Source organism: Maritimibacter sp. UBA3975 (assembly GCF_002384975.1).
Lineage (GTDB): Bacteria > Pseudomonadota > Alphaproteobacteria > Rhodobacterales > Rhodobacteraceae > Maritimibacter.
This window is the reverse complement of sequence record NZ_DGCP01000017.1, coordinates 84,537-138,981: the sequence shown is the minus strand read 5'-3', so window position 1 is coordinate 138,981 and position 54,445 is coordinate 84,537. Positions and strand designations below refer to the sequence as shown.

Genomic DNA, 54,445 nt, shown 5'->3' with positions numbered 1-54,445 from the left:
GGATGGGGCGACGGCGTTTCGCGGCGGGCGGGCGATGCTGACGCTCGGGTTCGAGCGGCTGGGGCAGGGGCTTGAGGGTGTGGACCGCGAGTATCCTTACCTGCTGGAGTGGTACGGTGAGAATATCGACACCCACACGGTCATGTATCCCGGCGCGGTCGCGGCGGTGGAACGGCTGCGGGACGCGGGCTATGCGGTCGGGGTCTGCACCAACAAGCCCGAGGGGCTGGCCGAGACCCTGCTTGGTCGGCTGGGGGTGCGTGGCCTCTTCGCGTCGCTCATCGGCGCGGACACCCTGCCGGTGCGCAAGCCGGACCCGGCACCCTTTGTCGCGGCGGTGGAGCGGGCCGGGGGCGATCTCGCGCGGTCGCTGCTGGTGGGCGATACCGTGACGGACCGCGAAACCGCGCGGGCGGCGGGGGTGCCCTCGCTCCTCATCACCTTCGGGCCTGAGGGCACCGGTGTCGCCGCGCTGGAGCCCGAGGGGCTTTTGAACAGCTACGACGACCTGGACGCCGAGGTGGCCCGGCTCATCGGTTGACGGGGTCGGGCGCCCGGCGCAATGTCGCGCCATGAGCGAGACCTTCAAGGGCAACTTCACCCAGCAGGAACCGATCCCCGAGACGGCGATCGAGGCCGCCGTGGCGGTCATGCGTTCGGGCCGCCTGCACCGCTACAACACCGCGCCGGGGGAGGAGAGCGAGGTCGCGCTTCTGGAGCGCGAATTCGCGGACTGGTGCGGGGCGAAATACTGCCTCGCCGTCGCGTCGGGCGGCTACGCTTTGGCCACTGCGCTGCGGGCGGTCGGAGTGAAGCCCGGCGACCGGGTGCTGACCAATGCCTTCACGCTGGCCCCGGTGCCCGGTGCCATCGCGTCGGTCGGGGCCGTGCCGGTGTTCGTGGGCGTGACAGAAGGGCTTGTGATCGACCTCGACGACCTCGCCGCCAAGGCGGAGGGATCGGATGTGCTGATGCTCAGCCACATGCGCGGGCACCTGGCGGACATGGACGCTCTCATGGCACTGGCTGGGGAAAAGGGTCTGACGGTGATCGAGGATTGCGCGCACACGATGGGGGCGCGCTGGAACGGCGTGCTCTCCGGCCGCTCGGGCCATGTCGGCTGCTACTCGACCCAGACCTACAAGCACATGAACTCGGGCGAGGGCGGGCTGCTCGTCACCGACGACGACGAGATCATGGCGCGCGCCGTCATGCTGTCGGGGAGCTACATGCTCTACGGCCGCCACCTCGCCGCACCGGGACCGGAGGTGTTCGAGCGGGTGAAATACGACACGCCGAACGTGTCGGGCCGGATGGACAACCTGCGCGCGGCGATCCTGCGCCCGCAACTGGCCGATCTCGACGCGCAATGCGCACGTTGGAACGAGCGCTACCGCGTGGTGGAAGACGGGCTTCGTAACACGCCCGGCCTGACGATCGTGGACCGGCCCGAGGCCGAGGACTACGTCATGTCGTCCTTCCAGTTTCTGCTGCTCGACTGGTCCGGTGCGGCGGTGACCGAGGTGGTCACGCGGTGCGCGGACAAGGGCGTGGAACTCAAATGGTTCGGTGCGGCAGAGCCCGTGGGCTTCACCTCGCGCTATGACAGTTGGCACTATGCCCCGTCCGAGCCGATGCCGGCATCCGACCGGGTGCTGCGCGGTATCCTCGACCTGCGCCTGCCGCTCACATTCTCGCTCGAGGACTGCGCCCAGATCGCGCGGATCATCCGGGCCGAGGTGTCTCCGGTCCATCAAGCCGGCTGACGCCGGCTCTGGAGGGCCAGCCCTCCAGACCTCCCGGGATATTTCGGACCGGAAAGAGGGGCGGGTCCACCCCCGGGTCGCCCCGGGGGCTTTCCGGTCACGGCCATCGGCTTCCCAGCCTGTACCGTGCGCCAACCATGGCGCATTGACCTTAACATTTCCTTTCCGGTCCAAAATATCCCGGGAGAGCGCGAGAGGGCAGCGCCCTCTCGCATGGGTCGGCGCCCGGCGCAGCCGGGCGGCGAAACATCAAAAGCGCGACCGCTTGACCCGACTCGGCTCTCGTGTCTAGAAATGAACAAGCGTTCAATAAATGGGAGGTCAGCCATGTTCATGGCGTCGATGAACTTCGATCTGGGCGAGGATATCGCGCAGCTTCGCGACATGGTGCACCGGTTCGCGCAGGAGCGGATCAAGCCGCTGGCGGCCGAAATCGACAAGACCAACGACTTCCCCTCGCATCTTTGGAAAGAGATGGGCGAGCTTGGCCTGCTTGGTATCACGGTGTCCGAGGAATATGGCGGGTCCGGCATGGGCTATCTTGCTCATACCGTCGCGGTAGAGGAGGTCGCGCGGGCGTCGGCCAGTGTCTCGCTGTCCTACGGCGCGCATTCCAACCTTTGTGTAAACCAGATCAAGCTCAACGGCACCGAGACGCAGAAGCAGCAGTACCTGCCGGGGCTTATCTCGGGCGCGCATGTGGGGGCCCTGGCCATGTCGGAGCCCGGTGCCGGGTCCGACGTCGTCTCGATGCAACTGCGCGCCGAGAAGAAGAACGGGTATTTCACGCTCAACGGCTCCAAGTTCTGGATCACCAACGGGCCGGAGGCCGACACGCTGGTCGTTTATGCCAAGACCGACGCGGAGGCAGGGTCCAAGGGGATCACCGCCTTCATCGTCGAGAAGGACATGAAGGGGTTCTCCACTTCCCCGCATTTCGACAAGCTCGGGATGCGCGGGTCAAACACGGCGCAGCTTTTCTTCGAGGATGTCGAGGTGCCGTTCGAGAATATCCTCGGCGAAGAGGGCAAGGGGGCCAGGGTGCTCATGTCCGGGCTGGATTACGAGCGCGTGGTGCTTTCGGGCATCGGCACCGGCATCATGGCGGCCTGTCTGGACGAGGTGATGCCCTACATGGTCGAACGAAAGCAGTTCGGCCAGGCGATCGGGGATTTCCAGCTTATGCAGGGGAAGATCGCCGATATGTACACCAAGATGAACTCGGCGCGCGCCTATGTCTACGAGGTCGCGAAGGCCTGTGACCGGGGCGAGGTCACGCGGCAGGATGCGGCGGCTTGCGTGCTCTATGCCTCGGAAGAGGCGATGACGGTGGCCCATCAGGCGGTGCAGGCGATGGGCGGCATGGGGTTCATGAACGAAACACCGGTGAGCCGGATTTTCCGCGACGCCAAGCTGATGGAGATCGGGGCGGGCACATCCGAGATCCGGCGGATGCTCGTTGGGCGCGAACTGATGTCGAAGATGCGCTAGGCTGGGTGCGACTCTGGGAGGAGATGCCATGACCTTGAGCGACGAACAGGACGCGATCGGCGCGAACAGCCCGCATGATTATTCAGGGTTGCGGGCGCTTTTCGTGAACACCTCATTGAAGCGGCAGGCAACGGACAGCCATACGCAGAAGCTTCTGAACGTCTCGGCGCTGATGATGGAGAAGCAGGGCGTCACGGTGGACCACCTTCACCTGCTCGACCATGACGTGCCGCCGGGTGTTTACCCGGACATGCGCGATCATGGCTGGGAGCGGGACGACTGGCCTGCGATCTGGGAGCGGGTGCAGGCCGCGCAGATCCTCGTCATCGGCACGCCGCTCTGGCTGGGCGAGGAAAGCTCGGTCTGCCGGGTGCTGATCGAGCGGCTCTATGCCATGTCGGGCGAACTGAACGACAAGGGGCAGTCGGTCTATTACGGCAAGGTCGGCGGCTGCGTCATCACCGGCAACGAGGACGGGATCAAGCACACGGCCATGACGCTGGGCTTCGCGCTCAATCATCTGGGCTACACGATCCCGCCGCAGGCCGATTGTGGCTGGATCGGCGAGGCGGGGCCGGGGCCGTCCTACGGCGACGACGTGGACGGCGCGCCTGCCGGGTATGACAACGATTTCACCCGGCGCAACACCACGATCATGACTTGGAACCTGATGCACATGGCCGATCTGCTGCACCGGGCCGGCGGTCTGCCGAACCACGGCAATGACCGCAGCGCGTGGTCCGCCGGGTGCCGCTTCGATTACGAAAACCCGGACTACCGAGCCTGAGGACCGCCCCATGAGACGTTGGATCATCGCCGCTGCCCTGCTGATCGCGAGCCCTGCCGCCGCGCAGGATCTTATCTACGACTTCGCCCATTCGCGCGATTGCGTGGCGGCGACCGACGACTGGTATGAAAAGGTCCAGTGCATCGGCACCGCTGCCAACCGCTGTATGGAGGACACGCCCGGGGGCTATTCCACGGTCGGGCAGGGGGCCTGCGTCTGGGCGGAATACGAGGATTGGGATGCGGAGCTGAACGCGCTTTACGGTCCGTTGCGGGCGCGGCTGGCAAATGACGACGAGGTCAACGAGATGCCGGTCAGCACCGCCGACGCTCTGCGCGACGCGCAGCGGGCGTGGATTCCTTGGCGTGACGCCAACTGCGCCTTCGAGCGATCGAAATGGGGCGGCGGCGCCGGGGGCGGCCCGGCTTCGGCCGCCTGTCTGATGCAGATGACCGGCGAGCGCGCGCTGTCGCTCCGGGTCGAGATGGAGTTCCATTGATCCGCAAGGGCCATATCGCGACCGTGCTCGTCTTGTGCGGGCTGTCGGCCATGCTGGGCTACCGCGTGGCCCGGATGGGGCCGCCGGACCCGTCGGGCATCGTCGCGCACTGGGCGGCTGTGTATGCCGAGGAGACCGGGCGCGCGGACCTTCATTGCGCGGGGCGACCGCAAGGGGACGGGTACGTCATCACATGCGGCACGGGCGCGGCGCGGGTTGATTATGTGACCGACGCCTATGGTGGCCTCGTCGCCCGCCGGGACGGGGGACGGGACGGATGATCCGCGCGGCCGTAACCCTCGCCCTGATCCTGCCGTTCGCGCCCGCGCGGGCGCAGGAGGCCATACCGACGTTCCAGACCTGCATGGACATCCTGATCGACCGCTACGAGCAGAGCCTGATTGTGAACGGGCACCTGCCCATCGACGACGTGGTGGGCGGGCTGTGGTCCTCGGGCGACGTCTATACCTGCGGGGGCGGCGGGATCGTGCTGTGCGACCGGAGCGGCGACACGATCCCGTGTCAGAAAGACCTCGCCGCCGAGCAGGACGCGATGACCGCGCGGATCCTCGGCGACCTGCCCGATCCCGGCACGCTCGACGAGGGCGGCGAAGACTGGCCGCGTGCGCTCTATGCGCAGACCCGCGCATTGGCGGAGGGCACGTCCGCCGGCCCGGATTGCGCGGGAACGACCGAGCTCATGGGCGCGTGGTGCGGCGCGAACGAGGCCAACGCCCGGCTGCGCATCGCCGTGCTGGCCTGGCAGATCGCCCGCTACCTTGGAGCCGCGCCTTCGGGTGTGGAGTCGGGCTGGGTCGACCGGCCCCCGCCCGTACGGCCCCGGTCGCGCCCGAAGGGGCCGTGATGCGCAGGCCGTCGAGCGAGCAACAGTTTATCAGAACACGCGGCGGATGCGCCGCACCGGAGGACACTACATGAAGCTGCAATCGCAGGCGATGACCGGGTCGGAGAGCTTTCAGGCCAACCGGTCCGCGCATCTTGAAATGCTGGGAACAGTGGCCGAGGCCGCCGGGCAGGCGGCGGCAGGGGGCGGCGCGAAGGCGCGTGAACGGCACCTGTCACGGGGCAAGATGCTCCCGCGTGAACGGGTGGCGAACCTCCTGGACGCCGGGTCGCCCTTCCTCGAAGTCGGCGCGACGGCGGCGCATGGGCTCTACGATGGCGCCGCGCCGGCGGCTGGCGTGATCGCGGGGGTCGGTCGCGTGCACGGGCAGGAGGTCATGGTCATCGCCAACGACGCCACCGTGAAAGGCGGCACCTATTACCCGATGACGGTCAAGAAGCACCTGCGCGCGCAGGAGATCGCGCAGGAATGCAACCTGCCGTGCCTCTACCTTGTCGACAGCGGGGGCGCGAACCTGCCCAACCAGGACGAGGTGTTCCCGGACCGCGACCATTTCGGGCGCATCTTCTACAACCAGGCACAGATGTCGGCCCGGGGCATCCCGCAGATCGCGGTGGTCATGGGCTCCTGCACGGCGGGCGGGGCCTATGTTCCGGCGATGAGCGACGTGACGATCATCGTGAAGGATCAGGGCACCATATTCCTTGCCGGTCCACCTTTGGTTAAGGCCGCGACCGGTGAGGTGGTGACAGCCGAGGATCTGGGCGGCGGCGACGTGCACACGCGCCTGTCCGGGGTGGCCGATTACCTTGCCGAGGACGACGCCCATGCGCTTGCGCTCGCCCGGCGGGCGGTGGAGAGCCTGAACCGGACCAAGCCCGCGACAGTCCAGTGGCAGTCGGTCGAAGACCCGGCCTATGACCCCGAGGAAATCCTCGGCGTCGTGCCCGGCGACCTGCGCACGCCCTATGACATCCGCGAGGTGATCGCGCGGGTGGTGGACGGGTCGCGATTTGACGAGTTCAAGCCGCGCTTTGGCGAGACGCTGGTCACGGGGTTCGCGCATCTCATGGGCTGCCCGGTCGGGATCATCGCCAACAACGGTGTCCTGTTTTCCGAGGCCGCGCAGAAGGGCGCGCATTTCGTCGAGCTGTGCTCGCAGCGCCGTATCCCGCTGATTTTCCTGCAAAACATCACCGGCTTCATGGTGGGCCGGAAGTATGAGAACGAGGGCATCGCGCGTCACGGGGCCAAGATGGTCACGGCGGTGGCGACCACGTCGGTCCCCAAGGTGACGATGCTCGTGGGCGGTTCCTTCGGCGCGGGCAACTACGGCATGGCGGGCCGTGCCTATCAGCCGCGCTTCCTGTGGTCCTGGCCCAACAGCCGGATTTCCGTCATGGGCGGCGAGCAGGCCGCGGGCGTGCTGGCGACGGTCAAACGCGACGCGCTGGAGCGCGCGGGCGAAAGCTGGTCGGACGAGGACGAGGCGGAATTCAAGCGCCCCACGATCGAGATGTTCGAGCGTCAGAGCCACCCGCTTTACGCCTCCGCCCGGCTCTGGGACGACGGCATCGTGGACCCGCGCAAGACCCGGCAGGTGCTCTACCTGTCGCTTCTCGCCGCCCTGAACGCCCCGATCGAAGAGACGCGCTTCGGCGTGTTCCGGATGTGAGGAGGCCCGAAATGGACCATGCACCGCGCGTACACATCATGTGCACACACTGTGCATACGATTGTCATACGATCCGGGGCCGCGCATGAGTGTCGAGGTCATCACCGCCGACATCACCACGCTCGACGTGGACGCCATCGTGAACGCCGCGAACGAGTCGCTTCTGGGTGGCGGCGGCGTGGACGGGGCCATTCATCGGGCCGCGGGTCCGGGGCTTTTGGAGGAGTGCCGGGCGATCGGCGGTTGCCCGACGGGCGAGGCGCGGATCACCGTGGGGTATGACCTGCCCGCGCGCCATGTCATCCACACGGTCGGGCCGGTCTGGCACGGCGGGGATCGGGGGGAGCCGGACTTGCTCGCCGCCTGTTATCGCGAGAGCCTGCGGCTGGCGCGTGAGGCAGGGTGTGAGAGCATCGCGTTCCCCGCCATTTCCACGGGCGTCTACGGCTACCCTGCCGATCAAGCCGCGACCATTGCCGTGCGGGAGGTCAGCGTGTGGGAGGCCCCGCCCGCACAGATCACCCTGTGCTGCTTTTCCGAGAACAGCGCCGAAACCCATCGGCGCGCAATGGAGACCCTGACATGACTGCATGGGACGACGACACCGCGCAAAGATACGCGGACAAATACGGCGGCGACGCGAGTATCTTCGAGGTTCTGAACGCGGCCGGCATCGCGGACGGGGCCGACGTGATCGACCTGGGCTGCGGGAACGGTTCGGCTCTGGCCGCGCTTGCCGACCGGGCCGGGCGGCTGGCGGGCGTCGACCCCACGCCGCGCATGGTCGAGATCGCGCGCGAGCGGTGCCCCGGCGCGGACTTGCGCGTGGCGCCCGGCGAGGCGACCGGGTTCGGGGATGGCGATTTCGACGTGGTGATGATGATCAACGTGATCCACCATCTCGACGACATATCCGCCGGGCTGGCCGAGGCGAACCGGCTTCTGCGTCCCGGCGGTCTGATCGTGATCGGGGGCGAGGTGTTCTCGACATCCATGGTGCCGGAGGGGCAGGACTACGCGGGCGCGTTGGAGGCCGCCGGGTTCGGCGCGGTCGAGCGGCGCGATCTGAGCGGGGCGTTCATCACGACCGCTCGCAAGGAGGGCTGATGTTCCACAAGATCCTGATTGCCAATCGCGGCGAAATCGCCTGTCGCGTGATCGACACCTGCCGCAAGCTGGGTGTCGCGACGGTGGCGGTGTTTTCCGATGCCGACCGCACCGCGCGCCATGTCGAGATGGCCGACGAGGCCGTGCATATCGGCGGGCCGCAACCGGCGGAAAGCTATCTGCGCGGGGACGCGATCATCGCGGCGGCGCAGGCCACCGGCGCGCAGGCGATCCATCCCGGATACGGCTTTCTCTCCGAGAACCCGGAGTTCGTGGAGGCGGTCGAGGCTGCCGGGCTGACCTTCATCGGCCCGTCCGCAAAAGCGATCCGGGCGATGGGGCTGAAGGACGCCGCGAAGAAGCTCATGGACGAGGCGGGCGTGCCGGTCGTGCCCGGTTACCACGGGGCCGAGCAGGGCGACGACCTGCTCGCGGAAGAGGCCGGCAAGATCGGCTATCCAGTCATCATCAAGGCGGTTGCGGGGGGCGGCGGCAAGGGGATGCGGCTGGTCGAGCGGGCGGGCGACTTCTCCGATGCGCTCGCCTCGGCGCGGTCGGAAGCCAAAACAGCCTTCGGCAACCCCGATGTGCTGGTCGAGAAATTCGTGACCGCGCCGCGCCATATCGAAGTGCAGGTCTTCGGCGACGGGCGCGAGGCGGTGCATCTGTATGAGCGCGACTGCTCGCTCCAGCGCCGCCACCAGAAGGTGATCGAGGAAGCGCCCGCGCCGGGGATGACCGAAGAGATGCGCGCCGCGATGGGCGAGGCCTCCGTGCGCGCCGCCGAGGCCATCGGATATGCGGGGGCCGGGACGGTGGAGTTCATCGTGGACGGCTCCGACGGGCTGCGCCCCGACGGGTTCTGGTTCATGGAGATGAACACGCGGTTGCAGGTCGAGCATCCGGTGACCGAGGAAGTCACGGGCATCGACCTTGTCGAATGGCAGCTTCGCGTGGCGGCGGGGGAGCCTTTGCCGCTGTCGCAGACCGAAATCCCGCTACGGGGTCATGCGTTCGAGGCGCGGCTTTATGCCGAGGACGTGCCGGCGGGGTTCCTGCCGGCCACCGGGCGGCTCGCGCATCTGGCTTTCGCGCCGGAGTGCCGGGCCGAGACCGGGGTGCGCACGGGGGACGAGATCAGCCCCTTCTACGATCCGATGATTGCCAAGCTCGTCACCCACGGGGCCACCCGCGAGATCGCGCTGGGCAAGATGCGTCGGGCGCTGGCGGGCACGCAGGTGGCCGGGACCGTGACGAACCTCGGGTTCCTGTCGGCGCTGTGTGCCCATGAGGGGTTCGCGGCCGGGGAGGTCGATACCGGGCTGATCGAGCGCGACCTGTCGGCCCTGACCCAGGACGACGGGCCTGCGCCCGCCGACGTGGCGCTCGCCGCACTGGCCGGGGCGGGGCTGCTGGACGCGCCCGAGACGGTGACGGGGTTCGCGCTCTGGTCGCCGTTGCGCCGCACGATCCTGCTCGAACGGGCGGGCGAGGTGCTGTCGCCGGTGATCGAGATGGCGGGGCCGGAGGCGGCCCGCATCACGGTCGGCGACGTGGTGGTCGAGGCACGACGCCGCCCGGAAGGCTGGCGGCTCGACGGGGTGCGCGCGCCGGAAGTGGCGATCACCGGCGACCTTGTCACCGTGTTCACGGGCGCCGGGCACGGCTTCCGCGTGCCCGATCCTCTGGCGATCCTGTCGGCGGACGGGCAGGGGGGCGACGTGGTCGAGGCGCCGATGCCGGGGCTTGTGAAGGCGGTCTTTGTCGCCCCCGGCGACACGGTTGCAGCGGGCGACAGGATGGCCATCATGGAGGCGATGAAAATGGAACACACCCTGACGGCCCCGCGTGACGGTGTGGTGGCCGAAGTGTTCGCCGCCGAAGGCGCGCAGGTGGAGGCGCATGCCGCGCTGATCGCGCTCACCCCCGAAGAAGGCGAGGACGCATGATCCGCCTGCACGCCGTTCCCGGCAGCCGGTCGTTCCGGGTTCACTGGCTTCTGGCCGAAATGGGGCTGGAGCCGGAGATCGAGAATTACCGCATCGGCGACGGCAGCCTCGGGACCGAGGCGTTTCGCGACGTGAATCCGGCAGGGCGGGTCCCGGCGCTGGAAATCGACGGGATGACGTTGATCGAAAGCGGGGCCATCATCGAATACCTGTGCGAGACGCGGCCGGAACATGGGCTGGGGCGGCTGCCGGGAGATGCGGAGCGTCCCGAGTTCCTCGTCTGGCTGCATTATGCCGAGACGGTCGCGACGCTGATCCAGAACCTCAACCTGCAACAGGTGTTCCTGCCTGATCCCGCGATGCGCTCGCCCACCGTGATCGGGATGGAGACGCGGCGGCTGGCCACGGTGCTCAAACCGCTGGAGAAGCGCGTGTCTGGGCAGGACTACCTGCTCGCCTCGGGGTTTTCCGCCGTGGACATCATGTTCGGGTTCGGGGTCGATGCGGCGTTCCACTACGTTCATGGCGCGAAATTCCCGGCGCTGGGCGCGTATCATGCCCGGCTGGCCGCGCGCCCGGCTTACCAGACGGCGCTGGCGGTGCAGGGGCCGGACACGATCTATGGTCAGCCGTTCTACGAGGTGCCCGATGGATAGTGTCGAGATCGTCGAGATGGGCCCGCGCGACGGGCTTCAGAACGAGGCGCGGCAGATCCCGACGGCCGAGAAGATCGCGCTGGTGGATGCGCTGTCGGGGGCCGGATTCAGCCGGATCGAGGTCGCGAGTTTCGTCAGCCCGAAATGGGTGCCGCAGATGGCCGACAGCGGCGAGGTTCTGGCCGGTATCCGCCGGGCGGAGGGCGTGTCCTACATGGCCCTGACGCCGAATCTCAAGGGGTTCGAGAGGGCGATGGAGGCGGGCGCGGACGAGGTGGCGATTTTCGGAAGCGCAAGCGAGGGGTTCAGCCAGGCCAACATTAATTGTTCGATTGCGGAAAGCCTTGAGCGGTTCTTGCCGATCGTTGAGGCTGCGATGGTTCGAAAAGTGAAAGTCCGGGGATATGTCTCCTGCGTGACCGATTGCCCCTATGACGGGCCGACCCCACCTCAGAAGGTGGCGCAGGTGGCGCAGGAGTTGATGGCGATGGGCTGCTACGAAGTGAGCCTGGGCGATACCATCGGCAAGGGCACGCCCGAGACCGTGCGCGACATGCTTCTGGCCGTGCTGGAACGGGTGCCGGCGGAACGGATCGCGGGGCATTTCCACGACACCGAGGGCCGGGCGCTCGAGAATATCGAGATGTCGCTGGAGCTTGGCGTACGGGTGTTCGATGCCGCGGTGGGCGGTCTGGGCGGCTGTCCCTATGCGCCGGGGGCCAAGGGCAACGTGGCGACCGAGGCGGTTCATGCCCGGCTCGTGGCACTGGGGCTGGCCACCGGGCTGGACGGCGCGGTGCTCGACCGGGCCGCAGAGATGGCGCGGGGGATGCGCGGGTGAGCGTGGCAAAGCTTGGAAAGGCGGGACGATGACCTTCGAGACGATTTCCATTGCGACCGACGCAAGGGGCGTGGCGGTTCTGACGCTCGACCGGGCGGACAAGCACAATGCGCTGTCGGCCACGATGATCCGCGAGTTGACCGAGTCGGCCCAAGCGCTCGGCGCGGACGAGGCCGTGCGCGTCGTCGTGCTCACCGGGGCGGGCAAAAGCTTTTGCGCCGGGGGCGATCTCGGCTGGATGCAGGACCAGATGGCCGCCGACCCGGAGACCCGGTTCGTGGAGGCGCGCAAGCTCGCCCTGATGCTCCGGGCGCTGAACGAGATGCCCAAGCCGCTGATCGGGCGGGTTCAGGGGCAGGCGTTCGGTGGCGGGATCGGGATGTGCAGCGTCTGTGACGTGGCCATTGCCGTAGACCATGCCAAGTTCGGGCTGACCGAGACCCGGCTGGGCCTGATCCCCGCCACCATCGGCCCCTATGTCCTCGCCCGGATCGGCGAGGCGATGGCACGACGCATATTCATGAATGCCCGTATCTTCGGCGCGGCGGAAGCGCAGCGGCTGGGGATCGTGGCCCATGCGGTGCCTGAAGGGGCACTGGACGCCGCGGTGGAGGAAGAGGTCGCGCCCTATCTCAACTGCGCGCCGGGTGCGGTGGCGCAGGCCAAGGCGCTGGCGCGCCGGCTTGGCCAGCCGATCACCGACGCGATCATCGACGACACGATCCGCGCCCTTGTCGACTGCTGGGAAGGCGACGAGGCGCAGGAGGGGATCGGGGCGTTTTTCGACAAACGCAAGGCGCGGTGGATGCCGACATGAGCCTGATCGTCATCGCCGCCATCGTCTATGGCGTCCTCGCTTTGGTGAGCGCGCTGGTTCAATTCGCGCTCGCCCTTGGTGCCCCGCTTGGTCATCTCACGCTCGGAGGGCGGTTCGAGGGGCGCCTGCCCGTGGGGGCGCGGGTCGCCACGGTGGTGCAGGGCGGGCTGCTCGTCCTCATGGCGCGGGTGGTGGCCGGGGCGTCGGGCCTGCTGGCGCCGGTCTTTCCGGTCTGGGCGATCTGGGGCGTGGTCGCCATCACGGGGCTTTCCACTCTTCTCAACAATATCACGCCCTCGCGGTCGGAGCGCCTTCTCTGGGGGCCGGTCACGGTGGTCATGTTCCTTTGTGCGATCTACGTCGCCGTCTCTGCCTGAGTCGGCGCAGACGGCCCGTCCACGCCACGCGTCGTTCAAACTTGATTGATGGCTGCGGCTTTCGTGCAGTGCAGAAAACCGGCCAAACCCCTGTGAACATTAGTATACAATGACCTCACGCCGCGCTGCAGAAGCGCCTGCACGGCCTTGTTCAAAATGCCCAAAACGCCGGGCCCCTTGGTTGACCCTTCGGGGCGTTGGGAGTAGACCCCCGAAGGAGCCAAACTGTCGCGGGCACGCGCCCGACAAAGGAGCTAACGTGGAAGACCTCCTCCGAGAATACCTCCCCATCGTCATTTTCCTCGCCGTCGCCGTCGGGCTTGGCCTCGCGTTCCTGATCGCGGCCGCCGTCCTTGCCGTGCGCAATCCCGACCCTGAAAAAGTGTCGGCCTACGAGTGCGGGTTCAACGCCTTCGATGACGCCCGGATGAAGTTCGACGTGCGGTTCTACCTCGTCTCGATCCTGTTCATCATTTTCGATCTCGAGATCGCCTTCCTGTTCCCCTGGGCCGTGGCCTTCAAGGATGTCGGGATGGTCGGATTCTGGTCGATGATGGTGTTCCTCGGCGTGCTGACCATCGGCTTTGCTTACGAATGGAAGAAGGGAGCCCTCGAATGGGAGTGATGACCGGCACCAACACCGCGGATTTCGACCGCGAGGTGGCCACCCGTGACCTCAACAACGAGCTTGCGGACAAGGGCTTTCTGCTGACCACCACCGACGACATCATCAACTGGGCGCGCACCGGGTCGCTGCACTGGATGACCTTCGGTCTTGCCTGCTGCGCGGTCGAGATGATGCAGTCGTCCATGCCGCGCTACGACCTCGAGCGCTACGGGGTCGCCCCGCGCGCCAGCCCGCGCCAGTCGGACCTGATGATCGTGGCGGGCACGCTGACCAACAAGATGGCCCCCGCGCTGCGCAAGGTCTATGACCAGATGCCCGAGCCGCGGTATGTCATCTCGATGGGCTCCTGCGCCAATGGCGGCGGCTACTATCACTATTCCTATTCGGTGGTGCGTGGCTGCGACCGTGTCGTGCCCGTGGACGTCTATGTGCCCGGCTGCCCGCCGTCGGCCGAGGCGCTGGTTTACGGCATCCTCCAGCTTCAGCGCAAAATCCGCCGCACCGGCACGATCGTGAGGTAACGGGTATGAGTGACGAGACCCTCAATGAACTCGGCGCGCTGATCGAGGCCAAGCAGGTCGATGTGGTGACGTCGTGGGAGGTCGCCTTCGGCGAGCTCACCGTCCATGTCCGCGCCGAGGGGCTTCCCGGCTTCGTGGAGTTCCTCAAGACCGACCGGGGCTGCCGGTTCACGACGCTGGTGGACATCACCGCCGTGGACTACCCCGAGCGCGAGGCGCGGTTCGACGTCGTCTATCACTTCCTGTCGATGTACCAGAACCACCGCATCCGGGTGAAAACCGTCGTGGACGAGGGCGAGATGCTGCCTTCCATCGTGACGGTCTATCCGGCCTCCAACTGGTTCGAGCGCGAGATCTTCGACATGTTCGGGATCATCTTCAAGGGCCACCCGGACCTGCGGCGTCTGCTCACCGACTACGGCTTTCGCGGCCATCCGCTGCGCAAGGATTTCCCGACGACGGGCTATACCGAGGTGCGCTACGACGAGGTCGAGAAGCGCGTGGTCTATGAGCCCGTCTCGCTGGTTCAGGAATACCGCCAGTTCGACTTCATGTCGCCGTGGGAAGGGGCCGAGTATCTGCTGCCGGGCGATGAGAAGGCGGACGAGGCGAAGGGCTGACACCGGATGGATCAGGTCGTGACACAACAGGTGGATCTGCGTGACGAGGGCTCCCTCGTCGCGTGGCCGTCCAGTGTCGAGCGTGTCGTGATCTGTATCGGGGCGGCCAAGTCCGCGACGTCGTTCCCGTCCGCACAGTTTGCAAAGGACGCCCGCTTTGGCGACCGCGTTCCGGATGCGTGGCGGGCATGAGTGCGCAGACCCTCATATACTGCGTGGGTGCGGCCAAGGCCGGGACCAGTTGGCTGTTCGATTACCTTTACAGCCACCACCAGACCTATTTTCCGACGGTCAAGGAACTCAACTACTGGAACGCCGTCGCGATGGGCGCGGGGCAGTTCTACCGGGGCGAGCTCGAACGGCGGAAGGGCGAGATCGCGGCGCGCCATGCGGTGACGAAGGACGATGATATCCACGCCTATCAGCTTCAGAGCATGGCGGATATCGAGGAATGGCTGGTCACTTTCGACGGCAAGACACGCGACGACAAGGCTTACCTCGGCTTCATCGGGGCCGGGCTGGAGGATGCCAGGTTGGTGGGGGATTTCTCGCCCGCCTATGCGCTTCTGGGGCCCGAGTGGTTTGCCGAGATGGCGAAAGCCCATGAGAACGTGAAGTTCCTCTATCTCCTGCGCGAGCCGGTGGACCGGCTCTGGTCGCATTTCCGCATGAACGCGGGCGGGGACGAGGCGGCGGCGACCGGGATGGTCGACGGATACCTCGCGGGCGGCGAGACGACCGTGGCGCGGCGCTCCAACTACCGGCGCACGGTCAAGCGCCTGTTGCAGGCGGTGCCGGAAGACCGGATTCACGTCGAGCTTTACGAACGGCTCTTTACGCAGGACGCGCTTGAAAAGATGTGCGATTTCCTCGGGATCGACGCGATCCCGGCCGATTTCGGCAAGCGGGTGCATGGCTCACCCAAGGCGGGGCTCGACCCCGAGCGGCGCGCGCGGCTTCAGGCCGCGCTGAAACCGCAATACAACTTCATCGAACAGTTCATGGGCACAGTGCCCGTGGAGTGGCAGGAAAGAATGGTGGCGGCATGATGGACGGCTCCAAGGGATTTCAGGACGCCGAGACCGGCGAACAGCAGATCCGCAACTTCAACATCAACTTCGGGCCCCAGCACCCGGCGGCGCACGGCGTGCTGCGTCTGGTTCTGGAACTCGACGGCGAGATCGTGGAACGCTGCGACCCGCATATCGGGCTGCTTCACCGCGGCACCGAGAAGCTGATGGAAAGCCGGACCTACCTGCAGAACCTGCCGTATTTCGACCGGCTCGACTATGTCGGCACGATGAACCAGGAACACGCCTGGTGCCTCGTGATCGAGAAGCTTTGCAAGGTCGAAGTGCCGCGCCGGGCGCAGCTGATCCGGGTGCTTTACTCCGAGATCGGGCGCATCCTGAACCACCTCCTGAACGTCACGACGCAGGCGATGGACGTGGGCGCGCTGACCCCGCCGCTGTGGGGGTTCGAAGAGCGTGAAAAGCTCATGATCTTCTACGAGCGGGCCTCGGGCGCGCGCCTTCACGCCGCCTATTTCCGCCCCGGTGGGGTCCATCAGGACCTGCCGCCGCAGCTCATCGACGATATCGAGGCATGGTGCCACGAATTCCCCAAGGTGCTCGACGATATCGACGGGCTGCTCACGGAAAACCGCGTGTTCAAGCAGCGCAACGTGGATATCGGCGTTGTGACGGAAGAGGACGTCCTCGACTGGGGGTATTCCGGCGTGATGGTGCGCGGCTCGGGCCTTGCCTGGGATCTGCGCCGGTCGCAGCCCTACGAGTGCTATGACGAATTCGACTTCAAAATCTGCGTGGGCAAGAACGGCGACTGTTTCGACCGCTACCTCGTGCGGATGGCCGAGATGCGTGAGAGCCTCAAGATCATGCTTCAGGCCATCGCCAAGCTGCGTGAGCCCGAGGGGCAGGGCGACATCCTTGCCCGCGGCAAGCTGACGCCGCCCAAGCGCGCCGACATGAAGACGTCGATGGAAGCGCTCATCCACCACTTCAAGCTCTACACCGAGGGCTTCCACGTCCCGGAGGGCGAGGTGTATTGCGCCGTCGAAGCGCCCAAGGGCGAGTTCGGCGTCTACCTCGTCTCCGACGGGACCAACAAACCCTACCGCGCGAAGCTTCGCGCCCCCGGTTATCTGCACCTGCAATCGATGGATCACGTCGCGAGCGGGCACCAGCTGGCCGACGTCGCCGCCATCATCGGCACAATGGATATCGTTTTCGGAGAGGTCGACCGGTAATGCTGCGCCGTCTGCACCACGAACAACCCAGCACTTTCGCCTTCACGCCTGAGAACCAGGCCTGGGCCGAAGCGCAAATGACCAAGTACCCCGAAGGTCGTCAGGCCTCGGCCATCATCCCGCTGCTGTGGCGTGCGCAGGAGCAGGAAGGCTGGCTCACGAAGCCCGCGATCGAAGGCGTGGCCGACATGCTCGGGATGGAATACATCCGCGCGCTGGAAGTGGCGACCTTCTACTTCATGTTCCAGCTGCAACCGGTTGGTTCCGTTGCGCATTTCCAGATCTGCGGGACCACGTCCTGCATGATCATGGGGGCCGAGGACCTGATCGCGGTCTGCAAGGAAAAGATCGCGAAAAACCCGCATGAGTTGTCGGCGGACGGCAAGTTTTCGTGGGAAGAGGTGGAATGCCTCGGCTCCTGCGCCAACGCGCCGATGGCCCAGATCGGCAAGGATTATTACGAGGATCTGACGACCGACAGCTTTGGCGACCTGATCGACCGGATGGGGGCGGGCGAGGTGCCGCTGCCGGGGCCGCAGAACGGGCGCTATGCGGCCGAGCCTTCGGGCGGTCTGACGAGCCTCAAGGACTACGAAGCGGACAAGCCGGAACACAACGCCTCGGTCGCGCTGGCGGTCGAGATCGGCGACACGCTCAAGCGGATCGACGGGACGGAAGTGCCGCTCACCGCGCCGTGGCAGGGCAAGTCCCGCAAGGTTGCCGTGAAGCCGAAGAAGGCCGTCACCAAGCCGGGCGATGCCGTGAAGGCGATGGACGACAGCAACGAGCCGGGCCGGCCCAGAACCAAAGCGGGCGACGAGCCGGCGGCGACGAACACGGCGGGCGCCGCGGCGAAAGCCGGCGGGTCGTCCAACGGGACCGCGCCGTCCGACGGGCCGGGCAAGAAGCCCCGCACCATGAAGGCACCGCGCAAGGCCGGGGCCGACGATTTCAAGCAGATCCGGGGCGTCGGGCCGAAGCTCGAGTCCATGCTGAACGACATGGGGTTCTATCACTTCGATCAGATCGCAAAATGGACGGATGAGGAGGTCGCCTGGGTCGACCAGAACCTCGAAGGCTTCAAGGGCCGCGTCAGCCGCGATAACTGGGTCGATCAGGCCAAATCCCTCGCGTCCGGCGAGGAAACCGAATTTTCCAAACGTGTGAAGAAGGGCGACGTCTACTGAGGCGTCGGTGATGAGATGAGGTTGGCAACGGACGACAAGCGACAAGCGGCGGCGGCAGACCGCGCGTCCGGTGGCATTATTGTAACCCTCAAACCGAACGGGGAATTTGGATATGGCGACTAACGACAGCGGATTTATGACCTGCCGAAACACATGCTGGATCGTCGGGGGGCTTCTGGGCCTCGCGGTGCTTCTGCTCATCGGCCAGCCGTGGGGCTGGGCCATTATCGTCGGGATCGTGGTGGCCGTGGCGGTCGCCCTGATCCTTCAGCGCGTGTTCTGTTCGGACATTCCGGCGAGCGCGAGCGGGTCGGGCAGCGCGCCTGCCTCGGCGGCGGCCACGACGACCTCCGGCCCGGCAGCGGCGGCAGCGAGTTCCGCGGGCACCGGTGACGTGGATGCGGCGGCGGCCAAGCCGGCCCCGGCGACCAAGGCGTCGGCGGCCGAACAGGCAGCGGAGGATGCGCCGGGCACCGAGAGCGAAGCGGACCGTACGGCCACGGCCGAGAGCGCGGGCGCCAAGCCTGAAGCCGCGGCCAAGGACCCGACGACCGCGAGCGCAGCCTCGCAGGAGGCCGAACCGTCGCCCGATCCGATCATCCAGCCGTCCAAGGAGCTTCCGGGCCAGCGCGACCTCGAGGGCCGCAAAGGCGACTGGAAATACGAGAAACCCGCCGAGGCGAAACCCGCCGCGAAGAAGCCTGCGGCCAAGAAAAAGCCCGCGGCCAAGAAGAAACCGGCCGCCAAGGCATCCGAGCCGGCACCTGCCGTTGCGGGCGAGGGACCGGAACTGCTCGACGCGCCCAAGGGCGGGGTGGCCGACGACCTCAAACTGATCAAGGGCGTGGGGCCGGGGATCGAGAAGAAGCTGCATGACGCTGGCGTCTTCCACTTCGACCAGATCGCGACCTGGACCGCCGCCGACATCGCGGCGATGGACGACAAGCTGAGTTTCCGGGGCCGGATCGCCCGTGACGACTGGGTCACGCAGGCGACGCAACTGGCCGCGGGTGAAGAAACCGAGTTTTCGAAGCGGGCCTCCTCCTCGGGGCTCTACGAAGACAACAAGAAGAAGTAAGGCCGACGCGGAGACATGAGCGCGGATGACACGAGACAGAACCGGGCCCGGCAGGGGCGGCTTGCCGCCGTCGTCATCGCCGTGTCCGGGCTCGGGTTCATCGGGCTCACCTGGCTGGGCGAACAGCTCGGCTGGCCGACCCGCACTCTCGGCCTCATCGGGCTCGTCGCCATGGCGGGTTTCGCGTTCGGACTGATCGTGGCCATCCGGCTCCTGCTGGATGGGCGCAAAAACGAAGGATAGACAGGCATGCTGAAGGATCAGGATCGGATCTTCACGAACCTCTACGGGATGCACGACCGCACCCTTGCCGGCGCGCAGAAGCGCGGGCACTGGGACGGGACCGCTGGCATCATCCAGAAGGGCCGTGACTGGATCGTGGAGCAGATGAAGGCCTCTGGTCTGCGCGGCCGGGGCGGCGCTGGCTTCCCCACCGGGCTCAAGTGGTCCTTCATGCCGAAGGAATCGGACGGGCGCCCCGCCTACCTCGTCGTGAACGCGGACGAATCCGAGCCGGGCACCTGCAAGGACCGCGAGATCATGCGCCACGATCCGCACACGCTGATCGAAGGCTGCCTGATCGCGTCCTTCGCGATGAACGCGCACGCCTGCTACATCTACATCCGGGGCGAATACATCCGCGAGCGTGAGGCGCTTCAGGCCGCGATCGACGAAGCCTATGAGGCCGGGCTGCTGGGCAAGAACGCCGCCGGATCGGACTGGGATTTCGACCTCTACCTGCATCACGGCGCGGGCGCCTATATCTGCGGCGAGGAAACCGCGCTGCTCGAAAGCCTCGAGGGCAAGAAGGGGATGCCGCGCATGAAGCCGCCGTTCCCGGCGGGCGCGGGCCTTTATGGCTGTCCGACGACGGTGAACAACGTGGAAAGCATCGCGGTGGTCCCGACCATCCTGCGGCGCGGGCCGGAATGGTTCGCGGGCTTCGGACGGGCCAACAACGCAGGCACAAAACTGTTCGCAGTCTCGGGACATGTGAACCAGCCCTGCGTCGTCGAAGAGGCGATGTCGATCTCGTTCGAAGAGCTGATCGACAAGCATTGCGGCGGCATCCGGGGCGGCTGGGACAACCTTCTGGCGGTGATCCCGGGCGGCTCGTCCGTGCCCTGCGTGCGCGGCGAGAACATGAAAGACGCCATCATGGATTTCGACTACCTGCGCGGCGAGTTGGGCTCCGGCCTCGGCACGGCGGCGGTGATCGTGATGGACAAGTCCACCGACATCGTGAAGGCGATCTGGCGGCTGTCGAAGTTCTACAAACACGAAAGCTGCGGCCAGTGCACGCCGTGCCGCGAAGGCACCGGCTGGATGATGCGGGTCATGGACCGGCTTGTGCGCGGCGAGGCCGAGCTGGAAGAGATCGACATGCTGTTCGACGTGACCAAGCAGGTCGAGGGACACACGATCTGCGCGCTTGGCGACGCGGCGGCCTGGCCGATCCAGGGTCTCATCAAGAACTTCCGTGGCGAGATCGAGGACCGCATCAAGGCGCAGAAAACCGGGCGCATCAGCGCGGCCGTGGCGGCGGAGTAAGGCCGATGCGCGCGCTTCCCTACCTCATCCTGCTGACCGCCGGTCTGGCCCTGACCGGCTGCGGCGCAGTCAGCCAGCTCACCGGCCGGATGGCGGCGGCGGGGCAGGCGGAGCGTCCGGCGGATGGGGTGGATGCGGCGGCGCAGACGCGCGGGCAGTTGAGCGCCGGCGGCGTGGACTACGCGCTCGCATACCGCAGCCACGGGCTGTGGCGCGATGCGAGCGGCGCGGCGGGGGCCGAGGTCGGCGCTCCGCAGATCACGGTGGCGCGGGCCGATGGCACGCCGCTCACCAGTGACGACATTCTGGCGGCGCGCGGCGTCGCCAAGGCCTGGTGCAGCGAGAACCCGCAGTTCCGTCGCGACACGATCTTCGGCGACGCCGCCGTGGTCGAGGACGGGGCGGTGGTCTTCTCGGAGATCTGCGACTAGGACGCGGAAACGGAATACGAAAGGCCGGGCACGCCCGGCAGGATGAGTGAGAAACGCATGAGCGATCTGAAGAAAATCGTCATCGACGGCAACGAGGTCGAAGTGGACGGGGCGATGACCCTGATTCAGGCCTGCGAAGAGGCCGGGGTGGAAATTCCGCGGTTTTGCTATCACGAGCGCCTGTCGATCGCGGGCAACTGCCGCATGTGCCTTGTCGAGGTCGTGGGCGGCCCGCCGAAACCCGCCGCCTCCTGCGCGATGCAGGTCAAGGACCTGCGTCCGGGGCCGGAAGGTCAGCCGCCGGTCGTCAAGACGAACAGCCCGATGGTCAAGAAGGCCCGCGAGGGGGTGATGGAGTTCCTGCTCATCAACCACCCGCTCGACTGCCCGATCTGCGATCAGGGCGGCGAATGCGATCTTCAGGATCAGGCGATGGCTTACGGCGTCGATTTCAGCCGCTACCGCGAACCCAAGCGGGCGACCGAGGATCTGGACCTTGGCCCGCTGGTCGGCACGCATATGACGCGCTGCATCTCCTGCACCCGCTGCGTGCGCTTCACGACCGAGGTCGCCGGCATTCACCAGATGGGTCAGACGGGGCGCGGCGAGGATGCCGAGATCACGAGCTACCTCAACCAGACGCTGCATTCCAACCTGCAAGGCAACATCATCGACCTGTGCCCGGTGGGCGCGCTGACGTCGAAACCCTATGCCTATACCGCGCGTCCATGGGAACTGACCAAGACCGAGACCATCGACGTGATGGACGCGCTCGGCTCGAACATCCGCGTGGACACCAAGGGGCGCGAAGTCATGCGTATCCTGCCGCGCAACCATGACGGCGTGAACGAGGAATGGATTTCGGACAAGACCCGCTTTGTCTGGGATGGTCTGCGCCGCCAGCGGCTCGACACCCCCTATGTGCGCAAGAACGGCAAGCTGACCCGGGTCGAATGGCCCGAGGCGCTGACAGCGGCCGCCGAGGCGATGAAGGGCAAGAAGGTTGCGGGTCTGATCGGTGATCTGGTCTCGGCCGAGGTGGCCTTCAGCCTCAAGCAGCTCATCGAAGGGCAGGGCGGCACGGTGGAATGCCGCGTGGATGGCGCGATGCTGCCTGCGGGCAACCGCTCCGGCTATGTCGGCACGGCGACCATCGAGGATATCGACAGCGCCGAGATGATCCAGCTCATCGGCACCAACCCGCGCGACGAAGCGCCGGTCCTGAACGCGCGCATTCGCAAGGCGTGGCTGCGCGGCGCGACCGTGGGCTATGTCGGCCCGGCGGGTGCGGACCTGACCTATGACTACGTCCATGTGGGCGAAGACCGCGCGGCGGTCGAAGAGCTGTCGTCCAAGTCCATCTCGGACGCGACCAAGGCTAAGAAAACGCTGGTCATCGTCGGCATGGGCGCGCTGAACGAGGCCGACGGGGCCGCCGTTCTGGCCCATGCGATGAAGCTGGCCGAGAACACCGGCGGCACCTTCATGGTTTTGCACACCGCTGCGGGCCGGGTCGGCGCGATGGACGTGGGCGCGACCGCAGAGGGCGGCGTCAAGGCGGCCACGGAGGGCGCCGAGGTCATCTTCAACGCGGGCGCGGACGAGGTCGACATCGATGCCGGGGCGACCGTGATCTACATGGGCAGCCACGGCGACCGGGGCGCGCACCGGGCGGACATCATCCTGCCTGCCGCCGCCTATACCGAGGAATCGGGCCTGTTCGTGAACACCGAGGGGCGCCCGCAACTGGCGCTGCGCGCGGCCTTCCCGCCGGGTCAGGCGAAAGAGGGCTGGGCGGTGCTGCGGGCCTTGTCGGGCGAGCTTGGCGCGACCCAGCCGTGGGACACGCAGGCGGCCCTGCGCCGCGCGATGGTCGAGGCGGTGCCGCATCTTGCCGCCATCGACACGGTGCCGGAAAACGAATGGCAGCCGCTCGAGGTCAAGGCGATGGGCAAGGCGAGCTTCCGTCCGATCCTCGCCGACCATTACCTCACCAACCCCATCGCGCGGGCGAGCGAGGTCATGGCGGAGCTGTCGGCGATGGCGAAGTCCATGAACCAGCCGTCGGTGGCGGCCGAGTGACCCTGCGCCTCGCATATCTGGGCGCGGCTGTGGCCGCGCTCGCTGCCTGCGACCAGGAGGTCGAGGTGAGCCGGGCCGTGCAAAGCGCTGAAGCCGCCACGCGGCCCTTCTCGCCCGAGTACCTGGGAATCGGCACACGGCTTCTCGACGGTGATCTCGTGGCGTTCGACGTGAAAATGACCGGCGCGCGCGGCAATGACGACGTCGCGCAATACGCCGAATGCGCCGCCTCGCAATATGCGTTGATCCGGGGCTACGGATTTGCCCGGCATGTGCGAACAGCGGTGGATAAACGCGGCGAAGTGTGGGAAGGGGACGCCACATACGTGATCTCCGACGCGCTCCCCGATGGGTTGGCCAAGATCGACGCTGAAGTGGCGGTCGCGGCCTGCAAGGAAAACGGAATACCGACGATCTGAGGCAAGACGCTGATGTATGAATTCTTCACGACGACCAATCTGGGGATCGCGCTGACGATCGTGGGGCAGGTGCTCCTCGTGGTGGTGCCGCTTCTGGTCGCGCTGGCCTTCCTGCTCTACTACGACCGCAAGGTCTGGGCGGCGGTGCAGCTGCGCCGGGGCCCGAACGTGGTGGGCGCTTTCGGCCTGCTGCAAAGCTTCGCGGACTTCCTGAAATATGTGCTCAAGGAAATCGTGGTGCCGGCGGGGGCGGACAAGTTCGTCTTCTTCCTCGCGCCCATGCTGTCCTTCGTGCTCGCCATGATCGCGTGGTCGGTGATCCCGTTCAACGACCGCTGGGTGCTGGCCGATGTGAACGTGGCGATCCTGTTCGTCTTCGCGGTCTCCTCGCTCGAGGTCTACGGCGTCATCATGGGCGGCTGGGCGTCGAACTCGAAATACCCGTTCCTGGGCTCGCTCCGGTCCGCCGCGCAGATGATCTCCTACGAAGTCTCGATCGGTCTCATCATCATCGGTGTCATCATCTCGACCGGTTCGATGAACTTCGGCGACATCGTGCGCGCGCAGGACGGGGCCGGCATCTTCTCGTGGTACTGGCTGCCGCATTTCCCGATGGTGTTCCTGTTCCTGATCTCGGCGATGGCCGAGACGAACCGCCCGCCCTTCGACCTGCCGGAAGCTGAATCCGAACTGGTCGCGGGCTACCAGGTGGAATACTCCTCCACCCCGTTCCTGCTGTTCATGATCGGCGAATATGTGGCCATCGTGCTCATGTGCGCGCTCGTCTCGCTGCTGTTCTTCGGCGGCTGGCTGTCGCCCATCGAGGCGCTGCCGGACGGGGCCCTGTGGTTCGTCATCAAGATGTTCTTCTTCTTCACGATCTTCGCGATGGTGAAGGCGATCACCCCGCGCTACCGCTACGACCAGCTCATGCGCATCGGCTGGAAGGTCTTCCTTCCCCTGTCGCTGGTCTGGGTCGTTCTGGTGGCCTTCTTTGCTCAATACGGCGCGTTCTGGGGCACCTATGCGCGCTGGACCGTGGGAGGTTAATCATGGCCATCGACTACACGCGCGCCGCGAAATACTTCCTCCTCGTCGACTGGATCAAAGGCTTCCAGCTTGGCATCAAGTATTTCTTCAAGCCCAAGGCGACCCTGAACTACCCGCATGAAAAGGGGCCGCTCTCGCCCCGTTTCCGCGGCGAACACGCGCTGCGCCGCTACCCGAACGGCGAAGAGCGCTGCATCGCCTGCAAGCTGTGCGAGGCGATCTGCCCGGCGCAGGCGATCACCATCGACGCCGAACCGCGCCAGGACGGCAGCCGCCGGACCACACGCTACGACATTGACATGACGAAATGCATCTACTGCGGCTTCTGCGAAGAGGCCTGCCCGGTGGATGCCATCGTCGAGGGGCCGAACTTCGAATTCGCGACGGAAACCCGCGAGGAGCTGTTTTACGACAAGGACAAGCTTCTGGCCAACGGCGAGCGTTGGGAAGCCGAGATTGCGCGCAATCTCGAGCTCGACGCGCCGTATCGGTAAGGAGAGACGGGCGCATGGGCGCACTGGGCGCAAACGTGTTCGAGGATGACGCCTCGATGGACTGGCTGGAAGAGTACCGCTCTTCCGGGGCCGGTGCCGTTGCGTCCGCGCTCGACACGGCGGCCGGAACGCCCGTGACCGACTATCTCGACGTGGATCAGGGCGCGGCTGCGCGGGCGTCGGCGGAGGTCGTGGCCGTGGCGCATGGCGAGTTGCCGACGGGGGTGTCGCAGGATCGGCTCGACCTGCTCAACGCGCATGGCTCCGACGTGCGGGCGATGCCGAACATCAAGTCCCGCGCCACGTCGGCGCTGGACCGGTTGATTTCGGAAAACTCCGAGCTTCACGAGTTGTGGATGGAGAGCGACGCCCAGTCCGACTGGGTCGCCGCCATGAACGATCTTCGACGGAGGCTGCGATGAGCGATTTCACCAAGACATATGCCCGGATGATGGAGCAGGGCACGGCGATGCTCAAAGCCTTCAACCCGGCGCTGGAGACGTTCCAGCCCGAAGGGTTCGACAAGCTCATGCCGACCATGCCGCGCGACTGGATGGAGGCGATGTTCGGCAACGCCTTCAACAAGGACGGGCTGGACGCCAAGACGCGGCTGATGATCTCGCTCGCGGGCCTCGTGGCCGTGGGCGCGACCGCCGACCCGCAGATCAAGTACACCGTTCGCCACCTGATCGAGGCCGGCGCGACACAAAAGGAAATCGCCGAGGTCATCTATCAGATGTCCATGCTCGGCGGGCTTCCGGCCATGAACCACGCACTTGAGCTCGCTCAAGAGGTGTTCGACGAAAAAGACGACGAGGAGGGGGACGCATGAGCGTTGCCGATTTCGCATTCTACGCCTTCGCGCTGACCACGCTGGTCGGTGGCCTGTTCACCGTGCTGGCGCGCAACCCGGTTCACTCGGTGCTCTGGCTGATCTCGGCCTTCATCGGCTCTGCCGGGCTGTTCGTGCTGCTGGGGGCCGAGTTCCTCGCCATGCTCCTGATGATCGTCTACGTGGGCGCGGTCGCCGTCCTGTTCCTCTTCGTGGTGATGATGCTGGACGTGGACTTCGCCGAGCTTAAGGCGGGGATGGCGAAATACATGCCGGTGGCGCTTCTCATTGCGGTGGTGCTGCTGATGCAGATGGGCCTGATCCTCGGGACGTGGCAGTTCTCGGACGGGGTCGAGGCCGCGCGCGCCGCGGTGACGCCGGACATCAATCAGGTGGAAAACACCGCGGCCCTCGGGATGCTGATCTACGACGACTATTTCCTGCTGTTCCAGCTTGCGGGCCTGATCCTGCTGGTCGCGATGATCGGGGCCATCGTGCTCACCCTGCGCCACCGCAAGGACATCAAGCGTCAGGATGTGCTCGCCCAGATGTACCGCGACCCGGCCAAGGCGCTGGAGCTCGTCGACGTGAAGCCGGGGCAGGGGCTGTGATCCTTCGCCCGCTCATAACGGCGGCTTTCGCGGCCCTGCCGGCGGCGGCGCTCGCGCTGACCCCGGCGCTGGACCCTGTGTGTTCGGAGGGTGGCCGCGACTATTATCAGGCCGACGTGCTGCCGGGCGGCGTGATCTTCGCCTATGCCGAGGACGGCACCGGACCGGGCAAGGAATACCTCGTCTCGTGCAGCGCGGGCCGCGCCATCGAGGCGTGGCAGACCGGCGGCGTGCGCATCTACTTCGAGGACATCGTGCGCGACATGGCCGAAAGCGCGCAGAGCTTTTCCTTTGCCGACGTGGTGCGCCGCGCCGAGGAGGCCAACTGGACCGCGCGCCAGATCAATTTCGACCGCAACTCCTGTATTTGCGGCCTGTAAGAACCGGGGCGGCCCGCCCGCCCGCAAGATACGGCCCTTCGGGGCCGCGAACGACAAACCAAGGGCAAAGGCCCAGAGGGACACATGGTTGGACTTGAACACTACCTGGGACTGGCGGGGGCACTCTTCGTCATCGGCATCTTCGGTCTTTTCCTGAACCGCAAGAACGTCATCATCCTGCTCATGTCGATCGAGCTGATGCTTTTGTCGGTCAACATCAACCTCGTCGCCTTCTCCTCCTACCTCGGGGACATGGTCGGGCAGGTCTTCACCCTCTTCGTGCTGACCGTGGCCGCCGCCGAGGCCGCGATCGGCCTCGCCATCCTCGTCTCGTTCTTCCGTAACCGCGGCACCATCGCGGTCGAAGACGTCAACGTGATGAAAGGCTGAGGGATGGAGCCGGGCTACTCAACAAGAACCGGTTTCGTTAACGACAGAGGTCAGGTCGTGATCAGGTGTACGGATAAGAAGGGGACGGACCACATGCAGAAAATCTATCAGATGGCCTGCTCGGAGTGTGGAAACGTGTATGGCGCAAACGGTTCTGACACCCACTTGCGGAAATGCCCGATTTGTCAGGGCGGTGCTGATGGATTGGAGTACTAAGAAATGACCACCATCATCCTCTTCGCGCCGCTGATCGGCGCGATCCTCGCGGGCTTCGGCCACCGGATCATCGGCGACAAGGGCGCGCAGGTTCTGACCACCGCGCTGCTGTTTCTCGCGGCCTTCCTGTCGTGGATCGTGTTCCTGACCCATGACCCGGCGGTCGTGCAGCACGTCCAGATCCTGCGTTGGGTCGAAAGCGGCACGCTGTCGACCGACTGGTCGATCCGGCTCGACCGGCTGACCTCGATCATGCTGATCGTCATCACGACGGTCTCGTCGCTCGTCCACCTGTATTCGATGGGCTACATGGCGCACGACTCGCAGTTCTCCGAGAAGGAAAGCTATCGGCCGCGCTTCTTCGCGTATCTGAGCTTCTTCACCTTCGCGATGCTCATGCTCGTGACCTCGGACAACCTGCTCCAGATGTTCTTCGGCTGGGAGGGCGTGGGCGTCGCCTCCTACCTCCTGATCGGGTTCTACTTCCGCAAACCCACGGCCAACGCCGCCGCCATCAAGGCTTTCGTGGTCAACCGCGTGGGCGACTTCGGCTTCGCGCTCGGCATCTTCGCGCTGTTCCTGCTGACCGACTCGATCCGCTTTGACGAGGTGTTCGCGGCCGCGCCGGGTCTGGCCGAGACCTCGATCACCTTTCTGTGGCAGGAGTGGAACGCGGCCAACCTGATCGCCTTCCTGCTGTTCGTCGGTGCGATGGGCAAATCGGCGCAGCTGTTCCTGCACACCTGGCTGCCCGACGCGATGGAAGGCCCGACCCCGGTGTCGGCGCTGATCCACGCGGCGACCATGGTGACCGCGGGCGTTTTCCTTGTCTGCCGCATGTCGCCCGTGATGGAATATGCGCCCGCCGCGACCAACTTCATCGTCTACATCGGCGCCTTCACCGCGTTCTTCGCGGCGACCGTCGGCCTCGTGCAGAACGACATCAAGCGCGTGATCGCCTATTCGACCTGTTCGCAGCTCGGCTACATGTTCGTGGCCGCTGGCGTCGGGGCCTATCCGGTCGCCATGTTCCACCTGCTGACCCATGCCTTCTTCAAGGCGATGCTGTTCCTCGGAGCGGGGTCCGTGATCCACGGGATGCACCACGAGCAGGACATGCGGAACTACGGCGGCCTGCGCAAGAAGATGCCGCTGACCTTCTGGGCCATGCTGATCGGCACGCTCGCCATCACCGGCGTGGGCATCCCGCTCACCGCCATCGGCTTCGCGGGTTTCCTGTCCAAGGACGCGATCATCGAGGTGGCCTTCGCGGGCACCGACGGGGGCGTGGCCTTCTGGCTCCTGGTCATCGCGGCGCTGTTCACCAGCTTCTATTCCTGGCGGCTCATGTTCATGACCTTCTGGGGCAAGCCGCGAGGCGACAAGCACACCCACGACCACGCGCATGAAAGCCCCAAGGTCATGACGATCCCGCTCGCCGTGCTCGCCGTGGGCGCGATCTTTTCGGGCATGGTGTTCTACAACTCGTTCTTCTACGACCACGAGCGGATGAACAGCTTCTTCGGTCTGCCGGTCCACCACGCCGAGGCGGAAGCCCACGGTGGGGAGGCAGCAGGCGAAGGTGCGGCGACGGAAGACGCCGCCCCTGCCGATGAGCAAGGCGAAGAGGCCGCCGATCACGCGATGGCCGACAGCCATGCGGCACCGCAGGGGGCCGTCTACTTCGGCCCCGACAACACGGTGATCGACGACGCCCACCATGTGCCCGCCTGGGTCAAGCTCTCGCCCTTCCTCGCGATGCTGATCGGGCTCGGCACGGCGTATCTCTTCTACATCGTGAACCCGACGATCCCGGGGCGGCTGGCCGCCAACCAGCCGCAGCTCTACCAGTTCCTGCTAAACAAGTGGTATTTCGACGAGATCTACGACTTCGTCTTCGTCCGGCCCGCCAAGTCCATCGGCCGCTTCCTGTGGAAGCGCGGTGACGGGGCGACCATCGACGGGGCGATCAACGGGCTGTCGATGGGCATCGTGCCCTGGTTCACCAAGCTCGCGGGCCGCTGGCAGTCGGGCTACCTCTTCACCTACGCCTTCGCGATGGTGCTCGGCATCGTCGCCTTCGTGACCCTCATGACGCTGACCGGCGGTGCGAACTGATGAACAACCTGCTTTCGATCATTACCTTCCTGCCGATGGTGGCAGCCCTCATCCTCGCCGTGTTCCTGCGCGGGGACGATCCGGCGGCGCAGCGCAACGCCAAGTGGCTCGCGCTCGCGGCGACCTCGGCCACCTTCCTGATCTCGCTGGGCGTGCTCTTCGGCTTCGACCCGTCCGACACGGGCTTTCAGTTCGTGGAAGAGGCCGACTGGCTCATGGGCCTGAGCTACAAGATGGGGGTGGACGGGATCAGCGTGCTCTTCGTCATGCTGACCACCTTCCTGATGCCGCTCACCATCGCGGCCTGCTGGGGCGTGACGACGCGGGTGAAGGAATACATGATCGCCTTCCTCGTGCTGGAAACGCTGATGATCGGCGTCTTCGTGGCGCTCGACCTCGTGCTGTTCTACCTCTTCTTCGAAGCGGGACTGATCCCGATGTTCCTCATCATCGGCATCTGGGGCGGCAAGGCGCGCATCTATGCAGCGTTCAAGTTCTTCCTCTACACCTTCCTCGGCTCGGTCCTGATGCTGGTGGCGATGGTCTTCATGTATATGGAGGCTGGGACGACGGACATTCCGACGCTGCTCAACCACGCCTTCGACAGCTCGACCATGCGGCTTCTGGGGATCACCATTACGGGCGGGGCTCAGACGCTCCTGTTCATCGCTTTCTTCGCGAGTTTCGCGGTGAAGATGCCGATGTGGCCGGTCCACACCTGGTTGCCCGACGCGCACGTTCAGGCGCCGACCGCAGGCTCGGTCGTGCTGGCCGCGATCCTGCTCAAGATGGGCGGCTACGGGTTCCTGCGCTTCAGCTTGCCGATGTTCCCCGTGGGGGCCGACGTGATGGCGACCTTTGTTCTGTGGCTCTCGGCCATCGCGATCGTCTACACCTCGCTCGTCGCGCTGGTGCAGGAGGACATGAAAAAGCTCATCGCCTATTCATCGGTCGCGCATATGGGCTATGTGACCGCCGGCATTTTCGCGGCGAACCAGCAAGGCCTCGACGGCGCGATCTTCCAGATGATCAGCCACGGCTTCATCTCCGGCGCGCTCTTCCTTTGCGTCGGCGTGATCTATGACCGGATGCACACGCGCGAGATCGACGCCTACGGCGGCCTCGTGAACCGGATGCCGGCCTATGCCCTGATCTTCATGTTCTTCACGATGGCCAACGTCGGCCTGCCCGGCACATCGGGCTTCGTGGGCGAGTTCCTGACGCTCGTCGGCATGTTCCAGGCCAACACCTGGGTCGCCGCCGTGGCGACCAGCGGCGTGATCCTGTCGGCGGCCTATGCGCTGTGGCTCTACCGCCGGGTTGTCATGGGCGATCTCATCAAGGAGAGCCTCAAGGCGATCACCGACATGAACCGGCGTGAGAAATGGATCTTCGCCCCGCTCGTGGCGATGACGCTCCTGCTCGGTGTCTATCCGAGCCTCGTCACCGACATCATCGGCCCCTCCGTCGAGAACCTTCTGAACCAGTACCACGCGGCTCTGCCCGACAGCGGCTCCGCGACCGAAGTGGCCCAGGCGGCCGCGCATTGAGGACCCGGACATGACGACTGATCTTCAAACCATCCTGCCGGAACTCATCCTCGCCGTGTACGCGATGCTCGCGCTCGTGGGCGCGGTCTACACCGGCAAGGACGCGCTGACCGGCGTGATCACCTGGCTCACGGCCGGGCTGATGGCGGTGCTCGCGATCTGGATCGGGACCAGCGCGGCCCCGGCGACCGAGGCGTTCGGCGGCCTGTTCATCTCGGACGCCTTCGCGCAATACGCCAAGGTGGCGATCCTGCTGGCGGGCGCAGTCGTGCTCGTCGCCGGGCAGGAGGCCGTGGCGCGCCGCGGGCTGGGCCGGTTCGAATACCCGCTCCTCATCGCGCTGGCGACCGTGGGCATGATGATGATGGTCTCGGCGGGCGACATGATGTCGCTTTACATGGGGCTGGAGCTGCAATCGCTCGCGCTCTACGTCGTCGCCGCGATGAACCGCGACAGCGTGAAGTCGACGGAAGCGGGCATGAAGTATTTCGTGCTGGGCGCGCTGTCCTCGGGCCTGCTGCTTTACGGGGCCTCGCTGACCTATGGCTATGCGGGCACGACGCTGTTCTCGGGCATCATCGGCGCGGTCTCGGGCGGTGAGGTGAGCCTTGGTCTGCTCATCGGCCTCGTCTTCGTCTCGGCGGGTCTGGCGTTCAAGATCTCGGCGGTGCCGTTCCATATGTGGACACCGGACGTGTATGAGGGTGCGCCCTCGCCGGTCACCGCTTTCTTCGCCACCGCGCCGAAACTGGCCGCGATGGGCCTCTTTGCCCGCGTTCTGTTCGACGCGTTCGGCGGCGCTGTCGGCGACTGGCAGCAGATCATTTCGCTCATGGCGATCCTGTCGATGGCCCTGGGGGCCGTCGCGGCGATCGGTCAGACCAACATCAAACGCCTGATGGCCTATTCGTCGATCTCGCATATGGGGTTCGCGCTGATGGGCCTGTCGGCGGGCACCGCGCTCGGCGTGCAGGCGATGCTGGTCTACATGGCGATCTATCTGACCATGAACGTCGGCACTTTCGCCTTCATCATGTCGATGGAGCGTGACGGCAAGCCGATCACGGAAATCGCTTCGCTGAACCAGTTCGCGAAGGGCGAGCCGCTCAAGGCGCTGGCGGTGCTGGTGCTCATGTTCTCGCTCGCAGGCGTGCCGCCGACGGTCGGGTTCTTCGGCAAGCTTTATGTCTTGCAGGCGGCGGTCGATGCGGGGCTCACCTGGCTCGCCATCGGCGGTGTGATCGCCTCGGTCATCTCGGCGTTCTACTACCTGCGCATCGTCTACTACATGTATTTCGGCGAAACCGAAGGCACGGCGGAAGCGCCGATGTCGCCGGCGGCCTGGGTCGCCCTGATGGGCTCGGCTGCGGTGATGGTGCTGGGCGTCATCAACCTGTTCGGCATCGAGACGGCAGCCGCCGCCGCGGCGCAGGCCCTCGTCAACTGACCGACGGTGGAGACGAATTCATGCAGTGAATTCGTGCCGGAAACAGTCGCTGTTTCCGGGACCCGCCGGTGGGGCCGGGGGATCGGATTGCGTCACGAAATCCGCTCGCGCCCATGAGCGGTGACTGGCCCCATGGCTATGGACACCTGCCGCTCGGCACGGTGACGTCGACTTCCGACGAGGCGCGCGCCCGGCGGGGCGAGCTGCCGGGGCCGACATGGATCACGGCGGCGCACCAGACGGCCGCGCGCGGCCGTCGCGGGCGGGCCTGGTCCAATCCCGAGGGCAACTTCGCGGGCACGTTGGTTCTGACCCGGATCACCGACCCGGCGCAGGCAGCGCTGCGATCCTTCGTGGCCGCGCTGGCGCTGGACGAGGCGTTCACCAACCTCACGGGGCGTCCCGCCGCCTTCGCGCTCAAATGGCCGAATGACGTGCTCCTGAACGGGGGTAAGGTCGCGGGCATCCTGCTTGAAAGCCTGACCGAGCGTGGGCGGTTCACCGGACTTGCCATCGGGATCGGCGTGAACCTCGCCGAGGCACCGGACCCGGGCACGCTGGAGCCGGGGGCGGTCGCGCCCGTGTCGCTCATGGGGGAAACCGGGCTCAAGGTCACGCCCGGTGACTTCCTCGAAACCCTCGCGCCCGCCTTCGCGCGGTGGGAGACCCGCTTCATCGACTACGGTTTCGCGCCGATCCGCACCGCCTGGCTCGCCCGCGCGGCGCGGCTGGGCGAGGCCGTCACCGCCCGCCTGCCGACCGAGACGATCACCGGCACCTTCCGCACGGTGGACGCGGACGGCCAACTTGTCCTATCAACGCCCAACGGCGAACGCTGCATCGCGGCAGGGGACGTGTTTTTCTGACGGGCCAAGGGAGGCCGCCATGCTGCTCACCATCGACTGTGGCAACACCAACACCGTGTTCACGCTGTGGGACGGGGAAGAGGTCAAGTGCACCTTGCGCACCTCGACCGCCCATCAGCGGACGGCGGATGCCTATTGGGTGTGGTTCTCGACGCTGGTCAAACACCACGGGATCGAGCCGGACGTGCGCGGGGTCATCATCTCGTCCACTGTGCCGCGCGTGGTCTTCAACCTGCGCGTCTTCACCGACCGCTTCTTCAACCTGCGCCCGCTCGTGGTGGGACGGCCCGACTGCCTTCTGCCCATCGACGTGCGCGTGGATGCGGGCACGCAGGTCGGCCCCGACCGTCTGGTCAACACCGTGGCGGGCTACAGCCAGTTCGGCGGCGACCTCATCATCGTGGATTTCGGCACCGCGACCACCTTCGACGTGGCCGACAGCGACGGGGCCTATATCGGCGGCGTCATTGCGCCCGGTGTGAACCTCAGCCTCGAAGCGCTGCACATGGCCGCCGCCGCGCTGCCGCATGTCGACATCACGCACCCGGACAAGGTCATCGGCACCAATACGGTCGCCTGTATGCAGTCCGGCATCTTCTGGGGCTATGTGGGCCTCATCAAGGAAATATCCGGCCGCATCATGGACGAGCGCGGCCGCAAAATGAAAGTCATCGGAACCGGGGGCCTCGCGCCGCTGTTTCAATCCCACGCGCCGGTATTCGACCGGTTCGAGGACAATCTGACCATGCATGGGCTCAAGGTCATCTATGACCATAACGAGCGACAGGGGACCCTATGAGCAAGAACCGTTTGATCTACCTGCCCCTTGGCGGGGCGGGCGAGATCGGGATGAACGCCTACGTCTATGGCTACGGCGAGCCGGGCAAGGAACGCCTGATCCTCGTCGATCTCGGCGTGACCTTCCCGGATATGGAGACGACGCCGGGGGTGGACCTCATCATGGCGGACGTGTCCTGGCTGGTGGAAAACCGCGACCGGCTGGAGGCGATCTTCATCACGCACGCACACGAGGACCATGTGGGCGCCGTCGGGCGGCTCTGGTCCGAACTGCGCGTGCCGGTCTATGCCCGCGCCTTCACCGCCCATCACGCGCGGCGCAAGATGGAGGAAGCCGGGCAGGACCCGGATGAGGTCATCACGGCGGATGCCTGGCCCGAGACCATCGAGGTGGGGCCGTTCAAGGCCGCCTTCGTGCCGATCAGCCACTCGATCCCGGAAAGCTCCGGAATGGTCATCGACACGCCGGCGGGGCGCATCGCCCATACCGGCGACTTCAAGATCGATCTCGAACCGGGGGTCGGCGAACCCTTTGACGAGGCGCTCTGGGCCGAAGCCACGGGCGGGCGGGTGCGCGCGCTGATGTGCGACTCGACCAACGTGTTCTCGCTTCATGCCGGCCGGTCGGAGAGCGAGCTTGGAACCGAGATCGCCAAGCTGGTAGAACAGGCGCCGTATATGGTGGTGGCGACAACCTTTGCCTCCAACGTGGCGCGGGTGAAGACGCTGGCCGAGGCCGGACGCGCGGCGGGCCGGTCGGTCTGCCTTCTGGGCCGGGCGATGCGGCGGATGATCGATGCGTCGGTCTCGACGGGTGTGCTTGCCGATTTCCCACCGACCATCCCGCCGGAGGATGCGCGCGACATCCCGCGCGAGAACCTTATGCTGATCGTGACCGGCAGCCAGGGCGAACGCCGGGCGGCCAGCGCGCAACTCAGCCGGGGCAAGTACCTTGGGCTGGAGATGCGCGAGGGCGACACCTTCCTGTTCTCCTCCAAGACCATTCCGGGCAACGAGCGCGGCGTGATCCGGATTCTGAACGCTTACTCGGAAATGGGCGTGGACATCGTGTCGGATGACGACCGCTACCACGTCTCGGGGCACGCGAACCGCCCCGACCTCGAGCGGATGCACCGGATCGTCGGGGCCGAGACGATCGTGCCGATGCATGGCGAACACCGCCACCTGCGCGAACACGCGAAACTCGCGAAAGCGAACGGGTTCAAGTCCGTGGTCGCGGTGAACGGGACGATGGTGGACCTGACAGGGGCCGAACCGCATGTCGTGGAGCATGTCGAGGCGGACCGCGTCTATCTTGACGGCAAGGTCCTGATCGGTGCGCTGGACGGGATCGTGCGCGACCGGTTGCGCATGGCGATGAACGGCCATGTGATCGTCAACGTCATCCTCGAAGACGATGCCGCTCTGGGCGACCCCTGGGTCGAGATCATGGGCCTGCCGGAAACGGGCGAGAGCCGGGCGCCGTTGATGGACGTTCTGGAAGAGGACCTGGGCCAGTTCATGGGCCGGGCCGGGCGCAAGACGTTGCGCGACGACGACAAACTCGAGGAAGAGCTGCGGCGCATCACGCGCAAGGTCACGCAGGACGAGATCGGCAAGAAGGCCGAGGTGACGGTGGTGATCTCACGCCTCGAGGAATAGCCGCTGATACAATGTGCGGGGCTGAAGCCCCGCGCAGGTTTTGCGCCGCCCCGGCTTTGCCGGGTCGCCGCGGTCGGGGGACCAGTCCCCCGGGACGCATTCGGGCCGAATGCGTCCGCCCCCTGAGGTTTCCGGAAACAGAGAAGGGTCAGGCGGCCGTTTCGAGTGCAGCGACCGTCGCCGCGAGCCTGTCCGACAGCGGGCCGGGGCGGACCCGGGTGAGCGTGTCGGCGAGCTGGCGGTAATACCACAGGGTCCCGTCACGGCGCGCGGTGAAGCGGTCGAAGACGGCCGGGCCGTGGGCGCGCAGGTCCGTCAGGATCGCGGTCGCGTTGTGAAGCTTGTCGCAGGAGGTGACGAGGAGCGCGTCTTCGCCCTTGGTGGCGAGTGAGGCGAGGTAGCGGTTCTTACGGTCGCGCCACGCAATCCGGCTTTGATCCACGGCGTCGGAGCAGGCGAGCACGATGTCGGCCACCCGGTCGCCATAGGTGGCGCGGATCATGTCGGCGGTTTCCTGTCCGCCCTGATCCTCGACCGCGTCGTGCAGCAGGCCCGCGATGGCCTGATCCTCGTCGCCGCCGTTTTCGATGACCAGCGCGGACACGGCCATCAGGTGTGAGATGTAGGGAATGCCCGAGCCTTTGCGGGTCTGCGTGCGATGCAGCCGCGCGGCAAGGCTCAGAGCGTCGTCGAAACGATCTGTCAGCATGGGTTTTCCAGTGATTTTGGGAATGCGAGCGTTACGCTCACCCCGATATTGGACAGTCGGGGCATGGGGGTCAAGGGGCGGCGCAGGGGAGCCCGCGCCGCCGGGCCGTCAGGAGCGGCGTTCCTCGAAGCTTTTGGCGATGAAGTCCGGCAGGTGGTCGCCCATGCCGACCGGCGCATCGTCGCGGCGGCCACCGCGGCCCGACGATTTGCGGTTGCGTTGATCGGGCTGCGATTTCTGGCGCTCGGACGGGCGGTCCTGCGGGGCCTCGGCCTTTTCTTCCGGCGCGGGGGCCTGTTCAGGCGCGGCCTTGGGCGTGTCGTCGCGGCGGGCCTCGGCCTTGGGGGCGTCGTCCCGGCGCGGCTCGGACCTGGAGCGCGACCGGCTGCGCGAAGGTTTGCGCTCGGGCTTCGTCTCCGACTCGGCCGTCTCTGCCGCCGCCGGCTGTTCGCCGCGCGGATCGGGGATGACGGGAATCGTGGTTTCGATCAGGCGTTCCACCGCGTCGAGGTTTTTCTCGTCGCGCGGCTCGCACAGCATGAACGCCTTGCCGGACCGTCCGGCGCGGCCCGTGCGGCCGATGCGGTGGACGTAGTCCTCGGCATGGCCCGGCACGTCGAAGTTGAACACATGGCTCACGTTCGGAATGTCGAGCCCGCGCGCGGCCACGTCGGAGGCGCACAGGAACCGGATGGTTCCGTCCCGGAAGCCCTGAAGCACTTCCATCCGCTTGGACTGGTCGAGGTCGCCGTGGATCGGTTCGGCGTTATAGCCGTACTTTTTCAGCGACTTGGCGACGATATCCACGTCCGTCTTGCGGTTGCAGAAGATGATCGCGTTGGAGCAAGCCTCGCCCTCGCTGTCGATGATCGCGCGCAGCAGGTCGCGTTTCTCGGTCGCCGCACGGTCGCGGCGCGAAGGCTTGAGAATCACGCGCGCCTGTTCGATCGTCTCGGACGCGGTGGCCTGACGGGCCACTTCGATGCGGGCCGGGTTCGACAGGAAGGTGTTGGTGATCCGCTCGATCTCGGACGCCATGGTGGCCGAGAAGAAGAGCGTCTGGCGGGTGAAGGGCACGAGGCCGAAGATACGCTCGATATCCGGGATGAAGCCCATGTCGAGCATCCGGTCGGCTTCGTCCACCACCATGATCTGCACGCCGGTCAGGAGCAGTTTGCCCCGCTCGAAATGGTCGAGCAGGCGGCCCGGTGTGGCGATGAGCACATCGACGCCCCGGTCGATCAGCTGGTCCTGTTCCTTGAACGAAACGCCGCCGATCAGCAGCGCCTTGGTCAGTTTCACATGCTTGGCGTAAGTGTCGAAATTCTCGGCCACCTGGGCTGCGAGTTCCCGCGTCGGGCAGAGCACGAGCGAGCGGGGCATCCGCGCCCGCGCGCGGCCCCGGGCCAGCATGGTGATCATCGGCAGGGTGAAAGAGGCGGTCTTGCCCGTCCCGGTCTGGGCGATGCCGAGGACATCGCGGCCCTCCAGCGCAGGCGGAATGGCGCCGGACTGGATCGGGGTGGGCGTCTCATAGCCCGCCTCTTCGACGGCCTTGAGTACTTTGGGGCTGAGGTTCAGTTCAGAGAATTTTGTCAACGAGGGGTCCTTCGCGTGATTGAGCGGCTATCTGGCCGCTAATCCCCGCGCGGCCCGTTCGACCGTATTGCCGAACATCCTGTGGGCCGTGGTCTACGCCGCCTTGCGGGAAAGGTCAAGAAATGTGCGGGGAACATGTCGAACCTTGCCGACGTTGTGGATTGGACCGCAACAGTGACAGGCAAGGGAGACAGCCATGATCAAGAAACACGGATCCGCAGAGTGGAGCGGCGGGCTTCAGGACGGCACCGGAAGCGTATCCACCGAGAGCGGCGTGCTCAACGCGACGCCTTATGGGTTCAACAAGCGGTTCGGGGACGAGCCGGGGACGAACCCGGAGGAACTGATCGGCGCGGCACATGCCGCCTGTTTCTCGATGGCGCTCTCCAACATTCTGGGCGAGGACGACATCGTGCCGGAGAAGATCGAGACCAGGTCGACCATTCACCTTGAAATGGAAGGCGGTCCGAAGGTCGTGAAGGCCCATCTGGACGTGACGATCAAGGCACCGGCGGATGAGAACAAGGTCATGGAAGCCGCCAAGAAGGCCGAACAGGGCTGCCCGATCTCGCAACTTCTGGATTGTGAGATCACGATGGACGCCAAGGTGCTCTGACAGCTCCGTCCATGTGAAAGGACTTGGGCCGCGACGGGGTGACCGCGCGGCCCTTTTCGTGTCCTGCCGGAGGTGGCGGCGGGAGCGCCTAGCTCTTGACCAGCTTCGCTGCACGCAGGATCGCGGCCTGCCAGGTTTCCGGGTCGTCCACCAGTTCCAGCGACCCGATGACCGAGATCCGCTGGCCTTCCTCGATCAGCACCGGCTCGTCCAGCTCGACCTGGAGCGAGCCGCCGTGGTCGGAGGAGCCGCAGAACGGGCAGTCGCCCATGTCGGCGACGAGAAGAACGTCGCGCGTCGCCTGGCCCGGGTACATCGGCACGGCATAGCCGGTGATGCGGAACTCCTGCGCCCCGTCGCGGATCGCGGCCGGATAGGTCTTTTTCACCTCATAGGTGGTGTCGGTGATGATCTCGTCGATCTGGATTCCGCCCAGGAGCGCCCAGGGGTCGTCGTTCGCCGAGGCTGCGGCTGGCGCGACGATGGCGGCGAGAGCGATGAGACTGGTCGAACGCATGTGTCTGTCCCCGGAAAAAATGACTTTCGCGCACATCTTAACGCAGCGGCACAGTCGCACAAGGCCGGTGTCGACCGACGGCGGATATGCGCGTCAAAGCCCGTCGGACGGCGGCAGGTCACCCTCAGGGTCCGCGCCCCCCGCCAGCCCCTTGACCCGCGCGACGAGGAGCGGCTTGCCCGGTGCCTCCTGCCACAGGAGCGCGAGCGCGAGCCGGAAGCGCGGCGCGTTGCTCGCAATCTCGTCCAGCCGGAACAGAAGGTCGGCGCCATGCGCGTCCATCAGGTCTTCCAGCGGTCCGGCGGCGATGATCTCAACCTCCTCCACGTCGTCGCACAGCGCGAGCGCGGCGCAGATCGCGTCCAGCGCCGTCTCGGGGTGGTCATCGACAAGCGCGGCCATCAACAGGTCGGTCCAGTAGTCGGGATGCGCGTCGAACGCTTCGGTCTCATAGGTCGCGCGCAGGTAGTCGAGGTAACGCTCGGCGAACCGGCCCAGGGGCAGGTCGCCCTCGGGCAGGGTATCGGCACTCACGCCGAGGCTGTCGGCCACGAGCGGGCGGGGCAGGGTGGTCGTTGCGATGGTGACGGTCTCTCTATACTCTTTCAAAGGTCCATTGGAGGTGTCGCCTTGTCATCGGAAATTCAAGTGCGTCTGCTGGATATAGGCGACCTCGACCTGATCCTTGCCAGCGACGCTTTCGACCATCCCGCACGGCCCGACCAGACGCGGGCGTTCTTCGCCGCCGAGGGCAACGCGATCGTGGGCGCCGTGGCCGACGGCGCGCTGATCGGGTTCGCGAGCGGCACGATCCACCTGCACCCGGACAAGCCTCGGGCGTTCTTCGTCAACGAGGTCGGGGTGAACGAGGGCTGGCGCAAACGCAGTATCGGCAAGCGGCTGGTGACCATGCTGAACGACTGGGCGCGGGCGCAGGGGTGCGACGGCATCTGGCTCGCGACCGAAGTGGACAACGAACCCGCCCGCGCGCTCTACCGCTCGCTCGCGGCGCGCGAGACGGCGGGCGTGGTCGTCTACGACTGGGACGACGCGCTGGAGCCGTGAAGTTCGGGCCGGTAGCCCGCCGCCAGCACCGCGACGGTGGGGGCCGGGGTCAGCACGGTGACAGGGCCGGTCGGGCGCGGACGGGGTGCGCCATAGCCTTCGGGTCCGAAGGGCAGGGCGTCGGTGTCGCGCAACACGACGGGCGTTTCATCCACGAGAACGAAGGTTCCGAACGGCAGGTCTTGAGCCAGCGCCTCGAAGCGCACCTGCTGGCGCCCCGGGCGCACGCGGGCCTTGTGCAGGGCCTTGTCGATGTCGGCCAGCGGGGCCTGGCCGTGGACCTCCCGCCAAAGCCCGATGAAGCGGCGATAGTCTTCGCGCCGGCACTCGCCGCAGGGCCGATGCCCGGCGGCCAGCGCCACCGCTTCGTCATAGAAGAAAAGCTCGGTGTATTTGCCCGGGGACATGAGCGCGCGCCGCCGTCCCTTGAACTTGGTCACACAGGTCACCCAGGCCTGGGTCTTCCAGCGCGCCACGCCGAGCGTCCGGTCCGCGCCATGCAGGATGCCCCGGTTGCCGAGAAACGCGCCGCGCAGGGGGACCGCGACGATCTCGCCCGTGGGCATAACGCGGTTCTGAAGTGTCATGGCCTCCCTTTCCGGTCCGAAATATCCCGGGGGTGCGGGGGCAGAGCCCCCGCGTCTCGGCCTCACTCCCCGTGCAGTTCCTTGGTCGCCGAGAGGGTCAGCTCGGGATAATCCCGCTCCACCCGGTCGATGTCCCATTGCAGGCGGGTGAGGAAGACGGGGTCGCCGTCGTTGTCATATCCGATGTGCTGCTTGTTGGCGTCCACGAGCTTTTCAAGCTGCGCCTTCGGCCCCGACACCCAGCGGGCCGAGGTGAACTGCGAGGCCTCGAACCGCACCGGCAGGCCATATTCTTGTTCGATCCGGCTGGCCAGAACCTCGAACTGCAACTGGCCGACCACACCCACGATAAAGCCCGAGCCGATGTTCGGCTTGAACACCTTGGCCGCGCCTTCCTCGGCGAACTGCATGAGCGCCTTTTCGAGGTGCTTGGCCTTCATCGGGTCGCCCGCGCGCACGCCCTGCAAAAGCTCCGGCGCGAAGGAGGGGATGCCGGTGACGCGCAGCGCTTCGCCCTCGGTCAGCGTGTCGCCGATGCGCAGCTGGCCGTGGTTCGGGATGCCGATGATGTCGCCCGCCCAGGCCTCTTCCGCCAGTTCCCGGTCGGAGGCCAGGAACATCACGGGGTTGGAAATCGCCATCGGCTTTTTCGTGCGCACATGGGTGAGCTTCATGCCGCGCCTGAAGTGGCCCGAGGCCATGCGCACGAAGGCCACGCGGTCGCGGTGCTTGGCGTCCATGTTCGCCTGCACCTTGAACACGAAGCCCGACACCTTGGTCTCGTCGGGCGCGATCTGGCGCGGCTCGGCCGATTGCGGCTGCGGCTCGGGGCCGTAGTTGGCGATGCCGTCCATCAGCTCCTTCACCCCGAAGGAGTTGATGGCGGAGCCGAACCAGATCGGGGTCATCTGACCCGCCAGAACCTCGCCCGCGTCCATCTCGGGCAGCAGCTCGCGCGCCATTTCGACCTCTTCGCGCAGCTGGTCGAGCAGATGGGCGGGGACGTGGTCGGCAAGCTTGGGGTCGTCCAGCCCCTCGAGCCGGATCGACTCGGCCACCTTGTTGCGGTCGGCCCGGTCCATGAGCTCCAGCCGGTTGTTGAGCATGTCGTAGCAGCCCAGGAATTCCCGCCCGACACCGATGGGCCAGGAGGCGGGCGTCACATGGATCGCCAGCATTTCCTGGATCTCGTCGATGATCTCGAACGTGTCGCGGCTTTCGCGGTCCATCTTGTTGCAGAAGGTCAGGATCGGCAGGTCGCGCATCCGGCAGACCTCGAACAGCTTACGCGTCTGGCTCTCCACCCCCTTGGCCCCGTCGATCACCATGATGGCGGCGTCCACGGCGGTCAGCGTCCGGTAGGTGTCTTCGGAAAAGTCCGAGTGGCCGGGCGTGTCGACGAGGTTGAAGCGATACTTCTCGAAGTCGAACGACATGGCCGAGGCCGAGACCGAGATGCCCCGGTCCTTCTCCATCTGCATGAAGTCCGAGCGCGTGCGCCGCGCTTCGCCCTTGGCGCGCACCTGTCCGGCCATCTGGATCGCGCCGCCGTAAAGCAGGAACTTCTCGGTCAGCGTCGTCTTGCCCGCATCGGGGTGCGAGATAATGGCGAAGGTGCGCCGCCGGGCAATCTCGGCGGGCAGGTCGGGGCGGTTGGGTTTCGCGGCGTCCAGCATGGGCGGGATATATCGCCGCGCTACCGGCCCGACAATGGCCCATCTGGCCCGTCCCGGCATGAACGAACGCGTGGGTTTTGTGAACGGATTGTTTCAATTGCCGCATCAATTCCCAATTTCTGCCGGAATCACTCACTAGATCGTTCACAACAGCGGATCGGACCAAAGAGCCGGACGCGAGAGCAGAGCAATCCGGACGCGAGAGCAGAGCAATAAAGAAAGACACCGATATGGCACGTCTCATACAGGCAGCGGCGCTTCTGGCCGCATTGGCAGCAACGTCGGGATGCGGCACGCAGAAAGCGCTGGAGCTTTACGACCGGGCGACCGAATTCAACCGGATCGAGGATGTGAATGATGCGCTTGGCGCCGCCTCGGCGGCCGAAGTGGCGGCGCTGTCCGGCACGGCGGTTTATACCGGGCAGTCTGGCTTCGGCGGCGAGATCGACGCGACGAACAACGTGGTCATCAGCGCGCCCATGACACTCGAGGCGAATTTCGACGCGTTGACGGTCGAAGGCGAGATCACCGACATGATGGTAAGTGAGCTTACCGATTCAGAGATCGCGGACCTGCGCGAAGGTCGCGCCAGCATCAGCACGATCCTGAAATCCGGCAAGACGGCAAACGGCGTCATAGCGCTCGCAGGGACGATCGGCGGGGCGGAGATCGTGGCGACCACCTCGGGCAATGCCACGACATCGGCCCACACCTATGAACTCTCCGGCGACGTGGCGGGAACCTTCCGCGGTGCGAACGGGGCGGGGATCGCTCTCGACGATACCGACAGCTTCACCGTCAAGCAGGACGGCCAGACCATCAAACGCTCGATTTTCCAGGCCGAACTGGAACGCTGAGCACCGGGAACGCGCGGCTTCGTCCGCGCGTTGCCATCGGGAAAGGAGTATCCCGATGGCTGACGACAATTCCCGCATCAAGAACGAAGACGTCTACAAGGCGCTGCGCGACGACGGGGCGAGCAAGGAAAAGGCCGCCCGCATCGCGAACGCCCGTGCCAACGACCAGATGAGCCCGTCGAAAAAGGGCGGCAAGGCACCGCCCTATGACGAATGGTCGAAGGAAGACCTGTATGACCGGGCGCAGGAACTCGACGTCGACGGGCGATCCGACATGACCAAGGACGAACTGATTGAGGCGCTGCGCAACGGCTGAGCGAATGGGCCCGCGTGGCGCAATTGAGACAGGCAGACGAGTTTTGGGCACAAGCGCTTTCGGAGCTTTGACCCGGCACGTCCCCCCTCATAGCGTGAGGCCATATGCAGCTTCATGAAGGGGATCCCATGAAACTTATCGGAATGACCGCTCTTGCCCTCGCAGCCTCCACAGCCCTGTCCGGCTGCGCCGTTCTCGGCGTTGCGCAACAGGCGCAGGATTTCGTGGACAAGCAAAGCGAAGTGGACGCGCTGTCCACGACGACCACGATGCCCACCGGCGGGTCGGCCAACTACGATGGCGAAGCGATTGTCGGCTCCGACTTCGGCTCCAACCGCAACGTGGCGCTTCTGGGCGACGCGAGCCTCACCGCGACCTTCACCCCCACCGGCGGCACGGTCGTCGGCGAGCTCGACAACTTCTCGGGCCTTGTCCTGACCGACTCGCAGGTGACCGCGCTCAACAACGGCACCGCCGACACCGGCACGCTGATCAACGCGGCCAAGTCGGCGCGCGGCTCCTTCGCGATCAACAGCGGCGTCATCACGGGCTCCAGCATCGCGGCCGGCACCTCCGGCACCGTGCGTATGGACGGTCGTGACTACGAAGTCGGTGGCAACGTGACCGGCGAGTTCCGTGGCAACCAGGCCGCAGCGATCAAACTGAACGAAGGCGGGGCCTTCCAGATGACCGAAGACGGCGTTGTGCCCACGGGCGGCTCGACCATCGAGGTCAACGCGACGCGGTAAACGCGGACCACGCCCAATTTTTGGGCGGCACCTTCCGGGGTGCCGCCTTTTTCATGCTCAGTTGGCGGAAATCCGGCGCAGCATCTCGACCGCATCGCCCCGGCGCAGGAGGTCTTTCTCCCGCAATTCGAACGCGTCCAGCGTGGCTTCTTTCGGCGGGCGCGCGCGCAGGCGTTCGGCCACCGCATCGGGCAGGGTGGCGCGGGTGGCGGTGTCGGCGAACAGGCTCTCGGCCGCGATCCCCTCGGCATAGATGATCTCATGCTGATCGAAGAGAACCTGCACATAATCCACGAAGCCGCCCGGCGTCTGGGTGACGGTCGTGCCGTTCACCAGCAGACCGGCCTTGACCAGAAGCTCGCGCTGGCCCGCGCCAAGCGCGCTGATACGTTGGTAGATGAACAGCCGGTGGTTCGGGCTGACGACGAGGTCGCCAAGGTTGTTGAGCGCGCCCGCCTTGATACGGATCGGCGCGAACGGACCCTCGGCCCGCACCGTCTGCACCCCGACCCAGCGCACTTCCTGCGCGCCGGAATCGCGTGTGAGCACCCGGTCGCCCGGCTGAAGCTCCTCGACCGGCACCTGCCGTCCGTTGGCCATCGTGATATGCGTGCCACGGGAGAACGAAACGGTCGCGCTTTCGGCCAGCCGCTTCTGTCCGCCCTCGCGGTCGATGGTGACCAGCGTGAAGGGGACGCGGGGCGGCAGGAGCCCGAGCGGGTGCAGGTAGATCTCGTCGATCGCGCCGGTGCCCGGATCGACCGCGACGAAGACCAGCGCATCCACGGTCGCGCCATCTGCGGACATGAGCGTGATGAGGCTGTCGAGGAACACCGGCGCGCCGGGCGTGCCCAGACCGGTGTTGCCGCCAAGCGCGAAGCCGCCGTTCTCGTCCATCACCAGGGCGATATTGGTTGGGCGGGCGGCGCCTGCGAGTTCGTAGACATCGTCCGGCACCATCTCGTCCGCGTCCGAGATCGAGTCGCCCTCGTTGACCCCGTGGGTCACGCGAAACGCGTCGGCCGGATAGACCATGAGCTGCCTGACCGGCAGGTAATACAGGCTGTCGTTCGCCATAGCAGCATCCCCGTCGGGCGTGCTCACGCATCGCCCGCTTCTTGTGTGACGCGCCCCCGCCGTCCCCTCAAAAGTATTATGCCGGGGCAGCTTTGGTCAACAAGTCCCTGATTTTCGGGGGCTTTGCCCCGTTGGTCCGGGGCGATTGTCGCGAAATCTTGAACAGCACTGCGCATCGCGTCTGATTGATGACCGGTGCGCATATGGGCGAATCGGTGTGCCGGTGCTAGCCAAGCGCTAACCCATACGGAGGATCACATGGATTTCGGCATCAAGGGCAAGACGGCGCTGGTCTGCGCCAGTTCCAAGGGGCTCGGGCGCGGGTGCGCCGAGGCACTGGCGGGCGAGGGCGTGAACCTCGTCATCAACAGCCGCACGGCGGACGTGCTTGAACAGACCGCGCAGGAGATCCGCGACACCTACGGGGTCGAGGTGACGGCGGTGGCCGCCGACATCACCACCGAAGAGGGCCGCGCCAAGGTCCTCGCCGCCTGTGGCGATGTCGACATCCTCGTCAACAACGCGGGCGGCCCGCCGCCGGGCGTCTGGACCGACTGGGACCGCGACGATTTCATCGCGGCGCTGGATGCCAACATGCTGACGCCCATCGCGCTCATCAAGGCGCTGGTGCCGGGGATGATGGAGCGGGGCTGGGGCCGTGTGGTCAACATCACCTCCCGCGCCGTGCGCGCGCCGATTCCCGCGCTCGGCCTGTCCAACTCGGCGCGCGCGGGCCTCACCGGCTATGTCGCGGGTACCTCGCGCCAGATCGCGCGATCTGGCGTGACGATGAACAACCTTCTGCCGGGGATGCACGACACCGACCGGGTCGTGGGCCTCGACGAGAACGCGGCGAAGACGCAGGGCATCTCCTTCGACGAGGCGCGCGAGAAGCGTCGGTCCACGTCGGTGATGGGCCGTGACGGCACGCAGGACGAGTTCGGGGCGGCCTGTGCCTTTCTGTGCTCGGCGCAGGCCGGCTTCATCACCGGGCAGAACCTGCTCGCCGACGGGGGTGAGGTGAACCTCACGATGTGACCGGTGCGGGGCAATCTGCCCCGCTTGCCGCTCGTGGGACGGGCTGCTATCTGCCCGTAAAGCCCGAGGGAATTCATCGGGTATGAAAGGCGCACCGTGACCGAGGCACCCCGGCTCGACATCTCCCGCATCACCCGCCGGTTCGGCGGGCGCGCCGTCGTGGACGACGTCTCGCTCTCGGTGATGCCGGGGCAGGTGACCTGTCTGTTGGGCCCCTCCGGCTGCGGCAAGTCCACGACCCTGCGCATCATCGCGGGCGTGGACCGGCCCGATGAAGGCGAGATTCGCATGGATGGCGCGCCGATCGCGGGGGCGGACGTTTTCGTGCCGCCCGAGTCGCGCGGCACCGGCCTCATGTTTCAGGACTTCGCCCTGTTTCCGCACCTGTCCGTGGGCGACAACGTGGCCTTCGGCCTGACCGGAACGCGCACCGAAAAGCGGCTCCGGGTGCGCGAATTGCTCGAAAAAGTGGGGCTGGAGCGCTATTTCGACAATTTCCCGCATGAGCTTTCGGGGGGCGAGCAGCAGCGGGTCGCGCTGGCCCGTGCGCTGGCGCCGCGCCCCAAGATCATGCTGATGGACGAGCCGTTCTCGGGCCTCGACAACCGCCTGCGCGACGAAATCCGGGACGAGACGCTGGCGGTGCTCAAGGACGAGGGGACAGCGGTCCTGCTGGTCACCCACGAACCCGAGGAAGCCATGCGCATGGCCGACGAGATCGCGCTCATGCGGCGGGGCAGGATCGTGCAGCGCGGCGCGCCCTACAACATCTACAACGCCCCGGTCGACCGTGAGGCGGCGGCGTTCTTCTCGGATATCAACGTGATCCGGGGCGAAGTGCAGGGGGCCTTGGTGGACACGGCTTTCGGCCAGTTCCTCGCCCCCGGCTACAACGACGGCGCGCGGGTCGAGATCGTGATCCGGCCCCAGCACCTCAGGATCGACTTTGATCGCGCGGGTCAGGGGCCGGCCCCCAGCCCCGACCACGGCGTCTGGGCGCCTGCGACGGTCGCGCGGGCGCGCTTCATCGGCACCGAATCCATCGTGGATTTCGTGATGGAGGACGCCTCGACCATGAAAGCGACCGTTCCCAACGTATTCTTGCCCAAACCCGGCACAACGCTCTGGGTCGCGATCCGCCGCGACCGCTGTTTCGTCTTCCCGGCAGGCGGCAAAACCGCGCAGCCGTAACGAAACCGTGCATTTTATTGCTCATCAGACGGCATTGGGGGTTTGATCTTTCCCCGAGACCCAATAAATACGGTGGACGCATGGGGCGCGGGAGAGGCGCCCCGAAAGGGAGACTTCCAATGCTGAACAACATCGGGCTTCCGGGCCTCATCCTGATCGCGGTGGTCGTGCTCGTGCTTTTCGGTCGCGGCAAGATTTCGTCGCTGATGGGCGAAGTGGGCAAGGGCATCACGTCGTTCAAGAAGGGCATCGATGACGGCAAGAACGAGATCGAAGAGCAAAAGGCCGACGAGGCTCGCGACGTGACCCCCGAAGGCGAGAAAGACAAGGCCTGAGCCCCATTCTTTCCGGCTGACGAAGGGCGTCACCCATGCTCGACATCGGTATGACCGAGCTTCTGCTCATTGGCATCGTCGCGTTGATCGTGGTGGGGCCAAAAGACCTGCCCGGCATGTTCCACACGCTCGGCCGGTTCACCGCGCGTGCGCGGTCGCTGGGCCGTGAATTCACCAAGGCGATGAACGATGCGGCTGACCAGTCGGGCATGAAAGATGCCGCCGACGGGCTCAAGGCCGCCGCCAACCCGCGCAAGTTCGGCATGGACAAGCTGAACGAGGCCGCGACCAACTTCGAAAAATGGGACCCGACCAAGCCCTCGGGCAAGTCCAAGGACGACAGCCCCAAGATCGCCGACCCGGAGCGTGAGGCCGACGCGGCCAAGATCCGCGACGCGGCGAAAAAGTCGGGTCAGGCCAAGCTGGATGCGGCGAAAGCCGCCAAGGAGGCCGCCGAGGCCGAAGGCGACACGCCCAAGCCCACCGCGAAAAAGGCCCCGGCGAAAAAAACCGCCGCCAAATCCACGACAGCGAAATCGACCAAGGCCGCGCCGGCCAGAAAACCGGCTGCGAAAAAGCCCGCGACCAAGTCGACGACTGCCAAGTCCACGACGGCCAGCAAACCCGCCGCGAAATCGACCACGGCCAAGCCGGCAGCGGCCAAGGCCACGACCGCGAAGTCGGGCACCGCCAAGCCTGCCGCCAAGCCCGCCGCCAAGACACCTGCAAAAGCTACCACCGCCAAGAAACCGGCGGCCAAGAAACCCGCGGCGAAACCGGCCGCGAAAAAGCCGGCCGCCACCTCGACCACGAAATCGCCCCGCAAAGCGCCCGCCAAGAAGGCTGCCCCTGAATGAGCGACACGAACGAGATCGAAGACAGCTCTGCGCCGCTGATCGAACACCTGGCGGAGCTGCGCACCCGGCTGATCTACTCCGTTCTCGCCTTCATCGTGGCGATGGTCATCTGTTTCACCGTGTGGAACCCGATCTTCAACTTCCTGACGCAGCCGCTCTGCGCCGCGCGGATCGCGGATGGCGCCGATTGCGGGCTGATCCTTATCAAGTTGCAGGAAGGTTTCTTCCTCGCCATTTCGATCTCGCTTCTGGGCGGGCTGATCCTGTCCTTTCCGGTGATCTCCTTCCAGATGTGGCGCTTCGTGGCGCCGGGGCTCTACAAGAACGAGAAGTCGGCCTTCCTGCCCTTCATGTTCGCCTCGCCGATCATGTTCTTTCTCGGCGCGAGCTTTGCGTTCTATGTGGTGACACCGCTGGCCTTCGACTTCTTCCTGGGCTTCCAGCAGGAAGGGACGCTCCTCACCGAAGGAGAGGTGGCCAACACCACCGCGGGCATCGCGTTCCAGGGGTCCGCGCAGGAATACCTCAAACTCACCATCAAGTTCATCGTCGCCTTCGGCCTGTGTTTCCAACTTCCCGTGCTGCTCACGCTCATGGGCAAGGCCGGGTTGGTTTCGGCCAAGGGACTTCGCGGCGTGCGCAAATACGCCGTCGTGGGCATTCTGCTGCTGGCCGCTCTGGTCACACCGCCGGATGTCATCACCCAGGTGATCCTCTTTGTCGTGGTTTATGGCCTCTACGAAATCTCGATCCAGCTCGTCGCCCGCGTCGAGAAGCAGCGCGAAGAGCGGCTGCGGGCCGAGGGTCTGTGGTTCGAGGATGATGACGACGAGGACGAAGACCCGCTCGCGGCCGAGTTCGACGAAGATGACGACGACACCTCTGCCGGTGGCGACCCGGACGCGGTCAACAAGGACAAATGACGACCGATCCCCTCATTCGCATCGCTGACGCGCTCGAACGGATCAGTCCGGCCCCGCTGGCCACCCCCGATTTCGACGCCGCTGACGCGTTCGTCTGGCACGTCGATCCCGACCGGCTGGAGCCTGTGCCCCGGGTGAACCGGGTGGACATCGACCTCCTGATCGGCATCGACCGGGCGCGGGACACGCTGGTCGCCAACACGGCGCAGTTCGCGCGTGGTTTGCCCGCGAACAACGCGCTCCTGTGGGGCGCGCGCGGGATGGGAAAATCCTCGCTCGTCAAGGCGGTGCATGCCGCGGTGAACGCGCAAACCCCGGTCAAGATCGTCGAGCTTCAGCGCGAGGACCTGCCCAGCGTCGGTCGCCTCCTCGCCCATCTGCGCGAGAGCTCCCACCGCTTCGTCCTGTTCTGCGACGACCTGTCGTTTTCCCATGACGACCAGCACTACAAAAGCCTCAAGGCCGTGCTGGACGGCGGGATCGAGGGGCGGCCCGAGAACGTCGTGCTCTATGCCACGTCGAACCGCCGCCACCTCATGCCCCGCGACATGATCGAGAATGAGCGCTCCACCGCGATCAGCCCCTCCGAGGCGACCGAGGAAAAAGTATCGCTGTCCGACCGCTTCGGCCTCTGGCTCGGCTTCCATCCCTGTTCGCAGGACGACTACCTCGCCATGATCCGCGGCTATTGTGACACGCACGGGGTCACGATCTCCGACGACGATCTGCGCGCCGAAGCAATCGAGTGGCAGGCCACGCGGGGCGGTCGGTCTGGCCGCGTGGCCTGGCAATTCTTCCTCGACCTCGCCGGGAGACACGGCGTCAAACTGCCACAATGACGGGTCCTGCGGGGTCACAACCTTGCAAAAAATGGAACCCATTCTAATTTCTACCGTAATGTCTTAAACGACAGTCGGGTCGCAGCCCACGCCAGCGGCCCTGAAGCTTTGGGGACTCATCATGGATGATGTGACAGTTCGGCAGGCCTCGCGGGCCTATAATGACAAGAACGACGCGCTCGCGTTTTTCAGCCTCGGCGCGAATTTCGTGGTCTACTTCGCATCGCTCTATTTCGCGATCCGCGCGGCCCAGACGGAAATGTGGTGGCTCTACGCGCCGCTCGTGGTCGTGCTCGCGGTCGCGGCTGGGCGCCTTTACGTTCTGGAGCATGACTTCGGTCACCTGAGCTTCTTTTCGCGCAAGCATTGGAACGTGCTTGGCGGTCATGCCGTGTCGCCCTTCACGCTCGCCGAATTCTACACGATGCAGTACAACCACGACGAGCATCACCGCCAGATCGGCAACCTCGAACACCGCGAGGCGGGCGAGATCTACACCATGACCGTGCGCGAGTGGGAAGAGGCCGGGTTTGGCAAGCGGCTCTACTACCGCCTCTACCGTAACCCCTTTGTGCTGATCCCGCTCGGCGCGTTCTACACCTATTTTCTCGTCTGGCGCTTTCCGAAGAACACGATGAAGGTCGCGCCGAAATCGGTGCTCCTGCACAACATCGCGCTCCTCGTCTGGTGGGGCTTCGTTTTCGCGCTCGCCGGCTGGACCGGGGTGTTCACGATCTGGCTGTCGATCTTCGTCGCGGGCTGCCTCGGTGTGTTCCTCGTCTACTTGCAGCACAATTTCGAAGATACCTACTGGGACCGCCGCCCGGACCTCAGCTTCGATCAAGCTGCGCTTCAGGGCGCCTCTTGCCTGTCCTTCGGGACGTGGTTCGACGAGGCTGTGGCGAACATCACCAAGCACGATATCCACCACCTGAACGCCTCGATCCCCTGCTACCGCCTGCGTCAGGCGCACCGCGAACTCGAGGACATCTTCCCCCTGCGTCGCATCTCGTTCCGCGAGGCGCTCCATGCCTTCACGCTGAAGCTCTGGGACGAGGAAACCGACCAGCTGGTGCCGTTCCCGAAAGAACGGCGCGCGCCGGCGATGGCCGCGCCCGCCGAGTGAATGCAAAGGCTCCGCCCGGCGCGGGGCCTTTTCACATCCCGAACATGGCCGCCCAGTTCTCTGCCGTCATGTTGGCGCGGTAGTCGGCCTGCATGCCGGGGTCCAGAACCTCGATCAAAAGCCGGTTCTCCAACCAGACCTCGACGCAATCGAACGGTCCCCGGTTGCAGGTCCGCACCTGCCAGCCCTCCGCGCGCGCGATCTTGGTGATCTCCGCCTCGGGGAGCGGCGAGGCCAGCGCGACGTGGCAGAATGTCGGGGCCTCCTCGGGCGCGCCGATCTCGCAGTCGATGGTCTCGTGGCCCGCCACGACCCTGTGGGTCAGCGGATAGACCTCCACCGCGCTCCCGTCATCGGCGGCGGCAAAGGCGATCCAGCTGTCGGGAAACGGCGGAAAGGGCAGGGCGCGCCCGCCCATGATCTGCGCAAGCGCCCGCGCCACCCGCTCTGGCGCGGCGGCACTGATGGAGACGTGCAAGAGCGTCATGGTCACAGGCTGGCCCATCGGGGGTCACAGCGCAATGCCATCCCTCTTCTCCGTTCCACAAATACTTCGGGGGTGCGGGGGCAGAGCCCCCGCGCGGGTCGGATTGGGCGTCAGCCCAATTCGAAATCAGGTCAGCACGCCGTCCGCCGTGATCCGCGACCGCCCGCCCAGATAGGGCCGGATCGCCTCAGGCAGGGTGACCGAGCCGTCCTCTTCCTGCCCGTTCTCCAGAACCGCGATCAGACACCGCCCGACGGCAAGGCCGGAGCCGTTCAGCGTATGAACGAACTCGGGCTTTGCCCCCGCTTCGGGCCGGAACCGCGCGTTCATGCGACGGGCCTGAAAATCCCCGGTGGTCGATACAGAAGAGATCTCGCGGTAACTGTCCTGACCGGGCAGCCAGACTTCGATGTCATGAGTGCGCCGCGCGCCAAAGCCGATGTCGCCGGTGCAGAGCACGACGGTGCGATAGGGCAGGCCGAGCCGCTCGAGGATATCCTCAGCGCAGCGGGTCATGCGGGCATGTTCCGCTTCGCTCGCGTCCGGGGTCGTGACCGACACCATCTCGACCTTCTCGAACTGATGCTGGCGCAGCATCCCGGCGGTGTCCTTGCCCGCGCTGCCCGCTTCGGACCGGAAGCACTGGGTGTGGGCCACGTAGCGGCGCGGAAGATAGTCCGCCGAAATCGTCGCACCGTTCACGATGTTCGTCAGCGTCACCTCGGCGGTCGGGATCAGCCACCAGCCGTTCGTGGTCTTGTAACTGTCCTCGCCGAACTTGGGGAGTTGGCCGGTGCCGTACATCATTTCTTCGCGGACGAGGACGGGGGTGATGGTTTCGGTCAGGCCGTTTTCCTCGACATGTGTATCGAGCATGAACTGGGCGAGCGCGCGGTGGACGCGGGCGACGGCGCCGGAGAGGACGGCGAAGCGCGCGCCGGACAGTTTGGCGGCGGTTTCGAAGTCGAGCCCGTCGGCCACGGCGGGCAGCTCGTAATGTTCGCGGGGCGTGAAGGTGAACTCGCGCGGGGTGCCCCAGCGGCGGATCTCGACGTTGTCGTCCTCGTCCGTCCCGTCCGGCACGTCGTCGGCAATGACGTTGGGCAGGGTCATGAGCAAGTCGCTCAACGCCTCGTCCTTGGCCTTCGCCTCGTCATTCAGGCGGGCGATTTCCTTTTTCTTGTCAGCCACTTGTGCGCGCAGACGCTCGAATTCAGCCTCGTCGCCCGACGCCTTGGCCGCGCCGATCGCCTTGGCGGCCTTGTTGGCCTCGGCCTGCTCGGTCTCGGATTTGAGGATGGCGGCGCGCCGCGCCTCGTCGAGCGCCAGAACCTCGTCCGACACGCCCGACAGACCCCGCCGCGCCATGGCGGCGTCGAAGGCTTCGGGGTTGTCGCGGATGGTGCGAATGTCGTGCATGGCTCGGGTTCCTCGTCAGCGTTCGGCGCGGTTATGCCCGATTAGGCAAGGCGGCGCAAAGGGCGAAAATGACCCGCCACCGGCCCCGCGCCCGCACCCCCCGACCGGTCCGTTACCCCGCCTTTCGGACGGGGGCACGGCGCGTGCAGCAAGTGTATGACATCTGTACATACGATTGTGCATACGCCGGGAGGTTAACGGCGGCGGGAGCGGCGTGCGGTCAGTCGCGGTCCTGCGGTGGGACATAGCCGTCAGGGTCGGATTTGTAGCGGTCCCATTCGTCGTGGAAGTCTTCGTAATTTAGGTCTTCATTCGACCAGTGAGTTGGGCGAGCGATCCCGTCCGGCAGTACTACGGAGGCATCGCCGAACATCACGTTGACCTGTGATTGGGTGATGCCGACATTGTGCCAATCCACCAAATTGACCGCCG

Annotated in this window: 63 protein-coding genes (1 of these 63 running past the window's edge); 53 read left to right on the top strand and 10 right to left on the bottom strand. The window is 65.9% G+C overall.

Features of this window, described 5'->3' with window-relative positions:
* The 41 genes from B2585_RS17380 to B2585_RS17180 form a co-directional block, all read left to right on the top strand.
* A protein-coding gene (locus B2585_RS17380; RefSeq protein ID WP_292025199.1) for an HAD-IA family hydrolase crosses the window boundary here: on the top strand, positions 1 to 541 show its 3' portion. The gene continues 119 nt to the left of window position 1, outside the view; the window shows 541 of its 660 coding nt (coding positions 120-660); its start codon lies off the left edge, out of view; it ends in the stop codon at positions 539 to 541.
* A 31-nt stretch (positions 542 to 572) separates the two neighbouring features.
* Entirely contained in the window at positions 573 to 1,766 is a 1,194-nt protein-coding gene (locus tag B2585_RS17375; protein WP_292025198.1) for a DegT/DnrJ/EryC1/StrS family aminotransferase, read from the top strand.
* A gap of 327 nt (positions 1,767 to 2,093) precedes the next feature.
* Positions 2,094 to 3,257 (top strand): isovaleryl-CoA dehydrogenase, encoded by a 1,164-nt coding sequence (locus tag B2585_RS17370; RefSeq protein WP_292025197.1) that lies wholly within the window; start codon positions 2,094 to 2,096, stop codon positions 3,255 to 3,257.
* A 28-nt stretch (positions 3,258 to 3,285) separates the two neighbouring features.
* Positions 3,286 to 4,044: a flavodoxin family protein gene (locus B2585_RS17365; RefSeq protein ID WP_292025196.1), complete on the top strand. Its 759-nt coding sequence runs from the start codon at positions 3,286 to 3,288 to the stop codon at positions 4,042 to 4,044.
* A gap of 10 nt (positions 4,045 to 4,054) precedes the next feature.
* A complete protein-coding gene (locus B2585_RS17360; protein ID WP_292025195.1) occupies positions 4,055 to 4,543 on the top strand; it encodes a lysozyme inhibitor LprI family protein in 489 nt (162 codons plus the stop codon).
* Positions 4,540 to 4,824, top strand: a complete 285-nt coding sequence (locus B2585_RS17355; RefSeq protein WP_292025194.1) for a hypothetical protein — start codon at positions 4,540 to 4,542, stop codon at positions 4,822 to 4,824. Before B2585_RS17360 ends, B2585_RS17355 begins: the two co-directional genes overlap by 4 nt.
* A complete protein-coding gene (locus B2585_RS17350; protein WP_292025193.1) occupies positions 4,821 to 5,408 on the top strand; it encodes a hypothetical protein in 588 nt (195 codons plus the stop codon). The genes B2585_RS17355 and B2585_RS17350 overlap by 4 nt, the downstream gene beginning before the upstream one ends.
* A 70-nt stretch (positions 5,409 to 5,478) precedes the next feature.
* Positions 5,479 to 7,083, top strand: coding sequence for a carboxyl transferase domain-containing protein (locus B2585_RS17345; protein ID WP_292025192.1), 1,605 nt, complete (start codon positions 5,479 to 5,481; stop codon positions 7,081 to 7,083).
* Between the two features lie 85 nt (positions 7,084 to 7,168).
* The gene (locus B2585_RS17340; RefSeq protein ID WP_292025191.1) at positions 7,169 to 7,669 is read left to right on the top strand and encodes an O-acetyl-ADP-ribose deacetylase; all 501 of its coding nucleotides are present in this window, start codon (positions 7,169 to 7,171) and stop codon (positions 7,667 to 7,669) included.
* Positions 7,666 to 8,190: a class I SAM-dependent methyltransferase gene (locus tag B2585_RS17335; RefSeq protein WP_292025190.1), complete on the top strand. Its 525-nt coding sequence runs from the start codon at positions 7,666 to 7,668 to the stop codon at positions 8,188 to 8,190. The genes B2585_RS17340 and B2585_RS17335 overlap by 4 nt, the downstream gene beginning before the upstream one ends.
* Positions 8,190 to 10,139 (top strand): biotin carboxylase N-terminal domain-containing protein, encoded by a 1,950-nt coding sequence (locus tag B2585_RS17330; RefSeq protein ID WP_292025189.1) that lies wholly within the window; start codon positions 8,190 to 8,192, stop codon positions 10,137 to 10,139. The genes B2585_RS17335 and B2585_RS17330 overlap by 1 nt, the downstream gene beginning before the upstream one ends.
* Positions 10,136 to 10,795, top strand: a complete 660-nt coding sequence (locus tag B2585_RS17325; protein ID WP_292025188.1) for a glutathione S-transferase family protein — start codon at positions 10,136 to 10,138, stop codon at positions 10,793 to 10,795. The genes B2585_RS17330 and B2585_RS17325 overlap by 4 nt, the downstream gene beginning before the upstream one ends.
* Positions 10,788 to 11,636: a hydroxymethylglutaryl-CoA lyase gene (locus tag B2585_RS17320; protein ID WP_292025187.1), complete on the top strand. Its 849-nt coding sequence runs from the start codon at positions 10,788 to 10,790 to the stop codon at positions 11,634 to 11,636. Before B2585_RS17325 ends, B2585_RS17320 begins: the two co-directional genes overlap by 8 nt.
* Before the next feature lie 28 nt (positions 11,637 to 11,664).
* Positions 11,665 to 12,453 carry a crotonase/enoyl-CoA hydratase family protein gene (locus B2585_RS17315; protein WP_292025186.1) on the top strand — a complete coding sequence of 263 codons (789 nt, stop codon included), beginning with the start codon at positions 11,665 to 11,667 and terminating at the stop codon, positions 12,451 to 12,453.
* A complete protein-coding gene (locus B2585_RS17310) occupies positions 12,450 to 12,830 on the top strand; it encodes a hypothetical protein (RefSeq protein WP_292025185.1) in 381 nt (126 codons plus the stop codon). Before B2585_RS17315 ends, B2585_RS17310 begins: the two co-directional genes overlap by 4 nt.
* A 259-nt stretch (positions 12,831 to 13,089) precedes the next feature.
* A complete protein-coding gene (locus B2585_RS17305; RefSeq protein ID WP_292025184.1) occupies positions 13,090 to 13,455 on the top strand; it encodes an NADH-quinone oxidoreductase subunit A in 366 nt (121 codons plus the stop codon).
* Positions 13,446 to 13,979 carry a NuoB/complex I 20 kDa subunit family protein gene (locus tag B2585_RS17300; protein WP_292025183.1) on the top strand — a complete coding sequence of 178 codons (534 nt, stop codon included), beginning with the start codon at positions 13,446 to 13,448 and terminating at the stop codon, positions 13,977 to 13,979. Before B2585_RS17305 ends, B2585_RS17300 begins: the two co-directional genes overlap by 10 nt.
* Positions 13,980 to 13,984: 5 nt before the next feature.
* Positions 13,985 to 14,599, top strand: coding sequence for an NADH-quinone oxidoreductase subunit C (locus B2585_RS17295; RefSeq protein ID WP_292025182.1), 615 nt, complete (start codon positions 13,985 to 13,987; stop codon positions 14,597 to 14,599).
* 6 nt (positions 14,600 to 14,605) lie between these two features.
* Positions 14,606 to 14,791 carry a hypothetical protein gene (locus B2585_RS17290; RefSeq protein ID WP_292025181.1) on the top strand — a complete coding sequence of 62 codons (186 nt, stop codon included), beginning with the start codon at positions 14,606 to 14,608 and terminating at the stop codon, positions 14,789 to 14,791.
* The gene (locus B2585_RS17285) at positions 14,788 to 15,648 is read left to right on the top strand and encodes a sulfotransferase (RefSeq protein WP_292025180.1); all 861 of its coding nucleotides are present in this window, start codon (positions 14,788 to 14,790) and stop codon (positions 15,646 to 15,648) included. The genes B2585_RS17290 and B2585_RS17285 overlap by 4 nt, the downstream gene beginning before the upstream one ends.
* Positions 15,648 to 16,868, top strand: a complete 1,221-nt coding sequence (locus B2585_RS17280) for an NADH-quinone oxidoreductase subunit D (RefSeq protein ID WP_292025657.1) — start codon at positions 15,648 to 15,650, stop codon at positions 16,866 to 16,868. The genes B2585_RS17285 and B2585_RS17280 overlap by 1 nt, the downstream gene beginning before the upstream one ends.
* A complete protein-coding gene (locus tag B2585_RS17275) occupies positions 16,868 to 18,055 on the top strand; it encodes an NADH-quinone oxidoreductase subunit E (protein WP_292025179.1) in 1,188 nt (395 codons plus the stop codon). The genes B2585_RS17280 and B2585_RS17275 overlap by 1 nt, the downstream gene beginning before the upstream one ends.
* Before the next feature lie 136 nt (positions 18,056 to 18,191).
* Positions 18,192 to 19,133, top strand: a complete 942-nt coding sequence (locus B2585_RS17270) for a hypothetical protein (RefSeq protein ID WP_292025178.1) — start codon at positions 18,192 to 18,194, stop codon at positions 19,131 to 19,133.
* Positions 19,134 to 19,148: 15 nt separating this feature from the next.
* Positions 19,149 to 19,376, top strand: coding sequence for a DUF5337 domain-containing protein (locus tag B2585_RS17265; protein ID WP_292025177.1), 228 nt, complete (start codon positions 19,149 to 19,151; stop codon positions 19,374 to 19,376).
* 6 nt (positions 19,377 to 19,382) lie between these two features.
* The gene (nuoF, locus tag B2585_RS17260; protein ID WP_292025176.1) at positions 19,383 to 20,684 is read left to right on the top strand and encodes an NADH-quinone oxidoreductase subunit NuoF; all 1,302 of its coding nucleotides are present in this window, start codon (positions 19,383 to 19,385) and stop codon (positions 20,682 to 20,684) included.
* A 5-nt stretch (positions 20,685 to 20,689) separates the two neighbouring features.
* Positions 20,690 to 21,115, top strand: coding sequence for a hypothetical protein (locus B2585_RS17255; RefSeq protein ID WP_292025175.1), 426 nt, complete (start codon positions 20,690 to 20,692; stop codon positions 21,113 to 21,115).
* Positions 21,116 to 21,172: 57 nt separating this feature from the next.
* On the top strand, positions 21,173 to 23,197 hold the full coding sequence (nuoG, locus tag B2585_RS17250) for an NADH-quinone oxidoreductase subunit NuoG (RefSeq protein WP_292025174.1): 2,025 nt from the start codon (positions 21,173 to 21,175) through the stop codon (positions 23,195 to 23,197).
* Positions 23,194 to 23,616: a hypothetical protein gene (locus tag B2585_RS17245; protein ID WP_414674069.1), complete on the top strand. Its 423-nt coding sequence runs from the start codon at positions 23,194 to 23,196 to the stop codon at positions 23,614 to 23,616. The genes nuoG and B2585_RS17245 overlap by 4 nt, the downstream gene beginning before the upstream one ends.
* 12 nt (positions 23,617 to 23,628) lie before the next feature.
* On the top strand, positions 23,629 to 24,666 hold the full coding sequence (nuoH, locus tag B2585_RS17240; protein ID WP_292025173.1) for an NADH-quinone oxidoreductase subunit NuoH: 1,038 nt from the start codon (positions 23,629 to 23,631) through the stop codon (positions 24,664 to 24,666).
* Complete coding sequence (nuoI, locus tag B2585_RS17235) at positions 24,666 to 25,160, top strand: NADH-quinone oxidoreductase subunit NuoI (RefSeq protein ID WP_292025655.1); 495 nt, start codon at positions 24,666 to 24,668, stop codon at positions 25,158 to 25,160. The genes nuoH and nuoI overlap by 1 nt, the downstream gene beginning before the upstream one ends.
* Positions 25,161 to 25,174: 14 nt before the next feature.
* Positions 25,175 to 25,582 (top strand): DUF4259 domain-containing protein, encoded by a 408-nt coding sequence (locus tag B2585_RS17230; protein WP_292025172.1) that lies wholly within the window; start codon positions 25,175 to 25,177, stop codon positions 25,580 to 25,582.
* Positions 25,579 to 25,992, top strand: a complete 414-nt coding sequence (locus tag B2585_RS17225; protein WP_292025171.1) for a carboxymuconolactone decarboxylase family protein — start codon at positions 25,579 to 25,581, stop codon at positions 25,990 to 25,992. The genes B2585_RS17230 and B2585_RS17225 overlap by 4 nt, the downstream gene beginning before the upstream one ends.
* A complete protein-coding gene (locus tag B2585_RS17220) occupies positions 25,989 to 26,603 on the top strand; it encodes an NADH-quinone oxidoreductase subunit J (protein WP_292025170.1) in 615 nt (204 codons plus the stop codon). Before B2585_RS17225 ends, B2585_RS17220 begins: the two co-directional genes overlap by 4 nt.
* Complete coding sequence (locus B2585_RS17215; RefSeq protein ID WP_292025169.1) at positions 26,600 to 26,983, top strand: hypothetical protein; 384 nt, start codon at positions 26,600 to 26,602, stop codon at positions 26,981 to 26,983. The genes B2585_RS17220 and B2585_RS17215 overlap by 4 nt, the downstream gene beginning before the upstream one ends.
* Before the next feature lie 84 nt (positions 26,984 to 27,067).
* Positions 27,068 to 27,373 carry an NADH-quinone oxidoreductase subunit NuoK gene (gene nuoK, locus B2585_RS17210; RefSeq protein ID WP_040884267.1) on the top strand — a complete coding sequence of 102 codons (306 nt, stop codon included), beginning with the start codon at positions 27,068 to 27,070 and terminating at the stop codon, positions 27,371 to 27,373.
* A 219-nt stretch (positions 27,374 to 27,592) separates the two neighbouring features.
* Positions 27,593 to 29,707, top strand: a complete 2,115-nt coding sequence (nuoL, locus tag B2585_RS17205) for an NADH-quinone oxidoreductase subunit L (protein WP_292025168.1) — start codon at positions 27,593 to 27,595, stop codon at positions 29,705 to 29,707.
* On the top strand, positions 29,707 to 31,257 hold the full coding sequence (locus B2585_RS17200; RefSeq protein ID WP_292025167.1) for an NADH-quinone oxidoreductase subunit M: 1,551 nt from the start codon (positions 29,707 to 29,709) through the stop codon (positions 31,255 to 31,257). Before nuoL ends, B2585_RS17200 begins: the two co-directional genes overlap by 1 nt.
* 10 nt (positions 31,258 to 31,267) lie before the next feature.
* Positions 31,268 to 32,704, top strand: a complete 1,437-nt coding sequence (gene nuoN, locus B2585_RS17195; RefSeq protein ID WP_292025166.1) for an NADH-quinone oxidoreductase subunit NuoN — start codon at positions 31,268 to 31,270, stop codon at positions 32,702 to 32,704.
* A gap of 113 nt (positions 32,705 to 32,817) precedes the next feature.
* A complete protein-coding gene (locus B2585_RS17190) occupies positions 32,818 to 33,570 on the top strand; it encodes a biotin--[acetyl-CoA-carboxylase] ligase (RefSeq protein WP_292025165.1) in 753 nt (250 codons plus the stop codon).
* 19 nt (positions 33,571 to 33,589) lie between these two features.
* Positions 33,590 to 34,369, top strand: a complete 780-nt coding sequence (locus B2585_RS17185) for a type III pantothenate kinase (RefSeq protein ID WP_292025164.1) — start codon at positions 33,590 to 33,592, stop codon at positions 34,367 to 34,369.
* Positions 34,366 to 36,030 carry a ribonuclease J gene (locus B2585_RS17180; RefSeq protein WP_292025163.1) on the top strand — a complete coding sequence of 555 codons (1,665 nt, stop codon included), beginning with the start codon at positions 34,366 to 34,368 and terminating at the stop codon, positions 36,028 to 36,030. The genes B2585_RS17185 and B2585_RS17180 overlap by 4 nt, the downstream gene beginning before the upstream one ends.
* Before the next feature lie 148 nt (positions 36,031 to 36,178).
* On the opposite strand, the gene B2585_RS17175 is transcribed toward B2585_RS17180, so the two are convergent.
* Both B2585_RS17175 and B2585_RS17170 read right to left on the bottom strand, forming a co-directional pair.
* Entirely contained in the window at positions 36,179 to 36,739 is a 561-nt protein-coding gene (locus tag B2585_RS17175; protein ID WP_292025162.1) for an HD domain-containing protein, read from the bottom strand.
* A gap of 108 nt (positions 36,740 to 36,847) precedes the next feature.
* On the bottom strand, positions 36,848 to 38,338 hold the full coding sequence (locus B2585_RS17170) for a DEAD/DEAH box helicase (protein WP_292025161.1): 1,491 nt from the start codon (positions 38,336 to 38,338) through the stop codon (positions 36,848 to 36,850).
* Positions 38,339 to 38,534: 196 nt separating this feature from the next.
* Between B2585_RS17170 and B2585_RS17165 the strand changes: the two genes are divergently transcribed.
* A complete protein-coding gene (locus tag B2585_RS17165) occupies positions 38,535 to 38,954 on the top strand; it encodes an OsmC family protein (RefSeq protein WP_292025160.1) in 420 nt (139 codons plus the stop codon).
* An 88-nt stretch (positions 38,955 to 39,042) separates the two neighbouring features.
* Here the strand turns inward: B2585_RS17165 and B2585_RS17160 are convergent, their stop codons facing one another.
* Entirely contained in the window at positions 39,043 to 39,471 is a 429-nt protein-coding gene (locus B2585_RS17160; protein ID WP_292025159.1) for a hypothetical protein, read from the bottom strand.
* A gap of 93 nt (positions 39,472 to 39,564) precedes the next feature.
* Positions 39,565 to 40,080, bottom strand: a complete 516-nt coding sequence (locus B2585_RS17155; protein ID WP_292025158.1) for a DUF6869 domain-containing protein — start codon at positions 40,078 to 40,080, stop codon at positions 39,565 to 39,567.
* 21 nt (positions 40,081 to 40,101) lie between these two features.
* Between B2585_RS17155 and B2585_RS17150 the strand changes: the two genes are divergently transcribed.
* Positions 40,102 to 40,536, top strand: coding sequence for a GNAT family N-acetyltransferase (locus B2585_RS17150; RefSeq protein WP_292025157.1), 435 nt, complete (start codon positions 40,102 to 40,104; stop codon positions 40,534 to 40,536).
* Here B2585_RS17150 and B2585_RS17145 read toward each other — a convergent pair.
* Together B2585_RS17145 and B2585_RS17140 are read right to left on the bottom strand one after the other, a co-directional pair.
* Complete coding sequence (locus B2585_RS17145; RefSeq protein ID WP_292025156.1) at positions 40,506 to 41,123, bottom strand: hypothetical protein; 618 nt, start codon at positions 41,121 to 41,123, stop codon at positions 40,506 to 40,508. The genes B2585_RS17150 and B2585_RS17145 overlap by 31 nt on opposite strands.
* Positions 41,124 to 41,185: 62 nt before the next feature.
* The gene (locus B2585_RS17140) at positions 41,186 to 42,799 is read right to left on the bottom strand and encodes a peptide chain release factor 3 (RefSeq protein WP_292025155.1); all 1,614 of its coding nucleotides are present in this window, start codon (positions 42,797 to 42,799) and stop codon (positions 41,186 to 41,188) included.
* A 230-nt stretch (positions 42,800 to 43,029) separates the two neighbouring features.
* On the opposite strand from B2585_RS17140, the gene B2585_RS17135 reads away from it, so the two are divergent.
* The 3 genes from B2585_RS17135 to B2585_RS17125 all read left to right on the top strand — a co-directional run bounded on the left by B2585_RS17135 (position 43,030) and on the right by B2585_RS17125 (position 44,721).
* A complete protein-coding gene (locus B2585_RS17135; RefSeq protein ID WP_292025154.1) occupies positions 43,030 to 43,656 on the top strand; it encodes a hypothetical protein in 627 nt (208 codons plus the stop codon).
* 55 nt (positions 43,657 to 43,711) lie between these two features.
* The gene (locus B2585_RS17130) at positions 43,712 to 43,972 is read left to right on the top strand and encodes a DUF7218 family protein (protein ID WP_292025153.1); all 261 of its coding nucleotides are present in this window, start codon (positions 43,712 to 43,714) and stop codon (positions 43,970 to 43,972) included.
* Between the two features lie 128 nt (positions 43,973 to 44,100).
* A complete protein-coding gene (locus B2585_RS17125) occupies positions 44,101 to 44,721 on the top strand; it encodes a hypothetical protein (protein ID WP_292025152.1) in 621 nt (206 codons plus the stop codon).
* 57 nt (positions 44,722 to 44,778) lie between these two features.
* On the opposite strand, the gene B2585_RS17120 is transcribed toward B2585_RS17125, so the two are convergent.
* A complete protein-coding gene (locus tag B2585_RS17120) occupies positions 44,779 to 45,798 on the bottom strand; it encodes a Hint domain-containing protein (protein ID WP_292025151.1) in 1,020 nt (339 codons plus the stop codon).
* Positions 45,799 to 46,056: 258 nt separating this feature from the next.
* Here B2585_RS17120 and B2585_RS17115 point away from each other — a divergent pair, with 258 nt between their 5' ends.
* The 7 genes from B2585_RS17115 (at position 46,057) to B2585_RS17085 (ending at position 52,107) form a co-directional block, all read left to right on the top strand.
* Entirely contained in the window at positions 46,057 to 46,836 is a 780-nt protein-coding gene (locus tag B2585_RS17115; protein ID WP_292025150.1) for an SDR family oxidoreductase, read from the top strand.
* Between the two features lie 96 nt (positions 46,837 to 46,932).
* Positions 46,933 to 48,027 (top strand): ABC transporter ATP-binding protein, encoded by a 1,095-nt coding sequence (locus B2585_RS17110; RefSeq protein WP_292025149.1) that lies wholly within the window; start codon positions 46,933 to 46,935, stop codon positions 48,025 to 48,027.
* A gap of 119 nt (positions 48,028 to 48,146) precedes the next feature.
* On the top strand, positions 48,147 to 48,362 hold the full coding sequence (locus B2585_RS17105; RefSeq protein ID WP_292025148.1) for a twin-arginine translocase TatA/TatE family subunit: 216 nt from the start codon (positions 48,147 to 48,149) through the stop codon (positions 48,360 to 48,362).
* 35 nt (positions 48,363 to 48,397) lie between these two features.
* A complete protein-coding gene (locus B2585_RS17100; protein WP_292025147.1) occupies positions 48,398 to 49,219 on the top strand; it encodes a Sec-independent protein translocase subunit TatA/TatB in 822 nt (273 codons plus the stop codon).
* The gene (tatC, locus tag B2585_RS17095) at positions 49,216 to 50,142 is read left to right on the top strand and encodes a twin-arginine translocase subunit TatC (protein WP_292025146.1); all 927 of its coding nucleotides are present in this window, start codon (positions 49,216 to 49,218) and stop codon (positions 50,140 to 50,142) included. Before B2585_RS17100 ends, tatC begins: the two co-directional genes overlap by 4 nt.
* On the top strand, positions 50,139 to 50,981 hold the full coding sequence (locus tag B2585_RS17090) for an ATP-binding protein (protein ID WP_292025145.1): 843 nt from the start codon (positions 50,139 to 50,141) through the stop codon (positions 50,979 to 50,981). The genes tatC and B2585_RS17090 overlap by 4 nt, the downstream gene beginning before the upstream one ends.
* A gap of 121 nt (positions 50,982 to 51,102) precedes the next feature.
* Positions 51,103 to 52,107 carry a fatty acid desaturase gene (locus tag B2585_RS17085; protein ID WP_292025144.1) on the top strand — a complete coding sequence of 335 codons (1,005 nt, stop codon included), beginning with the start codon at positions 51,103 to 51,105 and terminating at the stop codon, positions 52,105 to 52,107.
* Positions 52,108 to 52,138: 31 nt separating this feature from the next.
* Here the strand turns inward: B2585_RS17085 and B2585_RS17080 are convergent, their stop codons facing one another.
* The 3 genes from B2585_RS17080 to B2585_RS17070 all read right to left on the bottom strand — a co-directional run.
* Positions 52,139 to 52,594 carry a hypothetical protein gene (locus tag B2585_RS17080; protein ID WP_292025143.1) on the bottom strand — a complete coding sequence of 152 codons (456 nt, stop codon included), beginning with the start codon at positions 52,592 to 52,594 and terminating at the stop codon, positions 52,139 to 52,141.
* Positions 52,595 to 52,720: 126 nt separating this feature from the next.
* On the bottom strand, positions 52,721 to 54,013 hold the full coding sequence (gene serS, locus B2585_RS17075; RefSeq protein ID WP_292025142.1) for a serine--tRNA ligase: 1,293 nt from the start codon (positions 54,011 to 54,013) through the stop codon (positions 52,721 to 52,723).
* A gap of 220 nt (positions 54,014 to 54,233) precedes the next feature.
* Positions 54,234 to 54,445: hypothetical protein (locus B2585_RS17070; RefSeq protein ID WP_292025141.1), on the bottom strand; the 212-nt coding region annotated here is incomplete at its 5' end.

Excerpts from the sequence above, each read along its gene's own strand:
- B2585_RS17375 (WP_292025198.1), top strand. The coding sequence starts at position 573 with ATGAGCGAGACCTTCAAGGGCAACTTCACCCAGCAGGAACCGATCCCC.
- B2585_RS17370 (WP_292025197.1), top strand. The coding sequence starts at position 2,094 with ATGTTCATGGCGTCGATGAACTTCGATCTGGGCGAGGATATCGCGCAG.
- B2585_RS17365 (WP_292025196.1), top strand. The coding sequence starts at position 3,286 with ATGACCTTGAGCGACGAACAGGACGCGATCGGCGCGAACAGCCCGCAT.
- B2585_RS17360 (WP_292025195.1), top strand. The coding sequence starts at position 4,055 with ATGAGACGTTGGATCATCGCCGCTGCCCTGCTGATCGCGAGCCCTGCC.
- B2585_RS17350 (WP_292025193.1), top strand. The coding sequence starts at position 4,821 with ATGATCCGCGCGGCCGTAACCCTCGCCCTGATCCTGCCGTTCGCGCCC.
- B2585_RS17345 (WP_292025192.1), top strand. The coding sequence starts at position 5,479 with ATGAAGCTGCAATCGCAGGCGATGACCGGGTCGGAGAGCTTTCAGGCC.
- B2585_RS17340 (WP_292025191.1), top strand. The coding sequence starts at position 7,169 with ATGAGTGTCGAGGTCATCACCGCCGACATCACCACGCTCGACGTGGAC.
- B2585_RS17335 (WP_292025190.1), top strand. The coding sequence starts at position 7,666 with ATGACTGCATGGGACGACGACACCGCGCAAAGATACGCGGACAAATAC.
- B2585_RS17330 (WP_292025189.1), top strand. The coding sequence starts at position 8,190 with ATGTTCCACAAGATCCTGATTGCCAATCGCGGCGAAATCGCCTGTCGC.
- B2585_RS17325 (WP_292025188.1), top strand. The coding sequence starts at position 10,136 with ATGATCCGCCTGCACGCCGTTCCCGGCAGCCGGTCGTTCCGGGTTCAC.
- B2585_RS17320 (WP_292025187.1), top strand. The coding sequence starts at position 10,788 with ATGGATAGTGTCGAGATCGTCGAGATGGGCCCGCGCGACGGGCTTCAG.
- B2585_RS17315 (WP_292025186.1), top strand. The coding sequence starts at position 11,665 with ATGACCTTCGAGACGATTTCCATTGCGACCGACGCAAGGGGCGTGGCG.
- B2585_RS17310 (WP_292025185.1), top strand. The coding sequence starts at position 12,450 with ATGAGCCTGATCGTCATCGCCGCCATCGTCTATGGCGTCCTCGCTTTG.
- B2585_RS17300 (WP_292025183.1), top strand. The coding sequence starts at position 13,446 with ATGGGAGTGATGACCGGCACCAACACCGCGGATTTCGACCGCGAGGTG.
- B2585_RS17295 (WP_292025182.1), top strand. The coding sequence starts at position 13,985 with ATGAGTGACGAGACCCTCAATGAACTCGGCGCGCTGATCGAGGCCAAG.
- B2585_RS17290 (WP_292025181.1), top strand. The coding sequence starts at position 14,606 with ATGGATCAGGTCGTGACACAACAGGTGGATCTGCGTGACGAGGGCTCC.
- B2585_RS17285 (WP_292025180.1), top strand. The coding sequence starts at position 14,788 with ATGAGTGCGCAGACCCTCATATACTGCGTGGGTGCGGCCAAGGCCGGG.
- B2585_RS17280 (WP_292025657.1), top strand. The coding sequence starts at position 15,648 with ATGGACGGCTCCAAGGGATTTCAGGACGCCGAGACCGGCGAACAGCAG.
- B2585_RS17275 (WP_292025179.1), top strand. The coding sequence starts at position 16,868 with ATGCTGCGCCGTCTGCACCACGAACAACCCAGCACTTTCGCCTTCACG.
- B2585_RS17270 (WP_292025178.1), top strand. The coding sequence starts at position 18,192 with ATGACCTGCCGAAACACATGCTGGATCGTCGGGGGGCTTCTGGGCCTC.
- B2585_RS17265 (WP_292025177.1), top strand. The coding sequence starts at position 19,149 with ATGAGCGCGGATGACACGAGACAGAACCGGGCCCGGCAGGGGCGGCTT.
- nuoF (WP_292025176.1), top strand. The coding sequence starts at position 19,383 with ATGCTGAAGGATCAGGATCGGATCTTCACGAACCTCTACGGGATGCAC.
- B2585_RS17255 (WP_292025175.1), top strand. The coding sequence starts at position 20,690 with ATGCGCGCGCTTCCCTACCTCATCCTGCTGACCGCCGGTCTGGCCCTG.
- nuoG (WP_292025174.1), top strand. The coding sequence starts at position 21,173 with ATGAGCGATCTGAAGAAAATCGTCATCGACGGCAACGAGGTCGAAGTG.
- nuoH (WP_292025173.1), top strand. The coding sequence starts at position 23,629 with ATGTATGAATTCTTCACGACGACCAATCTGGGGATCGCGCTGACGATC.
- B2585_RS17230 (WP_292025172.1), top strand. The coding sequence starts at position 25,175 with ATGGGCGCACTGGGCGCAAACGTGTTCGAGGATGACGCCTCGATGGAC.
- B2585_RS17225 (WP_292025171.1), top strand. The coding sequence starts at position 25,579 with ATGAGCGATTTCACCAAGACATATGCCCGGATGATGGAGCAGGGCACG.
- B2585_RS17220 (WP_292025170.1), top strand. The coding sequence starts at position 25,989 with ATGAGCGTTGCCGATTTCGCATTCTACGCCTTCGCGCTGACCACGCTG.
- nuoK (WP_040884267.1), top strand. The coding sequence starts at position 27,068 with ATGGTTGGACTTGAACACTACCTGGGACTGGCGGGGGCACTCTTCGTC.
- nuoL (WP_292025168.1), top strand. The coding sequence starts at position 27,593 with ATGACCACCATCATCCTCTTCGCGCCGCTGATCGGCGCGATCCTCGCG.
- B2585_RS17200 (WP_292025167.1), top strand. The coding sequence starts at position 29,707 with ATGAACAACCTGCTTTCGATCATTACCTTCCTGCCGATGGTGGCAGCC.
- nuoN (WP_292025166.1), top strand. The coding sequence starts at position 31,268 with ATGACGACTGATCTTCAAACCATCCTGCCGGAACTCATCCTCGCCGTG.
- B2585_RS17190 (WP_292025165.1), top strand. The coding sequence starts at position 32,818 with ATGAGCGGTGACTGGCCCCATGGCTATGGACACCTGCCGCTCGGCACG.
- B2585_RS17185 (WP_292025164.1), top strand. The coding sequence starts at position 33,590 with ATGCTGCTCACCATCGACTGTGGCAACACCAACACCGTGTTCACGCTG.
- B2585_RS17180 (WP_292025163.1), top strand. The coding sequence starts at position 34,366 with ATGAGCAAGAACCGTTTGATCTACCTGCCCCTTGGCGGGGCGGGCGAG.
- B2585_RS17175 (WP_292025162.1), bottom strand. The coding sequence starts at position 36,739 with ATGCTGACAGATCGTTTCGACGACGCTCTGAGCCTTGCCGCGCGGCTG.
- B2585_RS17165 (WP_292025160.1), top strand. The coding sequence starts at position 38,535 with ATGATCAAGAAACACGGATCCGCAGAGTGGAGCGGCGGGCTTCAGGAC.
- B2585_RS17160 (WP_292025159.1), bottom strand. The coding sequence starts at position 39,471 with ATGCGTTCGACCAGTCTCATCGCTCTCGCCGCCATCGTCGCGCCAGCC.
- B2585_RS17145 (WP_292025156.1), bottom strand. The coding sequence starts at position 41,123 with ATGACACTTCAGAACCGCGTTATGCCCACGGGCGAGATCGTCGCGGTC.
- B2585_RS17140 (WP_292025155.1), bottom strand. The coding sequence starts at position 42,799 with ATGCTGGACGCCGCGAAACCCAACCGCCCCGACCTGCCCGCCGAGATT.
- B2585_RS17135 (WP_292025154.1), top strand. The coding sequence starts at position 43,030 with ATGGCACGTCTCATACAGGCAGCGGCGCTTCTGGCCGCATTGGCAGCA.
- B2585_RS17130 (WP_292025153.1), top strand. The coding sequence starts at position 43,712 with ATGGCTGACGACAATTCCCGCATCAAGAACGAAGACGTCTACAAGGCG.
- B2585_RS17125 (WP_292025152.1), top strand. The coding sequence starts at position 44,101 with ATGAAACTTATCGGAATGACCGCTCTTGCCCTCGCAGCCTCCACAGCC.
- B2585_RS17120 (WP_292025151.1), bottom strand. The coding sequence starts at position 45,798 with ATGGCGAACGACAGCCTGTATTACCTGCCGGTCAGGCAGCTCATGGTC.
- B2585_RS17115 (WP_292025150.1), top strand. The coding sequence starts at position 46,057 with ATGGATTTCGGCATCAAGGGCAAGACGGCGCTGGTCTGCGCCAGTTCC.
- B2585_RS17105 (WP_292025148.1), top strand. The coding sequence starts at position 48,147 with ATGCTGAACAACATCGGGCTTCCGGGCCTCATCCTGATCGCGGTGGTC.
- B2585_RS17100 (WP_292025147.1), top strand. The coding sequence starts at position 48,398 with ATGCTCGACATCGGTATGACCGAGCTTCTGCTCATTGGCATCGTCGCG.
- tatC (WP_292025146.1), top strand. The coding sequence starts at position 49,216 with ATGAGCGACACGAACGAGATCGAAGACAGCTCTGCGCCGCTGATCGAA.
- B2585_RS17090 (WP_292025145.1), top strand. The coding sequence starts at position 50,139 with ATGACGACCGATCCCCTCATTCGCATCGCTGACGCGCTCGAACGGATC.
- B2585_RS17085 (WP_292025144.1), top strand. The coding sequence starts at position 51,103 with ATGGATGATGTGACAGTTCGGCAGGCCTCGCGGGCCTATAATGACAAG.
- B2585_RS17080 (WP_292025143.1), bottom strand. The coding sequence starts at position 52,594 with ATGACGCTCTTGCACGTCTCCATCAGTGCCGCCGCGCCAGAGCGGGTG.
- serS (WP_292025142.1), bottom strand. The coding sequence starts at position 54,013 with ATGCACGACATTCGCACCATCCGCGACAACCCCGAAGCCTTCGACGCC.